At 32.2% G+C, this 57,671-nt stretch carries 53 protein-coding genes and 6 tRNA genes (2 of these 59 cut by a window edge); 26 read left to right on the forward strand and 33 right to left on the reverse strand.

Annotation, left to right across the window (positions count from 1 at the left end; all coding sequences use genetic code 11):
- The 6 genes in view from Y592_RS01690 to Y592_RS01715 are tightly spaced (at most 13 nt apart) and all read right to left on the reverse strand, a layout consistent with a single transcriptional unit that may run on beyond the window.
- A protein-coding gene (locus Y592_RS01690; protein ID WP_075665346.1) for a 4Fe-4S dicluster domain-containing protein crosses the window boundary here: on the reverse strand, positions 1–140 show its 5' portion. It extends 82 nt beyond the left edge of the window; only the first 140 of its 222 coding nucleotides appear in the window; the start codon lies at positions 138–140; its stop codon lies off the left edge, out of view.
- Between the two features lie 13 nt (positions 141–153).
- The gene (locus Y592_RS01695; RefSeq protein WP_077197867.1) at positions 154–798 is read right to left on the reverse strand and encodes a cobalamin biosynthesis protein CobQ; all 645 of its coding nucleotides are present in this window, start codon (positions 796–798) and stop codon (positions 154–156) included.
- Positions 791–1,882, reverse strand: a complete 1,092-nt coding sequence (gene buk, locus Y592_RS01700; RefSeq protein ID WP_075665348.1) for a butyrate kinase — start codon at positions 1,880–1,882, stop codon at positions 791–793. Before buk (Y592_RS01700) ends, Y592_RS01695 begins: the two co-directional genes overlap by 8 nt.
- The gene (locus Y592_RS01705) at positions 1,875–2,786 is read right to left on the reverse strand and encodes a bifunctional enoyl-CoA hydratase/phosphate acetyltransferase (RefSeq protein WP_075665349.1); all 912 of its coding nucleotides are present in this window, start codon (positions 2,784–2,786) and stop codon (positions 1,875–1,877) included. Before Y592_RS01705 ends, buk (Y592_RS01700) begins: the two co-directional genes overlap by 8 nt.
- Positions 2,779–3,840 carry a butyrate kinase gene (buk, locus tag Y592_RS01710; protein ID WP_075665350.1) on the reverse strand — a complete coding sequence of 354 codons (1,062 nt, stop codon included), beginning with the start codon at positions 3,838–3,840 and terminating at the stop codon, positions 2,779–2,781. The genes Y592_RS01705 and buk (Y592_RS01710) overlap by 8 nt, the downstream gene beginning before the upstream one ends.
- Entirely contained in the window at positions 3,840–5,075 is a 1,236-nt protein-coding gene (locus tag Y592_RS01715) for an aminotransferase-like domain-containing protein (RefSeq protein ID WP_088368836.1), read from the reverse strand. The genes buk (Y592_RS01710) and Y592_RS01715 overlap by 1 nt, the downstream gene beginning before the upstream one ends.
- 269 nt (positions 5,076–5,344) lie before the next feature.
- Here Y592_RS01715 and Y592_RS01725 point away from each other — a divergent pair, with 269 nt between their 5' ends.
- Together Y592_RS01725 and Y592_RS01730 are read left to right on the forward strand one after the other, a co-directional pair.
- The gene (locus Y592_RS01725; protein WP_075665352.1) at positions 5,345–6,487 is read left to right on the forward strand and encodes a pyridoxal-phosphate-dependent aminotransferase family protein; all 1,143 of its coding nucleotides are present in this window, start codon (positions 5,345–5,347) and stop codon (positions 6,485–6,487) included.
- Positions 6,487–7,392 (forward strand): hydroxyacid dehydrogenase, encoded by a 906-nt coding sequence (locus Y592_RS01730; RefSeq protein ID WP_075665353.1) that lies wholly within the window; start codon positions 6,487–6,489, stop codon positions 7,390–7,392. The genes Y592_RS01725 and Y592_RS01730 overlap by 1 nt, the downstream gene beginning before the upstream one ends.
- Before the next feature lie 52 nt (positions 7,393–7,444).
- On the opposite strand, the gene Y592_RS01735 is transcribed toward Y592_RS01730, so the two are convergent.
- Positions 7,445–7,520, reverse strand: a tRNA-Ala gene (locus Y592_RS01735).
- A 164-nt stretch (positions 7,521–7,684) separates the two neighbouring features.
- Between Y592_RS01735 and Y592_RS01745 the strand changes: the two genes are divergently transcribed.
- The 11 genes from Y592_RS01745 to Y592_RS01795 all read left to right on the forward strand — a co-directional run bounded on the left by Y592_RS01745 (position 7,685) and on the right by Y592_RS01795 (position 14,827).
- A complete protein-coding gene (locus Y592_RS01745; protein ID WP_232218204.1) occupies positions 7,685–8,899 on the forward strand; it encodes a YgeY family selenium metabolism-linked hydrolase in 1,215 nt (404 codons plus the stop codon).
- Between the two features lie 2 nt (positions 8,900–8,901).
- Complete coding sequence (locus tag Y592_RS01750; RefSeq protein WP_075665356.1) at positions 8,902–9,891, forward strand: ornithine carbamoyltransferase; 990 nt, start codon at positions 8,902–8,904, stop codon at positions 9,889–9,891.
- Positions 9,892–9,893: 2 nt separating this feature from the next.
- Positions 9,894–11,186: a dihydroorotase gene (locus Y592_RS01755; RefSeq protein WP_075665357.1), complete on the forward strand. Its 1,293-nt coding sequence runs from the start codon at positions 9,894–9,896 to the stop codon at positions 11,184–11,186.
- 5 nt (positions 11,187–11,191) lie between these two features.
- The gene (locus Y592_RS01760; RefSeq protein ID WP_075665358.1) at positions 11,192–12,496 is read left to right on the forward strand and encodes an amidohydrolase family protein; all 1,305 of its coding nucleotides are present in this window, start codon (positions 11,192–11,194) and stop codon (positions 12,494–12,496) included.
- Between the two features lie 374 nt (positions 12,497–12,870).
- Complete coding sequence (locus Y592_RS01765) at positions 12,871–13,953, forward strand: 4Fe-4S binding protein (RefSeq protein WP_075665359.1); 1,083 nt, start codon at positions 12,871–12,873, stop codon at positions 13,951–13,953.
- 89 nt (positions 13,954–14,042) lie between these two features.
- A tRNA-Pro gene (locus Y592_RS01770) sits at positions 14,043–14,119 on the forward strand.
- Positions 14,120–14,122: 3 nt separating this feature from the next.
- A tRNA-Gly gene (locus Y592_RS01775) sits at positions 14,123–14,198 on the forward strand.
- Positions 14,199–14,216: 18 nt separating this feature from the next.
- A tRNA-Arg gene (locus tag Y592_RS01780) sits at positions 14,217–14,293 on the forward strand.
- A 24-nt stretch (positions 14,294–14,317) separates the two neighbouring features.
- Positions 14,318–14,392: transfer RNA gene (locus Y592_RS01785), tRNA-His, on the forward strand.
- A gap of 30 nt (positions 14,393–14,422) precedes the next feature.
- Positions 14,423–14,499: transfer RNA gene (locus Y592_RS01790), tRNA-Arg, on the forward strand.
- Between the two features lie 64 nt (positions 14,500–14,563).
- A complete protein-coding gene (locus Y592_RS01795) occupies positions 14,564–14,827 on the forward strand; it encodes a stage V sporulation protein S (RefSeq protein ID WP_073072337.1) in 264 nt (87 codons plus the stop codon).
- Between the two features lie 40 nt (positions 14,828–14,867).
- Here the strand turns inward: Y592_RS01795 and Y592_RS01800 are convergent, their stop codons facing one another.
- From Y592_RS01800 to Y592_RS01885, 18 genes are all read right to left on the reverse strand, one after another.
- Positions 14,868–15,449, reverse strand: coding sequence for a GNAT family N-acetyltransferase (locus Y592_RS01800; protein WP_075665360.1), 582 nt, complete (start codon positions 15,447–15,449; stop codon positions 14,868–14,870).
- Positions 15,450–15,497: 48 nt separating this feature from the next.
- A complete protein-coding gene (locus Y592_RS01805; protein WP_088368837.1) occupies positions 15,498–17,045 on the reverse strand; it encodes a bifunctional UDP-sugar hydrolase/5'-nucleotidase in 1,548 nt (515 codons plus the stop codon).
- A gap of 41 nt (positions 17,046–17,086) precedes the next feature.
- Positions 17,087–18,808 carry an ABC transporter ATP-binding protein gene (locus Y592_RS01810; RefSeq protein WP_077287169.1) on the reverse strand — a complete coding sequence of 574 codons (1,722 nt, stop codon included), beginning with the start codon at positions 18,806–18,808 and terminating at the stop codon, positions 17,087–17,089.
- A 5-nt stretch (positions 18,809–18,813) separates the two neighbouring features.
- On the reverse strand, positions 18,814–20,976 hold the full coding sequence (locus tag Y592_RS01815; RefSeq protein WP_075665363.1) for a hypothetical protein: 2,163 nt from the start codon (positions 20,974–20,976) through the stop codon (positions 18,814–18,816).
- An 11-nt stretch (positions 20,977–20,987) separates the two neighbouring features.
- The gene (locus Y592_RS01820) at positions 20,988–21,599 is read right to left on the reverse strand and encodes a hypothetical protein (protein WP_172799326.1); all 612 of its coding nucleotides are present in this window, start codon (positions 21,597–21,599) and stop codon (positions 20,988–20,990) included.
- Positions 21,600–21,609: 10 nt separating this feature from the next.
- The gene (locus Y592_RS01825) at positions 21,610–23,973 is read right to left on the reverse strand and encodes a hypothetical protein (RefSeq protein ID WP_075665365.1); all 2,364 of its coding nucleotides are present in this window, start codon (positions 23,971–23,973) and stop codon (positions 21,610–21,612) included.
- A complete protein-coding gene (locus Y592_RS01830) occupies positions 23,973–24,500 on the reverse strand; it encodes a bifunctional nuclease family protein (protein ID WP_075665366.1) in 528 nt (175 codons plus the stop codon). The genes Y592_RS01825 and Y592_RS01830 overlap by 1 nt, the downstream gene beginning before the upstream one ends.
- Entirely contained in the window at positions 24,481–25,242 is a 762-nt protein-coding gene (locus Y592_RS01835) for a lysophospholipid acyltransferase family protein (RefSeq protein WP_075665367.1), read from the reverse strand. The genes Y592_RS01830 and Y592_RS01835 overlap by 20 nt, the downstream gene beginning before the upstream one ends.
- Positions 25,239–26,408: a tRNA uracil 4-sulfurtransferase ThiI gene (gene thiI / locus Y592_RS01840; RefSeq protein WP_075665368.1), complete on the reverse strand. Its 1,170-nt coding sequence runs from the start codon at positions 26,406–26,408 to the stop codon at positions 25,239–25,241. The genes Y592_RS01835 and thiI overlap by 4 nt, the downstream gene beginning before the upstream one ends.
- A gap of 34 nt (positions 26,409–26,442) precedes the next feature.
- Positions 26,443–26,715, reverse strand: coding sequence for a metal-sensing transcriptional repressor (locus Y592_RS01845; protein ID WP_075665369.1), 273 nt, complete (start codon positions 26,713–26,715; stop codon positions 26,443–26,445).
- Between the two features lie 62 nt (positions 26,716–26,777).
- Positions 26,778–28,619 carry an ABC transporter ATP-binding protein gene (locus Y592_RS01850; RefSeq protein WP_075665370.1) on the reverse strand — a complete coding sequence of 614 codons (1,842 nt, stop codon included), beginning with the start codon at positions 28,617–28,619 and terminating at the stop codon, positions 26,778–26,780.
- Entirely contained in the window at positions 28,616–30,340 is a 1,725-nt protein-coding gene (locus tag Y592_RS01855; RefSeq protein WP_075665371.1) for an ABC transporter ATP-binding protein, read from the reverse strand. Before Y592_RS01855 ends, Y592_RS01850 begins: the two co-directional genes overlap by 4 nt.
- Positions 30,324–30,773, reverse strand: a complete 450-nt coding sequence (locus Y592_RS01860; RefSeq protein WP_075665372.1) for a MarR family winged helix-turn-helix transcriptional regulator — start codon at positions 30,771–30,773, stop codon at positions 30,324–30,326. Before Y592_RS01860 ends, Y592_RS01855 begins: the two co-directional genes overlap by 17 nt.
- A 102-nt stretch (positions 30,774–30,875) precedes the next feature.
- Positions 30,876–32,090 carry an iron-containing alcohol dehydrogenase gene (locus tag Y592_RS01865; protein ID WP_075665373.1) on the reverse strand — a complete coding sequence of 405 codons (1,215 nt, stop codon included), beginning with the start codon at positions 32,088–32,090 and terminating at the stop codon, positions 30,876–30,878.
- Between the two features lie 110 nt (positions 32,091–32,200).
- On the reverse strand, positions 32,201–33,538 hold the full coding sequence (locus tag Y592_RS01870) for an FAD-dependent oxidoreductase (RefSeq protein ID WP_075665374.1): 1,338 nt from the start codon (positions 33,536–33,538) through the stop codon (positions 32,201–32,203).
- Positions 33,539–33,690: 152 nt separating this feature from the next.
- A complete protein-coding gene (locus tag Y592_RS01875) occupies positions 33,691–33,993 on the reverse strand; it encodes a hypothetical protein (protein ID WP_075665375.1) in 303 nt (100 codons plus the stop codon).
- A gap of 1 nt (position 33,994) precedes the next feature.
- Entirely contained in the window at positions 33,995–35,707 is a 1,713-nt protein-coding gene (locus tag Y592_RS01880; RefSeq protein ID WP_075665376.1) for a M3 family oligoendopeptidase, read from the reverse strand.
- Complete coding sequence (locus Y592_RS01885; RefSeq protein WP_075665377.1) at positions 35,694–37,076, reverse strand: MATE family efflux transporter; 1,383 nt, start codon at positions 37,074–37,076, stop codon at positions 35,694–35,696. The genes Y592_RS01880 and Y592_RS01885 overlap by 14 nt, the downstream gene beginning before the upstream one ends.
- 114 nt (positions 37,077–37,190) lie before the next feature.
- Between Y592_RS01885 and Y592_RS01890 the strand changes: the two genes are divergently transcribed.
- Together Y592_RS01890 and Y592_RS01895 are read left to right on the forward strand one after the other, a co-directional pair.
- Positions 37,191–38,150, forward strand: a complete 960-nt coding sequence (locus Y592_RS01890; RefSeq protein ID WP_075665378.1) for a potassium channel beta subunit family protein — start codon at positions 37,191–37,193, stop codon at positions 38,148–38,150.
- Position 38,151: 1 nt separating this feature from the next.
- A complete protein-coding gene (locus tag Y592_RS01895; protein WP_232218205.1) occupies positions 38,152–39,360 on the forward strand; it encodes an aminopeptidase in 1,209 nt (402 codons plus the stop codon).
- Here Y592_RS01895 and Y592_RS01900 read toward each other — a convergent pair.
- Genes Y592_RS01900 through Y592_RS01935 form a run of 8 tightly spaced genes read right to left on the reverse strand, consistent with a single transcriptional unit; the run spans position 39,341 to position 45,934 of the window.
- Positions 39,341–40,354, reverse strand: coding sequence for an ABC transporter permease (locus Y592_RS01900; protein ID WP_075665379.1), 1,014 nt, complete (start codon positions 40,352–40,354; stop codon positions 39,341–39,343). The genes Y592_RS01895 and Y592_RS01900 overlap by 20 nt on opposite strands.
- 1 nt (position 40,355) lies before the next feature.
- Positions 40,356–41,207, reverse strand: a complete 852-nt coding sequence (locus Y592_RS01905) for an ABC transporter ATP-binding protein (RefSeq protein ID WP_075665380.1) — start codon at positions 41,205–41,207, stop codon at positions 40,356–40,358.
- A gap of 8 nt (positions 41,208–41,215) precedes the next feature.
- The gene (locus Y592_RS01910) at positions 41,216–42,190 is read right to left on the reverse strand and encodes an ABC transporter permease (RefSeq protein WP_088368838.1); all 975 of its coding nucleotides are present in this window, start codon (positions 42,188–42,190) and stop codon (positions 41,216–41,218) included.
- Positions 42,183–42,722: a macro domain-containing protein gene (locus Y592_RS01915; protein WP_075665382.1), complete on the reverse strand. Its 540-nt coding sequence runs from the start codon at positions 42,720–42,722 to the stop codon at positions 42,183–42,185. Before Y592_RS01915 ends, Y592_RS01910 begins: the two co-directional genes overlap by 8 nt.
- Positions 42,706–43,938 (reverse strand): replication-associated recombination protein A, encoded by a 1,233-nt coding sequence (locus Y592_RS01920; RefSeq protein ID WP_075665383.1) that lies wholly within the window; start codon positions 43,936–43,938, stop codon positions 42,706–42,708. The genes Y592_RS01915 and Y592_RS01920 overlap by 17 nt, the downstream gene beginning before the upstream one ends.
- Entirely contained in the window at positions 43,907–44,839 is a 933-nt protein-coding gene (locus tag Y592_RS01925; RefSeq protein ID WP_075665384.1) for an SDR family NAD(P)-dependent oxidoreductase, read from the reverse strand. Before Y592_RS01925 ends, Y592_RS01920 begins: the two co-directional genes overlap by 32 nt.
- Entirely contained in the window at positions 44,839–45,342 is a 504-nt protein-coding gene (locus Y592_RS01930) for a metal-dependent transcriptional regulator (RefSeq protein WP_075665385.1), read from the reverse strand. The genes Y592_RS01925 and Y592_RS01930 overlap by 1 nt, the downstream gene beginning before the upstream one ends.
- Positions 45,332–45,934, reverse strand: coding sequence for a uracil-DNA glycosylase (locus tag Y592_RS01935; RefSeq protein ID WP_075665386.1), 603 nt, complete (start codon positions 45,932–45,934; stop codon positions 45,332–45,334). Before Y592_RS01935 ends, Y592_RS01930 begins: the two co-directional genes overlap by 11 nt.
- A gap of 178 nt (positions 45,935–46,112) precedes the next feature.
- Between Y592_RS01935 and ppdK the strand changes: the two genes are divergently transcribed.
- The 11 genes in view from ppdK to uvrA are tightly spaced (at most 56 nt apart) and all read left to right on the forward strand, a layout consistent with a single transcriptional unit that may run on beyond the window.
- Positions 46,113–48,758: a pyruvate, phosphate dikinase gene (ppdK, locus tag Y592_RS01940; RefSeq protein ID WP_075665387.1), complete on the forward strand. Its 2,646-nt coding sequence runs from the start codon at positions 46,113–46,115 to the stop codon at positions 48,756–48,758.
- Between the two features lie 56 nt (positions 48,759–48,814).
- A complete protein-coding gene (locus Y592_RS01945; RefSeq protein WP_075665388.1) occupies positions 48,815–49,225 on the forward strand; it encodes a hypothetical protein in 411 nt (136 codons plus the stop codon).
- On the forward strand, positions 49,222–50,574 hold the full coding sequence (gene glmU / locus Y592_RS01950) for a bifunctional UDP-N-acetylglucosamine diphosphorylase/glucosamine-1-phosphate N-acetyltransferase GlmU (RefSeq protein WP_075665389.1): 1,353 nt from the start codon (positions 49,222–49,224) through the stop codon (positions 50,572–50,574). The genes Y592_RS01945 and glmU overlap by 4 nt, the downstream gene beginning before the upstream one ends.
- A complete protein-coding gene (locus tag Y592_RS01955; RefSeq protein WP_075665390.1) occupies positions 50,555–51,505 on the forward strand; it encodes a ribose-phosphate pyrophosphokinase in 951 nt (316 codons plus the stop codon). Before glmU ends, Y592_RS01955 begins: the two co-directional genes overlap by 20 nt.
- A gap of 35 nt (positions 51,506–51,540) precedes the next feature.
- Positions 51,541–52,194, forward strand: coding sequence for a 50S ribosomal protein L25 (locus Y592_RS01960; RefSeq protein WP_075665391.1), 654 nt, complete (start codon positions 51,541–51,543; stop codon positions 52,192–52,194).
- 4 nt (positions 52,195–52,198) lie between these two features.
- Positions 52,199–52,732 carry an aminoacyl-tRNA hydrolase gene (gene pth, locus Y592_RS01965; RefSeq protein ID WP_075666680.1) on the forward strand — a complete coding sequence of 178 codons (534 nt, stop codon included), beginning with the start codon at positions 52,199–52,201 and terminating at the stop codon, positions 52,730–52,732.
- The gene (locus Y592_RS01970) at positions 52,729–53,154 is read left to right on the forward strand and encodes a hypothetical protein (RefSeq protein WP_075665392.1); all 426 of its coding nucleotides are present in this window, start codon (positions 52,729–52,731) and stop codon (positions 53,152–53,154) included. Before pth ends, Y592_RS01970 begins: the two co-directional genes overlap by 4 nt.
- A gap of 41 nt (positions 53,155–53,195) precedes the next feature.
- Positions 53,196–54,752: an ABC transporter permease subunit gene (locus Y592_RS01975; RefSeq protein WP_075666681.1), complete on the forward strand. Its 1,557-nt coding sequence runs from the start codon at positions 53,196–53,198 to the stop codon at positions 54,750–54,752.
- Positions 54,753–54,772: 20 nt separating this feature from the next.
- On the forward strand, positions 54,773–55,936 hold the full coding sequence (locus tag Y592_RS01980) for a hypothetical protein (protein WP_075665393.1): 1,164 nt from the start codon (positions 54,773–54,775) through the stop codon (positions 55,934–55,936).
- The gene (locus Y592_RS01985) at positions 55,929–56,375 is read left to right on the forward strand and encodes an adenylyl-sulfate kinase (RefSeq protein ID WP_088368839.1); all 447 of its coding nucleotides are present in this window, start codon (positions 55,929–55,931) and stop codon (positions 56,373–56,375) included. The genes Y592_RS01980 and Y592_RS01985 overlap by 8 nt, the downstream gene beginning before the upstream one ends.
- Before the next feature lies 1 nt (position 56,376).
- Positions 56,377–57,671 carry the 5' portion of an excinuclease ABC subunit UvrA gene (gene uvrA, locus Y592_RS01990; RefSeq protein ID WP_075665395.1) on the forward strand. The gene runs 1,471 nt beyond the window's last position, so only the first 1,295 of its 2,766 coding nucleotides appear in the window; its start codon is at positions 56,377–56,379; the stop codon falls past the right edge of the window.

Raw genomic sequence — 57,671 nt, forward strand, 5'->3', positions numbered from 1 at the left:
TTTGGTTCAGCTGGGTGGTATCCTTTGCTATTAAATCCTTCTGAGAACTCAATCACTTTAGTTGGACAAGCGGCAATACATAATCCACAACCTTTACATCTTTCTTGATCAATTTCAATATATCCTTTTACTTTAGGCATCTTAACACCCTCCTTAAAAATCCATTTTCATAAACCTTTTTATCCAAAATTTTGGGAACTCCGTTTCAAAGTCTTCAAGAAAATCTGGGATAACTGTATATTTTACTGGAACGTTTAATATTTTAGAAGCCTCTTTTATAATCTTTTCACCCTCTAAGATTATCTCCTTAGTAGTTTCCACAGATAGATTAGTGTTGTTAATAAGGTAATCTATTTTTATTTTCGCAACTTTACTCAACTGTTCATACGTCTTTACAATCCCATCTACATTGGAAGTAAAGGGTCTTCTCGTGTTGATAACCATGGAAACTTCGGCATCCTTTAAATGCGGTTTTAAATAGCCTACAACTACTACTCCATTTTCTTCTCCACCAACATCCAAAACAGTTTTATAATCCGGATTATTTAGATATCCAGCTACCGCCCCAGTAACTATCGGTAAATCTGCATGCTTTAGTGCACCCGGAGGTGTAATAACCTTCAATCCCTTCAATGTAAGTTCATCTACTACATCTCTTGTTCTAAAATAAGGAGAAATTGTATCAACATCTGCAATTGCAACTTTTTCATAATCTTGTCTTAATTTTAAGGCATAATTTATCGCTACTTCTGTTTTCCCACTACCAAATAAACCTATAAACACAAAATTTTTAGACACTTTTTTGCACCTCTTCACTATAATCTTTTGGCTTTTCAACACCATTTAAAACCCTTAACGCACCCATTGCAAGTGCTTTTTCCTCATCACCACCCGGATAAACCAAAATTTGAGCAATAAATCCAACGTATTCTTTAAGCCACTTAACTATGTATTCTTTGTCGTATGCAAGTCCACCTGTTAGCACTATTGCATCTACTTCTCCTCTTAGCGCTGCAGCCATCTTTCCAATCCATTTTGCAATTTGATAGGCCATTGCTCTATATATCAATTCTGCCTTTTTATTTCCTTCTGATATCATTTGTTGAACTTTCATTGCATCATTTGTTCCAAGGTACGCAACCAATCCTCCTTTACCTTTTATCCTTTTCTTTATGAAATCCAAAGTATAATCCCCTGAATAACATAAATCTACTAATTGTGTCAGCGGAAGCGTCCCACTCCTTTCAGGTGTAAACGGGCCATCTCCATCCAACGCATTATTAACATCAACAACCTTTCCTCTCTTATGTGCACCTATGGAAATACCTCCACCCATATGTACAACTATTAAATTTACATCTTCGTAGTTCTTTCCCAAATCGCTTGCTGCCTTTCTAGCAACCGCCTTCTGGTTCAAAGCATGGAATATAGATTTTCTTTTAAACAAAGGATGCCCTGAAACCTTTGCTATTTCATCCATTTCATCTACAACTACTGGATCTACAATAAACGCAGGAATTCCGTGTTTTTTTGAAATCTCATATGCAATAACAGCACCTAAATTTGATGCATGTTCTCCGTACTTTCCTTCCTTTAGCTCATTTACCATTAACTCGTCCACCTTATAAGTACCACTCGGGATTGGTCTTACAAGTCCTCCCCTACCAACTATTGCATCAAAATCTTCATATTTAAATCCCAAAGACTTTAAAAAATTCTCTATTACATTGACTCTAAATTCATATTGCTCTATTAACTTTTTAAATGGTGCAAGTTCTTCTGCTGTATGCCTCAAAGTCTTTGATGCAACCTGTGTCTCATCTTCAAAAATTGCAAGCTTTGTACTTGTAGAACCTGGATTTATAACTAAAATTCTATACATTTACATCACCTGCCATTAAATTAGTAAGGGCAAGCGATAACAACTTCGTTTCATCTGAATCAGCTCGTGAAGTTAAGGCAACTGGAACTTTAGCACCAACAATTGTTGAGGCAACATTGGCCCCTGCTAAAAATACCATAGCTTTATAGAATATATTTCCCGCTTCAATATCCGGCATAATTAATACATCAGCATCCCCGGCAACTATACTTTTAATACCTTTGTGTTCCGCGGCTTCCTTTGATACCGCATTATCAAGGGCAAATGGTCCATCCACTATACAACCCTTTATTTGATTTCTCTTGCTCATTTGCGAAAGAATTGCCGCTTCAACAGTTGCAGGCATTTTTGGGTTGACTATTTCAACTGCTCCTAATATAGCAACTTTAGGATTATCCACATCTAAAGCCTTCTTTGCAACTAAAACCGTATTATTTATAATATCGACTTTTTGTTCCAAAGTTGGTGCAATAGTCATTCCGGCATCTGATACAACTAAAAGTTTATGATAATTTGGTACTTCAAATATACTTACAAGAGAGAGAGTTCTTCCCGTTCTTAACCCATATTCTTCCTTTAATACTACTTTCATTAAATCTCCCGTTTTAATCTTTCCCTTCATTAAAAAATGTGCTTTTCCATCAGTAACAAGCTGCACCGCCTTGTTAGCAGCTTCTACATAATCACCTGCTTGAACGAATTCGAATTTATTAATATCTATTCCCATATTTTCCGCTATCTTTTTTGTCTTTTCCACATTTCCAACAAGTATTGCATTTATAATTCCTTCTTCATGCGCTCTATCCAAAGCCTTTAATACAACTTCATCTTCACTTGCCGCAACCGCTACAGTCTTTTTCCCTACTTTTTTTGCCTTTTCAAGAATTTCCATTAACTTATTCATTTTTCTCACCCCAAATCTTTGCCTCTTCTTTGCCTTTTAAAACTCTTAATGCACCTTTTGCAAGAGCTTCCATTTCAAATTCACCAGGTACAGAAAAAACAGGTGCAAACTTAAATACGTATGACTTAATTTTTTCAACAACATTTTGGTTGTTAGCTATACCACCTGTGATAACAATAGCATCCACTTTTCCTTTCAATACCGCACACATTCCTCCAATTTCCTTTGCGATTTGATAAATCATAGCATCAACGTAGAATTTTTCCTTATCCGTTCCCGTTTCTAATACTTTTTTCACATCATTTGTTCCAAGATATGCAACTAATCCTCCTCTTCCAACAAACATCTTCTTCAATTCTTTTTTTGAATATTTTCCAGAAAAAGCAAGTTTAACTACATCTCCTACTGGAAGCTCCCCTGTTCTTTCCGGGCTAAAAGGTCCTTCATCATTTGCATTGTTAACATCTATCATCTTTCCTTTTCTATGGGCAGTTACAGAAATTCCTCCTCCAAGATGCGCAACTACCATATTCAAATCCTCATACTTTTTTCCCAATTGTTCCGCCACTTCTCTAGCAACTGCTTTTATATTTAATGCATGAACAAGGCTTAATCTTTCAATTTCCGGAATCCCAGAAACTCTGGCTTCATCTATCATTTCATCAACAGAAACAGGATCAGTTATAAATACAGGTATCTTTCCATTTGACAAAGAATACCCTATTACAGCTGCTAAATTTGAAGCATGCTTGACTTTGGTTTTATTTTTTAAATAATCCACCATACTTTCATCTACTCTATAGGTTCCACTTTCAAGTGGTGGTAAAATACCTCCCCTACACGCTATTGCAGAAAAATCTTCCACTTTATAATCTTCCTCTGAAAGAAACTTTAAAATCTCTTTTTTTCTAAAATCCTCTTGTTCCATAATATCGTTAAATTTTTCCAATTCACTTACATCATGTCTTAATGTCCTTTGAACTAACTTTTTATCATCATCAAAAATTGCAACTTTTGTGCTCGTTGAACCAGGGTTAATAACTAATATTAACACTATATCAACCCCTTAGACTTTCCATACTCCACAATCACTTCCTTAAGTCTATTTACACCTTCTATTATTTTTTCATGTGGTGGTAAACAGAAAGATAATCTCATAGAAGAAGAAACACTATCATCCGGTGTAAAAGCTTGACCTGGAATATAAAATACCAACTTTTTCTTTGCTATTTCAAACATCTCCAACGTATCAAATCCCTCTGGTAAAGTTACCCATGTAAAGAGTCCTCCATCTGGATAAATCCATTTTATTCCTTTAATATCTGAAAATGTATTTTCAAATGCCTGCATCATTGTATCTTTCTTTGATTTATACAATTTAATCGTGGGGGTAATTTGTTCAATTAAGTCATATTTCTCAAGATATCTTGCAGCAATTCTCTGTGTGAGAGCAGGACTACACAAATCCGTTCCTTGTTTTGCAAGTACAAATTTTCTGACAAGTTTTTCATCTCCAATAACTGCCCCAATTCTTAATCCAGGCGCAAGTATCTTACTGAATGTATTCAAAAGAATAACCCTTTCTTTTCCAGCAAGTTTAAACAATGGTGGTAGATGCTCTCCTTCAAACCTTAACAAACCATATGGATCATCTTCTATAATTAAAAGGTCGTATTTTTCGGCAAGCTCTATTATCCTCTTTCTCTTTTCAAGAGATAAAGTAGCACCTGCAGGATTGTGGAAATTTGGAATAACATACATAAATTTTACTTTCTTTATTTCACCTTTTTCATCGAGTTCTTTTAATCTTTTTTCAAGCACTTCAACGTTCATTCCATCATCTTCTAAAGGTACAGAAACAAATTTCGAAAATCTCATTCTAAACGCACTAGCCGCTCCCAAGTAAAACGGATTTTCAACAATGGCTATGCTTTCCTCATCTAAGAAAACTTTACCTGCGAGCTCCAACGCTTGTTGCGATCCCGTAGTAAACATTATATCGGATTCATCCAAATCGTTTATTTCATAAACTCTGTTTAAAAGACATATCATCTGCTTTGCAAGTTCTGGATCTCCCTCTGTAGTACTGTATTGTAAGACATATTTATATTCATTTTCGATGACTTCAGAAGCAATTTTGGAAAGAGCATGCCTAGGAAAGGTTTCCGGATCTGGTACTCCTCCACCAAAGGAAATAGCACCTTCAACAGAAGCATATTTTAACAGCTCTCTAATTAAGGAGGAACTTAAATTATTACCTAATTTTGAATACTTTGAATCGTAATTCATAATTCCACCTCCAAAAATATATTTTATTTTCAATTTGTTTGCAATTTTTTGCATGCAATTTTTTGCATTTTTTCAGAATTGAAATAATTCTATAATAAGTGTACAATATAATTAGCAATTAGTAAAACTCCAAATAGATAAGTTTAACGCTAAAATCTCTTGTTTTTCGCAATTTATTAGAAAAAACTCTTAAAATGCTGTATTTACAATTTATTTATTTTATTTAAAATTAAAGTGTGAAACATATTAAAATTCTAGGAGGTGGAAATATGATAAAGAAGAATTATTTACTTGCACCTGGTCCAACACCAGTACCTTTTGATATCTTACTTGAAGGAGCACGTGAAACAATTCACCACAGAACACCACAATTTGTTAGTATTTTAGAGGAAACTTTAAACGAATTAAAATACCTCTTCCAAACGGAAAATAAAGTTTATACTCTACTCTCCTCTGGCACTGGTGCTCTTGAAGCTGCTATTACCAATCTTTTAAACCCAAATGACAAAGCTATTATAGTAGAAGCTGGTAAATTTGGAGAAAGATGGAGAGAAATTGCAGAAAGGTATAACATAAATATAGTTTCAATAAAACTCGAATGGGGAGAAGCAGTAACTCCCGAACAAATTAAAGAAGCAATAGAAAAACATCCAGATGCAAAAGCGGTATTTACAACATATAGTGAAACTTCCACAGGTACTGTTATAGATCTTGAAGGAATAGCAAAAGTTACGAGAGACACAGACGTTGTACTTGTAACCGATGCAGTTAGCGCTTTGCTTGCAGAACCACTAAAAATGGATGAATGGGGTATCGACGTTGTGGTAAGTGGTTCACAAAAAGGAGTTATGCTTCCACCGGGTCTTGCATTTATTGCTCTAAACGATAAGGCATGGAAATTAGTAGAAAAATCCAATAACTCCAATTATTATTTCAACCTTAAAGCATACGCGAAAAAATATCCAGATAACCCATGGACACCTGGTGTAAATTTAATCTATATGTTAAGAAAAGCAATAAAAATGATCAAAGATGAAGGAATAGAAAATGTTTGGAAAAGACATCAAATGCTTGCAGATGCAACAAGAGCTGCTGTTAAAGCGCTAGGCCTTGAACTATTCTCCAAACGTCCTGGTAATGTTGCAACAGCAGTTAAAGTGCCTGAAGGAGTAGATGGCAAAAAGTTAACAAAAATCATGAGGGATAAATACGGAGTCACAATTGCAGGCGGACAAGAACACCTTAAGGGTAAGATTTTCAGAATATCCACACTTGGTTATTTGAGTATTTTTGATACAATTATAGGAATTTCAGCTTTAGAATTTGTATTAAACGAACTTGGTTATAAAGTTGAATTTGGTACCGGTGTAAAAGCCGCTCAAGAGGTACTATTCAAGGAGGTAAATAAGTAATGAGAATACACGTGAACGATCCCCTTGATAAAAGCGCAATGGAAAGGCTTAAAAAATCCGGACACTTAGTAACAGATACACATCTTGAAAAAGAAGAACTTATAAAAGAAATGCCTAATATTGATGTCTTGGTAGTAAGAAGCGCTACTAAAGTTACAGCAGATGTAATTGAAGCTGGTTCAAAGTTGAAAATAATAGCAAGAGCTGGTACAGGATTGGATAACGTAGACGTTGAAAAAGCCAAAGAAAAAGGTATAAAGGTATTAAATACACCAGGAGCAAATGGTATTTCAGTTGCTGAACTTGCAATTGGTTTAATAATCGCTTGTTCAAGACATATAGCAAAGGGTACAGAAGATTTAAAAAACGGTATTTGGAGTAAAAAACAATTAAAAGGTCATGAATTATACAAAAGAACAGTTGGAATAATAGGATTTGGAAACATTGGAAAAGAAGTAGCAAAAAGGTTACTTGCCTTTGATATGAATGTCCTAGCATATGATCCATTTATAAAAGAAACAGATTTAGATGTAAAACTAGTCGATTTGGATACTATTTTTAGGGAATCTGATATTATCACAATTCATGTACCTAAAACATCAGAAACCACACATCTTATAAACAAAGAAACTTTCGAAAAAATGAAAGATGGTGTTATAATTGTAAACGCCGCTCGCGGTGGTATAGTTGATGAAGAAGCACTTTACAATGCTCTTGTCTCTAGAAAAGTATACGCAGCAGGTTTGGACGTATTTGAAGTTGAACCACCAACAGATGAACTTAGAAAAAAACTTCTTGAACTTCCCAATGTTGTAGCAACACCACATATTGGCGCATCTACAGTTGAAGCACAACTAAGAGTTGGTCAGATTATTGTAGATAAAATTCTAGAAGAACTTAAATGAAAATAAAATAAAACAAAAACGGGTAATCTTAAAAGATTACCCGTTTTTGTTTTGGTGGAGCCGATGGGATTTGAACCCACGGCTTCTACCGTGCGAAGGTAGCGCTCTCCCAACTGAGCTACGGCCCCAACTACATTTAATAATTTATCACATATAATCCATGTAGTCAACTTTTTTATTTTTTGACCATTTTTTAATAATATCTAAAAAAAAATTAAATTTCTTTTCTTTTTTTTTAATTTTCGCATATTTTTGAATTTTAACACTTCCTTTATAATGTGAAACAACGGAGGTGATTAAATTGAACGAAGCATTAAAACTTGCATACAAATTCAAAAATGACATTATACACTTCATGAGCAGATTAATTAAAGCAAAAAGTTATTCTGGTGATGAAAAAGAAGTTATACAAGTTATCAAAAGTGAAATGGAAAAGGTCGGATTTGATAGTGTGAAAATTGATGGACTGGGAAATATAATTGGAAAAATAGGAAACGGTAACACAAAAATTGCAATGGACGCCCATATTGATACTGTAGATATTGGAAATGAAACACTTTGGGAAAGAGACCCATTTTCCGGAAGTTTTGATGAAAAATACGTATATGGTAGGGGAGCATCTGATCAAAAAGCAGGAATGTGTTCAATGGTGTATGGAGCAAAAATACTCAAAGAACTAAACCTTTTTGATGACTTCACACTCTATGTTACAGGTACGGTTATGGAAGAAGACTGTGATGGTCTTTGCTGGAGATACATCATTGAAAAAGAGAAGATAAAACCAGATTTTGTTCTCATTACTGAACCAACATCTCTAAAAATAAACAGGGGTCACAGAGGAAGAATAGAATTTAGAATCAGAACAAATGGGATATCCGCACACGCCAGTGCACCAGAAAGAGGAATAAATGCCATATACAAAATGGCAAAAATAATAAACGAAATTGAAAAACTAAATGACAGGTTGGAAAGCACCTCATTTTTGGGAAAAGGGACAATAGTAGTCTCACAAATATTTTTTAAATCTCCTTCACACAATGCAGTACCTGATCAATGTGAGATTCAGATAGACAGAAGAATAACTGAAGGCGAAACAAAAGAAGTGGTATTTAATGAAATTAAAGAAGTATTTAAAAGAGCTGGTGTTGAAGATGCTCAAATTATTGAATTGGAATACAAAAAACCATCGTATACTGGTGTGGCATATCCAACGGAAAAATATTTTCCTGCATGGGTTTATCCAGAAGAGAGCACTATTGTCCAAAGTGCCGTAAAAAACTATGGATATCTATTCAATTCCTCTCCGAAAATAGACAAATGGATATTCTCGACTAATGGAACGGTCACAGCAGGAGTCTACAACATTCCAACCGTTGGCTTTGGACCAGGTGATGAAAAATATGCTCATGCACCAAATGAAAAGGTGGAAATTGAACATCTTATAAAAGCTGCTGCATTTTACGCTACATTTCCAAAAACGTTAATCAAAAACTTAAAGGGGGAATGACTATGTCTACGTTTTTCAGAGGAAGACACTTTATAACAACTCAAGATTTCACAAATGAAGAAATAGATATAATGTTAGATCTTGCAAGAGAATTAAAAATAAAATTCAGCTACGGTGAACCAACTCCATATTTACTTTACAAAACGTTATTTTTGATATTCTTCGATGAAAGTACAAGGACAAGAAATAGTATGCAAGCGGGTATAGCACAATTAGGAGGTACTGGAATATTCTTAACACCTGATAAAATGCAAATAGCACATGGAGAAGTCGCAAAAGATACCGGTATTATACTATCCAGATTTGGAGATGGAATTGGAATAAGATATTGTAAATTTGGTGAAGGAAATAAATACCTTAACGAAATAGCCAAACATTCAAAGGCTCCTGTTATGAATCTCCAAGACGATATATATCACCCATTTCAAGTACTTGCCGACATCTTAACAATTCAAGAAAGATTTGGAAAAAATCTAAAAGGTCTCAAGGTAGGAATAAGTTGGGCATATGCTGAGAGTCATTTAAAACCACTATCAGTCCCTCAATCTCAAATTTTATTATTTACAAGATTCGGAATGGACATTACACTTTCTTATCCGAAAGGATTTGATTTAATGCCAGAAATTATTGAACAAGCAAATAAAAATGCGGAAAAGTATGGTGGAAAATTAAATATCTCTCACAAGATGGAAGATGCATTTGTAGATGCAGACGTAGTAATCCCCAAAAATTGGGGTGGTTTCTTTGTATCGGATAATCCAGATGAGATTCGTGCAGAACAAGCAAAGCATAAAAATTGGATCTGTACAGAAGAATTAATACGACTTACTAAAAAACATTCCATTTATATGCATGCACTCCCCGCAGACAGAGGAAAAGAAGTGGTTGATAGCGTAATAGATGGTCCTCATTCTGTAGTCTATGACGAAGCGGAAAACAGACTTCACACAGCTAAAGCCGTTATGACACTGCTAATGGGAGGAAGATTCTAATAATGTATGATATTGGCATTGTAAACGGAAAAGTATTTGTAGATGGAACTTTTATCCATCTAAATGTATATATCAATGCAGGAAAAATATCTGATTTATCAACAAATTATCAAAAATGCAAAAAAGAAATTGATGCAACCGGGAAGATTATCCTTCCCGGTTTTATTGATCCACATGTACATTTTGAACTAAACCTTGGAAGATATACATCTATTGACGATTTTAAGAGTGGAAGTATTTCTGCTTTATTTGGTGGTGTAACTACGATAATTGATTTTTTAGATCCAATAAACTCTCATGAGCAACTTAAAGAAGCATTTAATAAAAGATTAAAAGCAGCACAAAATTCAAAAATAGATTTTTCTTTTCACGTTACTCTTGGCCAGTTTAACGGTGATTTAGATACGCTATTTAAAATGTCAAAAAAACTGGGAACAAGGTCTATAAAAGTATTTACCGCTTATTCTACTAGTAAAAGAAGGACATCTGATAAACTTTTGTACAAATTATTTGAAAAATCAATAGAATATAACGTACCAATCTTAATCCACGCCGAAAATGAAGATATGATAGTTGAAAATGTCCCAATTAACCTCCATTCAAAAGCAAGACCAGAAATTTCAGAAATTTCTGAAATAATTAAAATATCCGAATTTATTTATCAAACAAAAGGAATTGCTTATATTGTGCATACAACTTGTGGAACTTCAATCGAAGAAGTTAAAAATAGATTTGCAAAAATTCATAACAAGAATTTATTTTTTGAAAGTTGCCCGCACTATTTTTATTTTGATGATGAAGTATACAGTAGAAGAGATGCCTATCTATACACTATGACACCTCCCCTTAGAAGTAAAATTGAAAAAGAAAAACTAAAAGCAAACATTGACAATATCTTTTCGATTGGCACTGATCATTGTTCATTTAACAAGAAAGACAAAAGAAAAAAGAAAACAGGAAACCTTCCCATGGGAATTGGAGGAATTGAACATTCATTCATATTAATGTACTCATTGTTTGGTGATAAAATAATCGATAAATTTACAATAAACCCGGCAAAATTTTTCGGTCTATATCCTAAAAAAGGGGCACTACTCCCAGGATCCGATGCTGATATTGTAATTTTCAATCCTAATTACAACGGAAAAATAGTAGAAAGTCATACAAAAGCCGACTATGATCTCTTCTTAAATACAAAGATAAAAGGAAAAATAGAAAAAGTAATTAAAGATGGTATTTTAGTGATAGATAATCAATTATTAAATTCACCCCTCGGAAGATTTATCAGGAGGTAATATTGATGAAAGCTATAATTAATGCTAACATATTTGATTTTGATAATTTCTACAAAAATTATTATATATTATTCGATAAAAAAATAATTGAAATTGGTAGTATGGAAAAATTTCCAGGTGCATCACATGTGATTGATGCACATGAAAATTTTGTAATGCCAGGTTTAGTTATTGGACATACACACATTTACTCAACATTTGCAAGAGGATTGAGTCTACCATTTAATCCTATAAACTTTAAAGATATATTAAATCAACTATGGTGGAAACTTGACTCAAAGCTTGGCAAAACTGAAAATTATTTTAGCGCTCTTGTTTCAGGGATTGAATTTATCAAAAATGGCGTAACAACAGTTATTGACCATCATGCAAGTGGAAAACAAATTAAAGGAAGTTTAAATACACTAAGGAAAGCATTGTGCGATGAAATAGGATTAAGAGGAATTTTTTGTTTTGAAACAAGTGACAGATTCAACGTAGAAGAATGTATCCAAGAAAATCTTTTATTTTTAAATGAAAATAATACTGATATGTATGCAGGATTATTTGGATTACATGCATCTTTAAGCTTGTCTGATGAAACCTTAAAAAAGATATCCGAACTTTACAAAGGACCTATTCATGTTCACGCAGCAGAAAGTATAGATGATGTAGAAGATTCACTTTCAAAATATGGGATGCGAGTTATAAATCGCTTGAATAAATTTGGCCTACTTAGAGAGAATTCTATCCTTGCACATTGTGTTCACGTTACTGAGGAGGAACTTAAACTCATCAGTCAAAATAACTGTTATATTGCTTTAAACGTTTCTTCCAATATGAATAACGCAGTTGGTCTTCCAGATTACCAAAAAATGAAGAAACATAATGTAAAAACGATAGTAGGCAATGATGGTTTGGGATTTAACTTAGCAAGAGAATTACTAAATTTATTTTTTTCAATGAAGCTAAAAGGTAAATCTCCTCTTGCATTTTCGTTAGATGACCTAAGATACTCTATATCAAATACATACGAAATAGCAAGTAAACTACTTAAAATCAAATTAGGAAAAATACAACCAGGGTATGTCTCTGATTTAATAATTGTTCCATATATTCCTCCCACACCTATTAGTAAGGAAAATGCTTATGGACATGTTGTTTTTGGCTTGCTTGATAACTTTAGACCATCTCATGTAATTGTCAACGGCAAATTGCTAATGGATAATTACAAAATAACGGTTCCCACAGATGATGTCAATGAAATTTATAAAGAAGCCAGAAAAGTCTCACAAAGATTGTGGGAAAATTTGAGTAAAAATTATAAATAATAATCCTTTCAGGAAAAATATGTGTATTTTTATTATCCACAACTTAATTTGTGGTGTCAAACAGAAAAAAACAATCTAGAAGCATTATTATATAACAAAAGGCTTTGAAGGAATATTATTAATTTCAAAATCAATGTCTTTGTGCTTAATTTTCGATTTAAAAATAAATGGTGATCTATATTTAACATATATGATTAGTGGTAACTTAGATAAACAAAGTAACATTTTACTGATAAACAATTATTATCAAAATGATTTATATTCTACAATCAACCTAAAAAACAAACAATGATTGTACTTAATAATTGACAAATCTGTTGTATTAGATATTTCTTTAAGATCTAACCTTAAAAACAACTAAAGGGGGAATTATCGTGGATCTTTCAACAGAACTTTCAGGCATAAAAATCCAAAATCCTGTAATGCCAGCTTCAGGACCTTTAGTGGGTGATTATGAAAAGATTAAATTCATTGATTCTACTGGAGTTGGTGCCATTGTTACAAAAACAATTTCTACAAAAGCAGCCGAAGTTCCAAGACCATGTATATACGGAGAAAACAACTTTGCTATGAACGCAGAACTGTGGTCAGAATATCCTCCCAAAAAATGGTTGGAGGAATTTCTACCTCGTTTAAAAGAGGAATTATCCAAACCTTTGATCATAAGCGCAGGATATTCAAAAGAAGACATGAAACAATTAATACCAAAATTAAACGAATTTGCCAATGCCTTTGAAATATCCACTCATTATGTCGGAAAAACTTATGAAACTATTGGTGAAATAGTAAAAGCAATTAGGGATAACACAGATAAACCTATATTTATGAAAATGAGTCCACATATTCCAGATCCAATTAAATTCACAGAAGTAGCTTTAAAAAACGGAGCTAACGGTATAGTCGCAATTAACTCTCTTGGTCCTACAATGAAGATAGATATACAAAATAGAAAAATCTTAATTGGAAATGAAAAGGGGCAAGTATGGCTTTCAGGTCCTGCCATCAAACCTGTAGCACTCGCTATTATAAAAATACTTCGAGATGCATTTCCTGAAATTACAATTATTGGTGTTGGAGGAATAAAAAATGCAGATGATGTAATTGAATTTTTGTTGGCCGGAGCAGATTCAATCCAACTTCTTTCATCAGCACTAATATTCGGTAAAGACATATATGAAAAAATAATAAATGATCTACCGAAAAAACTTGAAAAATATGGATTCAACAGTGTAAAAGAAGTTAAAGAAACAAAACTTACACACAAAGTAAAATATATACCAAAACATCCTAAAGTTAACAATGAAAAATGTACACTGTGTAAGTTATGTGAAAAAGTATGCCCTTACTTTGCAATAACAATTGATAAAAAAGTCAACATAGACATAAAAAAATGTTTCGGTTGCGGGTTATGTGAAAGTAGATGCCCAACAAAGGCAATAACAGGAGTTTTAGAATAATATTAAAACAAAAATACAAAAATATTTACATTAAATACGTATTGACATTGAAATACACATATGCTATAATCATTTACGGTCTCTGGAAACGGGGCGTAGCGCAGTTGGCTAGCGCGCCTGTCTTGGGAACAGGAGGCCGCTGGTTCGAGTCCAGTCGCCCCGACCACAAGCGGGTGTAGCTCAATTGGTAGAGCATCGGCCTTCCAAGCCGAGGGTTGCGGGTTCGAGTCCCGTCGCCCGCTCCAGACTCGAAGAGGTCTAATGCGCCCGTAGCTCAATAGGATAGAGCACCGGACTTCTAATCCGGGGGTTGTGGGTTCGACTCCCGCCGGGCGCGCCAAAATTTAATATTTTATTATGCGTGGTGGCTATAGCTCAGTGGTAGAGCGCCTGACTGTGGATCAGGTGGTCGTGGGTTCAAATCCCACTAGCCACCCCATTTTTCATATTATAATGTTTTTGATAAAATGCGCCCGTAGCTCAATAGGATAGAGCGTCGGACTTCGGATCCGAAGGTTGCGGGTTCAAATCCTGCCGGGCGCGCCATCTGAGCTCTTCCACTTAGATTCAGCAAACTTTTAAATAACATCACCGTAAAGGAGGTATTAGTATGGAAGTTCTTAAAGTTGCATCAGGTTCCAATCCTAACAAAGTCGCCGGTGCTCTTGCAGGAGTAATCAGAGAAAAAGGGAAAGCTGAAGTTCAAGCAATTGGTGCCGGTGCAGTAAATCAAGCTGTCAAAGCCATTGCAATTGCAAGGGGTTATCTTGCTCCAAGTGGTATTGATCTTGTATGTGTACCTGCTTTTACCGATGTAAGTATCGAAAATGAATCTAGAACTGCTTTAAAATTCATCGTCTTTCCAAGAGAATAATTGATTAGGAGAGGCACAGTTCCGTATAGGACTGTGCCTTTTATTCTTTTTTCATTCTATATATCTTAAATTTTCCCATTAAGGCTTTCTTTTCTTTAATAATTTTAAAACCTTTTCTTAAATAAAGATTTTTTGCTCTATTATTTTTTTCAACATCCAAATAGATACCCCTATAACCTTTTTTTTCAGTTTCTTTTATAAAATATTCTAAAAGTTTCGTACCAATTCCTTTTCCCCTCGACTTTTTATCCACACTAATATTTTGTATATATATACCCTTTAATCCTTTTAGATTAATTATATTATTTATCAATATGTTCTTTACAAAAAGATCAACCAACTTAAAAAACGAAAACACTTCAAAAAAATCCTTTATTTTACCTTTTGTACATCTTTTTTCTAAATCATATGCTATTAATATACCTTTTATTTCTTTTCCATCAAAATAGCCATACACATTTCTATATGAAAAAGGATTTCCTTCTCTCTTAACTAATTCCGCAAGTTTCAAAATCGCTTTTTCTCTTTTTCCAAACAAAAAATAAAACAACCTCTCATCTGTATCATAAATTAATTCGGCCACTTTTAACAAATCATCATCTTTATTTATCTTACGAATCATCTTTTATACCCCCAATAAAAAAGGGAAGCCAAGAAGCTTCCCTTCCAATCATTTCCTTATGTATCTTGGAGTATCATCGTACTTTTCAATCAAACTATTTAATCCCTTTTGGATATATTCAACAACCACATCCGCCAAAACAAAACCTGTATCATATCCTGATGCTTTATTTTCTGCAAGCATTGAATATCCATCTCCACCACTTGCCATATAGTTATTAGTTACAACAGTATAAACTTTATCCATTTCAAGTGGTTTTCCATTTACCATTACTTCTGTTACTTTTCCATTTTCACTCTTAAAGGTTAAACCTCCCACATGTAACCATGCTCCTTTTCCTTCAGGAAGCTTTGCAGCATATTCCAACACTTTTATTACTTCCGAACCTTTCATCTTCATTACATAAACGGTGTTTCCAAATGGCAATACCGTTAAAATATTTCTTATAGTTATCTTTCCTGGTTTTATTGACGCCCTTATTCCTCCTCCATTTTGGAACGCAATATCCGCACCTGTTTTCCACATCATGGCATCGGTAATAAGGTGTCCAAGATTTGTATCTCCAGATCTTACATGCTTTCTTTCACCATCTAATAACACCTTTGTTTCTCCAATAACAGTATCAAGTTTTTTAGAACCAATCTTTGCAAAGTAATCAAGTGGAACTTTTACATATTCTGCCGGTTTGTATTCTTTTTCCACAAACTCGTACATTGAATTACCATTTTCATCTTTACCTTTATAAATTTTCAAATTAACTGGAATAGGTGTCCATGACCACTCTTTTATCTTTCCGTTTTCTACATCCAAATCAAGTTTTCCAACAATCTTACCCCATTCCCATGCTTGAATCAAAATTGTATTGTTGATAACCTTTGCCTCATTAAGTTTTGTATGACTATGCCCATCTATAATTATATCTATTCCATTCACCTCTTTTGCCAACTCTTCTGACGTAGTATAATTTCCCTCGTATGCTTGACCCATTCCCAAATGTGTAAGTGCAATTACAATATCAGCCTTTTTTCTAAGTTCAGGAACAAGTTGTTTGGCAACTTCAACGGCATTTTTAAATTCCAAATCTTTGCTAAAAAGTGGTTCCAATATTGCCGTTTCTTCAGTTGTCAAACCAAATATTGCAACTTTAATACCACCAACATTTTTTATTATATATGGTGTAAAGAAAGGCTTGCCATCTTTATATATATTTGCAGATAAAAATGGAAACTTTGCAATACTCATTTGATACATTAATACATCCCTTGATTTGTCAAATTCATGGTTTCCAACGGCAACTGCATCAAGCTTCATTCTATTCAAGGCAAAGATATCTGGTAATGCATTTAAAAGGTCAGATTCAGGCACACCAGTGTTTATATCTCCCGCATGTAAGAACAAAACATTTGGATTCTTTGCACGTTCTTCATCAATTATAGATGCAATAACGGCAAACCCACCTATATTTGGATTATGGTACTCACTAAATGCCCATGCATGTCCATGTGTGTCATTAATGTGAAAAATAGAAATTTTTGTGGCAAACAAACTAATTGTTAATATTACAAAAAGCGTTATAAACAACCTAAGTTTCCTCATATAACACACCTCCCTGTTTTATAGTTTGCAATTATATTTTATCACAAACTTTCCTCAATTAACTGCTTTTTGAACATATTTGCATATAATCCGCCTTTTTGAATTAATTCCTCATGATTTCCTTTTTCAACTATTTGACCATTATCGAAGACATAAATAACATCTGCATCCTTCAAAACCTTTAATCTGTGCGTTATAATAATCATAGTTTTACTTTCCATATTTTTTCTAAGTGATTCAATTATTCTCTCTTCTGTCTCCGGATCAACAGCTGAAAGGCAATCATCAAAAATAAACACATCACTATTTCTTATTAGTGCTCGGGCTATAGTTATTCTTTGCTTTTGCCCTCCTGATAACGTAACTCCTCTTTCCCCTACAACCGTATCATAGCTTTTTGGGAATTTTTCAATGTCACTATGTACAGCAGACAACATGGCATATTCTTTTACCTGCCATTCATCCAAATCTTCCAACCCAAATGCTATATTATTTTTCACACTAGTCGAAAACAAAAATGTTTCTTGAGGTACGTAAGAAATCTTTGTCCTGACTACCTCAGATGGTATATCGTTAATATCATATCCATTTATAAACACATGCCCCTTGTCTACGGGATAAAGTTTACTTATTATCTTGACTATAGTAGATTTTCCACTTCCAACCGTACCAACTATACCAACAAGCTGACCTTTTTTTATTTCTAAATTAACACCTTTCAAAACATACCTATCTGTATCAGGATATTTGTAATCTAGTTCTTTAATTAAAATATTTTCAATTTCGTTTATTTCAACGGAATTTTCTGGTTCCTTTACTTTTGATTTTGTATTTAAAATCTTTAAAATTCTATTGTAAGAAGCTCTACCATTTTGAATTATATTAATTACCCATCCAAACGCAGTCAGTGGCCATACAATCATACCAATATAATTATTAAAGGCAAAAAACATACCAAGTGTTATCTTTTGATTTATAACCATTGGTCCGCCATATGCAATAGTAATAAAATACGACAAAGAACTTATAAAATGAATTAGCGGCCACATTATACCCCAAACTTTAACAAGAGATAATGTTGCCCTAAAATTATTATTTGCCTTTTTTGAAAATAAATCTTCAAACTTTGGTAATATTGAAAATGACTTGAGTATTCTAATACCATCTACAGATTCCTCAGTGAAACCACTTAAATCCGAAAAAGTATCTTGAACCTTTTTTGACCTTTTGTATATAAATTTACCAAAGATGAGGGAAATTAACATTATAAATGGCAAAGGAATTAAAGCAATAAGGGTTAATTTCCAACCAACACTAGTTGCCATGAAAAATATTGTAACAACTGACATAAAAGATGCATCAACCATCATAACTATACCAGGTCCAAGCATCCTTTCAAGGTTGTTCATATCATTTGTAAAATGCGCCATTAAATCTCCACTTCTATGTTTATCAAAAAATGACATGTCTAATGACAGCATTTTTTCATAAAGAATCTTTCTTGCCTCATAGGTAAATTTTCTTGCACTACCTATTATGAAAAATCGCCAAAGAAATCTGGTAATAAACATACCTAGTGCTATACCTATTATTCCAAGAGCCATTAATTTTGCAACATGGATATCTGGAGTTTTTACATTCAAACTATCCACAGCTTTTGATATAAATTTTGGAACTATAAGTTGTAATGTATCAACAATTATCAAAGTAAAAATCCCAGATAAGTAAAAAAGAAATCTCTTTTTTATAAATTCTCTAATCAAAAACATCACCTCTCAAGTTCACCAACAAAAATATCTAAGCCTCCAAGATGTCTATCAAAAAGTCCATTTAAAGAATTTGTCTCACCAACAAACTTTATCCTACCAGATACATTCAATGCCCTTTTTATTTCGTCAAATCCATATCCTCCTCCCACAAAAATCCAATGATTAAGACGTATCACAAAAAAGTCAACAAGCCCTTTTTTGTAATTTAATGAATAAAAATCACCGTCTTTGGAAGCTGTTTTTCCAAAAAGATATATACCATCGTCACCAACTAACATATCATTACATACATCATCTTTACTACCCTCTAAAATATAATCATTTAGTCTATTGCCATTTGAGTCTAAAACCATAATATAGATATTAGAATCATCTGTAATATTCCCTTTACTATCAAAATAAACATTTGAAACTAAATAAATCTTGTCTTTATACACCAAAGCCTTACTTGCAAAATCATCTTCTTTCCCACCAAAAAATCTTATCCACCTTAATCTACCAAAATAATCTACAAAAATAACCATTAAATCTCGACTTTTTCTAAAAGTATTTCCAAAGATAACATAACCACCATCACCTTTAGAAATTGATACTGCTTCATCCAAATACTTTCCACCAAAATTCCTCTTCCAAATAATATTCCCATCAAAATCTACTTTTATTAAAAAAACATCAGACCATCCGCTTAAATCAACAAAATCATCAGACCAAGTATCTCCAAAAATTAATAATCCATCATTTTCAACTATGATTTCTCTTCCCCTATCTTTGTACCTTCCGCCGTAAACCTTTTTCCACAAAATTACATCGTCTTTCAAAGCATAAAGGATTATATCTTGTACACCATTGGCCAATACATAGAGAATACCATCCTTCTTTTTTAAATCTACCAACTCACCATCCAAATCAAAATAAAATTTAACCCCGTCTTTTAAAATAAACGGTCTTTTTCCTTCTTTTCCAAGAATATAGTAACTTCCATCTATATACGTATAGTTATAGACATGGTCATCTTCCTTTGAACCTATTACACCTAAAATCTTTACGGCAGGATTGGTGTAAAATTCGAAAACAGGAGTTTCAATTGTGTTATATCCATCTGTAACCTTTAATTTCCAAAAATACTTTGAATTAGATGATAAATCTTTAATTTCATATACATTAGCTCTATAATTTTTTATAACAGGTTTCAACTTATCTTTTGAAATACCAAAATATAAAGTTGAAAGCGTTTCATCATCATCCTCTATATTCCATCTAAAGGTTATACTCTTCCCAACACCCTTTAAACCATTTTTAGGAAAAATTATTCTAATTTTAGGTTTTTCATTTTTTACGTAAATCTCTTTATAACTACTATATACGTACTCTCCCGCTAAATTTACGGCTTTCAGTCGTAATTTGTATTTTACATTTGGTTTAACACTTAAAATATACTCTGAAGAATCTAATTTTATTTCCTCGTTGTTGATTTCTAAATAATAATCAAAATCGTCATACTTATTATATTTTACTTTATACTTTCCCTCTTCATTTGTAATTTCAAAATCGATAGATACAGGATTAATGTAAAATTCAAAGGTATTAGAAACCGCTTTTGCTCCAAACTCATCTTCACATTGAACGCTCCATTTGTATTTTCCAGTGGGAAGCACAATTTCGTATTTTTTGTCCTTTAATTTAATTTCTCTATTATTTAAATACAAAGTATAATTTAACTTATCATCATCTTCTGCATCCCATGAAAAAGTAACTCTATTACCATTTACAGTGGCTTTTGCATCTAAAATCTTAGGAATATCGTTCAAAATAGTAAAACTACTTACAGGTGTTTCAATATAATCATTTCCAAATTTTATTCCAACCTTCCAAAAATAAGTTCCAGGTTTTAATGAAATAGGATATTTTGTTTCTATACCATCATACACCTTTTCCAATTCATTTGTACCCAAAAACAACTCTGAAATTAAAGAAAGTTCCCTTTTATACTGAATGTCCCATTTTAATTCCACATTCCTACTATTCAAAATAGAATTATCTTTTGGAAATATTAAATTAACCCTTGGAGATTCAACTTGGGTGAACTTAATAATTAATACTATACTTACAATACTTAAAACTATAAATAGTAAATACAAATATGATTTTTTCTTATTTTCCAAATATACCCCTCCTAAAACACAATCCCCTTCCAAATAATACTAAAAAATATAGCAAAAACAGGACTTATCCACCATACATGATCAAATTTCTTCACCTTCCACAATCTAAATAAAAATCCAAAAAACAAAGATAAGAATGCAAAAAATGGTTTACCAGCAAGAAAAAATATAAAGAATGCCAATCGCTCTGAAATACCTTCCAAATCCTCGTAATTCTCTATTGCGGGATAAAAATTTCTAAAAAAGTAGGAAAGTGCCGTGGTAACCAAAGCCATACCAAGTATATATAAGACGAATTCTTTTGAAAGATACGAAGTTTTAAAATAATCTGAAACAACAAAATTAAATATTAAAGCAATTATCATCCCGGCTACTTCAATTAAATGATAATACACCTTTTTATTTACTTTAACACGTAGATAATCAAAAAAAAGATGTATAGCTATGAAAGTAAATAAAATCACAGGTACGGTATAAAGTAGTGTATCAAAAGTAAAAGCTAAAATTGCAAAGGCAGACCAAATTAGATGTTGTATAAAATTCCATCCTTTTAAATGCCTCAATTTGCTGTTGTGGGTAAATCCATGATCAGCTACATAATGTCCTAAAAAAAGGTGCAGCATCATCTCACTCCTAATCCTTTTTTACTTTATATTTCAATATTCCATCTTTAGTTACAAGATACAAATATTCACCATCTGAATCCGCTGTCAAAACTTCATTGTCAAGTTTCTCTATAATCTTCAAAACCCTTCTTTCTGGAATATCAATTATTGTAATAAAATTTCTTCCAATAGTTAAGAAATAATTTCCCACTCTAAAAATAGCTATATTACCTATCCAACCTTCACCTATATAATTTCCAACAGTCGAACCTATATCATAAAATAAAAATCCATAGCTTCTTGTAACTCCCAAAACTTCATTTCTATAAATTATTACATCTGAAATATCAATACTTTTATTTTTAAGTTCAGGTACACTTAAAAGCAGATTTAATCTTGGTATATAAATTTGTTTATTTGTATATAAAATAAGATAATTTTCAACCACCTTAATTCTCCCATACTGTCCTTTTAAATCTACTATTTTCTTACCAAATGGATCCCAAAAACTAACAATTTCCCCGGAATTAACCGCTGTATACACTCCCTCTTGTGTTGCAAGAAAATCCGCCACATAAACAACATTGTATTTTTTCTTTATAGCTGGACTATAAAAGTAAATCTCACTTGCCGTTCTAAAGGAAACCCCACCAAAGCTCTTTTTTAAGTTAAATATAGGTCCTTCCATGAGTTTCGTACCATTTCCATACAATCCATTTGGTCCTCCTGTATAAATAACTGACTTAAAAATGGCAATTTGATTTCCAGGAAAATCCAATTTTTTGTCAAAATCCACAACTATTGAATTTGAAATTCTTGCACCATTAAATCTATATGGTCTCAACTTAGATAAATACACTTCTTTTTCTTTTTCAGTCTTTGATACATACTCTCTATAGTTATCATCTTTGTACTCGGGGATCTTAATTTCACCAAACTCTAAAAATTGTTTTAACTTTTCCACAAACTCGTTAGAAGAATAAAACGAATAAGCATCTCCTTTTATTTGAATAAGATCAATTCCATCTATTTTTGCAGAATCCACTGAGACAATTCCATCACCTTTTCCACTAACAAGCTCAGGATAAAATTTTTCAAGAGTACTATTTTTAACGTCTATACCAAAAGGAGGAGTTGTCCCAATAAATGAAACCATGCTTACATTATCTTTTCTTGAAAGCGTCTTCATCTTTTCCAAAAGTTTGGAATCCGGTAAAATTTCACTCCAATATGTATTTACTGTCTCAATAAAAGTATAAATATGTGTCTGAATTGAAGAAATCATGTTTTCATCAAGGTTATAAATCTTTGATAACGCCTCTGGGGTCTTTCCATACAAAAGTGAACCAAAATATACGGGATTTGAAATATTTGTACCCTTAAATGGCACAGAAATAAATGCAATTTTTCTAACATTGTTAATTTCTGGATGTAACAATAAACAATAAGAAATTATTAATCCCCCAATATCTTGAGCTATAACATCAAATTTGAAATTCTTGAATCTTTTCAATTCAGATGCAAGCTTCTCAGCTTCAAATTCAATATAGCTTTTTAACTCCGAACGCTTAAAATAATCATCTACCATATCTTTATACAGCTTTGATCTTACTTCGTAAAGTGGATAATTATACATCATTATAGTTCTATCGGAAAATACAACCGACCAAAAATTTAAATCTGGACTATCATCTGATTTAAAATATCCCTTGAAATTTCTATCTGAGCCTGGAATAACCAAAATAGCGGGTTTTGGTGTAAGTTTTTCAACAAGCACCTTTATACCCAATTCTTGTTTTTTTGGGTTTAAAGCCACGATTCCTATCTTTGAACTATGGAAAGATTGAGTTTCAACGTAATATCCTTTTTCATCTTTTCCTATATAACTTCCAGGAAAGATCCTATAGGCAGAACCTTTATCGGGAATGTACGCAAGTGCAACATTGTTATAATCTATACCATAATAATAATCAGATGGAAAATAATATTTAAAAGTAATTGGTCTATATGCAAAATCAACCTTTCCATCTTTTGGAATAACATCGTACACCGTGTCTATAAACGGATAATTTTTAAATAAGTCTGGATCAGTATCCGGTGTAATAGGATTTAACCTAAAAGATTTTTCATACGGAAAGGCACCTTTTGGAATATTTATATAAAGATTTTTCACAACAGTTGTTTCTTGTTGCGCCTTTATCTCAATTTGAGACTTTTTCTTTAAAAACTGACCAATTAATATAGCAAAAGCTACTGCAACTATCACAATAGATATAGATAACAAAAGCAAAAGCTTTCTTTTGTATATAGTTTTCAATAACTCAATTACTCTACCAAATAATTTTCCAAATAGTTCTTTTGCTCTCCCTAAAATATTCTTTAAAAAATCCATTAATTATCCCCCTGTGAACCTTTCCCAAATTTTTTTCTAAATTCGTCTAAGTCCAAATTTTCAACAAATTTTTTAAACTCGTCATCTTCTTTATCATAATCCTCATTAGGATAATCAATTGAATAATCCAATACTAACTCATTTGAAACATATATCGGCGAAGATGTCTTTAAAGCAAGAATAATAGCATCAGATGGTCTTGCGTCAAATTCTATCAATCCATCATCCTCTTCGTCGTTTGCAGTCAAATCTTTTAATATTACTTTTGCATAAAAAGTATTATCTTCAATTTTGTTTATTAATATCTTCTCCATCTGTGCATCAAGTCCTTCAACCATTGAAAGTAAAAGATCATGAGTTAACGGTCTTTCAAAAGTTACATTTTCCAAAATCATAGCAAGTACACTTGCTTCGCATGCACCTATCCATATTGGAAGTATCTTTTTAGTACCTTCAATAGATAAAATCACAACGGGTGAATTATTTACTTTATCCAATGCCAATGCTTTAATTGTCGCCCTTTTCATCCCAAATCCCCCTTTCAAAATCCTCAACGCCTTTTGAAACTACACTTTTTACATATTCTCTTAAAGCTTTCTCACTATCAAAAATGTTGGGATCCACTAAATCATGGATTTTAATATATATAGGATGCCTTTTTATAAACAAACTCTTTTTTCTAAGTACTTTATGCGCTCCCCAAATGGAAATCGGCAAAATCTTAATCTTATACTTGTAAGCTATCTCCAAACTTCTATTTTTAAAATCTAGAACCTTCCCATCAAAACTTCTCGTACCTTCTGGAAACAAAACAAAATGAACTCCTTCATTTAGTTTCATTATCACTTCTTTCAAAGACATTGCCGTCTTTCTCACATTCCCTCTATCTATTAAAACACTTCTAAGATATTTTAAAAACCAATTTATTCCCGGCACCTTTCCCAATTCCTTTTTGGCAATAAACGCAACAGGTTCAACAAATCCAATAATTAAAGGAATATCAAGAGCACTTTGATGATTAGACACGACAATATAATTTTCATCTATTTTTGGCTTTTTACCAAATACGTGCACCTTAATCCCAAGTAATTTAAAAGTCATCCTACCGAAAATTTCAATCTGCTTTACAACAAATCTTCTAGATACTTCTTTGTTAAATAAACCTATAACAAATCCTACAAATAAAACTATCGCACCGTATATTACAATATAAACAAAGGCCCCAATCAAAAAATATAACGTATAAAAAAACTCAAATATTTTTCTCATGACTCCCTCCCTAACGTATAACTTTCCATCTTATTAAATACCTTTTCTTCCAATTCAAATAGTTTGTCAAGTTTTTGTTCAATTTCCTTTAACTCTCCAATCGAAGATTTAGTTGCGGGATTTTTAGGTGCAAAAGCCACACAACTGTCTATATAAGGTAATATTGAAATTCCATATGTTTCTATCTCCTTTGCTTTTTCAATAATATCTAGCTTTTCAAAGCCAATTAATGGTCGTAGAATTGGAATATCAGAAACATCTTCAATAGTTCTTAAATTAGAAAGTGTTTGACTTGCAACTTGCGCAATATTCTCACCCGTTATAATTGCACTGGCTTTTCTTTTCTTTGAAAGTTTGTTTGCTATTCTTATCATACTTCTTCTTTGAATAATCAAAGAATATCTATCTGGCACATTTGACTTTATGTACTGCTGAACTTCCGTAAAAGGAACGATATGAGTTCTTAAGGTATCAGGGGTATATTTTGATAAAACATCAGCCAAATCTAATATCTTCTTTACAGATTTTTCACTCGTAAATGGTGGACTTAAAAAGCTTAACGTTTCAAGTTTTAACCCACGCTTTAGCATATACCAACCTGCCACAGGGCTATCTATTCCTCCACTTAAAAGTAAAATTGCCTTACCCGAAACACCAACCGGGAGTCCTCCATACAATCTTTCCTTACCAACAAAGATAAAAGCTTCCTTTTCTTTTATCTCAATTCCAACTGTTATATCGGGATTATGAACATCAACATTTAAATTGTCAAATTCTTCAAGTACGTAAGCACCAATATATGCACTCAACTCATTAGAAGTCATTGGAAATTCTTTAAAAGACCTTTTCGTTTGAACCTTAAAAGTTTTCTTCCCTTTTATATTCAAACTCAACAATTTTTTTACAGCCTCTTTTATTTCATCAATGTCATGACTTACCGCATATGCATAACTAAAATTTTGTATCCCAAACACATATTTTAATCTTTCTTTTATTTCCAAAAATGACATATTTTTTAACCTTATAATTATTCTTCCATACCTTTTACTTATTTCAGGCGGTCTTGCAATCTTTCTTATATTATCAATAAGTTTTTTTTCAAAATATCCCCTATTTTTCCCTTTTAATCCTATTTCAGAATACCTTACTACAACTACTGGCTCCATTTGAAGCCTCCTTTCTGGTAATATTCTATCACATCTAAACGATTTTGTTTAAGTAACTTATAACTTCTTCCAATTCTTGTATTTTCCTATCCACTTCTTCTACGTCTTCTGAAAAAATCGCACTTTTTACACATGTCTCAAGATGTGAATTTAAAACCTGAACATTTGCTTTTTTCAAAAGGGCAATCGTTGCAAGAATTTGCTTTGAAATATCTATACAATATCTGTTATCTTCTACCATCTTTATTACCGCCTCAACTTGCCCTTTGGCATTCTTCAATGTTCTTAACGCATCCTTATGCTTCACATAACCAACCTCCTTCCCTTAAATTATACCATGAAAAAAACTCTCTGCATTCGCAGAGAGTTTTACACATAAGCACCTAAAAATTGACTTTTATACAATTCTGCATAAAAACCATTTTTATTCATCAGCTGCTCATGTGTGCCTTTTTCGATTATTTTTCCTTCATTCATTACCAAAATCATATCCGCATCTTTAATAGTCGATAATCTATGTGCAATAACAAAATTAGTTCTACTATGCATCAATCTTTTCATAGCACTCTGAATATATTTCTCAGTCAACGTATCCACATTACTAGTAGCTTCGTCTAAAATTAAAATATCTGGATCCACTACAAAAGCCCTTGCTATCGTTATAAGCTGTTTCTCCCCTTGAGAAATATTTGAAGCTTCTTCATTAATAACGGCATCATACCCTCCAGGTAATGCCATTATAAAGTGATGAGCATGTGCTAACTTTGCAGCATTTATTATTTCTTCTTCAGTGGCATTATCTTTACCATATGCAATATTTTCCCTAATAGTACCATTAAACAACCAAGTGTCTTGTAAAACCATCCCAAAGAACCTTCTCAAATTATTTTTTCTCAATTTCCTTATATCCACACCATCTATGGTAATTCTTCCCTTTTGTATCTCGTAAAACCTCATCAATAAATTCACAAGAGTTGTTTTTCCGGCACCTGTTGGTCCAACAATGGCAATAGTCTGACCACTTTTCACATCAATATTTAAGTCTTCAATTAATTTTTTGTCTTTACTATAACTAAAATAAACATTTTCAAATTTCACATTTTCTTCAACAGACTTCAATTCTATGGCATTCTCTGGATCAGGTTCTTCTTCTTTCTCATCTAAAATTTCAAAAACTCTTTCCGATGCTGCAAGAGTTGACTGAATCATGTTCATTATATTTGCAACTTGAGAAATAGGTTGATTAAATTGTTGAGAGTATTGAATAAATGCCTGCACATCACCAAGTTGGATAATGCGTTTCGTCACCATTATTCCACCCATTATCGAAACTATAACATACCCCAAATTACCAACAAATCTCATAATAGGCATAGTTATTCCAGAAACAAATTGTGCCTTCCATGCAGAACCATATAACTTTTCGTTATACTCCTCAAACCTTTTAATACTTTCTTCTTCCATGTTATATCCTTTTACAACAATTAATCCGCCAAACATCTCTTCGACATGTCCGTTTACATTTCCAAGAAATTTTTGCTGATTTTTAAAATATTTCTGAGATTTCTTTACTATAAGTACTATCAATGATATGCTGATAGGTAGTGTAACCATTGTAACCAAAGTAAGCAAAGGACTAATAGTAAGCATCATTATAATAACACCAACTATTGTAACTATAGAAGTAATAAGTTGCGTCAAACTTTGATTTAAAGTGTTACTAATTAAATCCACATCATTTGTTACTCTACTTAAAATTTCACCATGTGTTCTTGAATCATAAAACCTCAATGGAAGTTTTGAAAGTTTTTCCATAACTTCCGTCCTTAATTTTTTTACAACCTTTTGTGACACACCTGCCATTATATATTGCTGTATATACATAAATAACGCAAATAATCCATACAAAATTCCCACTTCAATCAAAATTTTTAGTATACCTTGGAGATCTATTTTTGCCCTAGGAAATATTTTTCTTGCAAGAAATCCCTGAAACAACTTAGTTGTTGCCTTCCCCAAAACTTTTGGAGCAATAATACTAAATATTGTTCCAGTTATTGCAAGTGCAAATACAATTATCAAAGGAATTGCGTATGGTTTTAAATACCCTAACAATCTTTTCAGTGTTTTTTTGAAATTTTTCGGCTTTTCAACAGCTCCCCTTATTGGTCCTCCAGGTCCTCCTCTACGCACAGGTTTTCCCATACTCATGCTATCTCCTCCTCTGAAAGTTGAGAAGAAACTATTTCCTTATATACCGGACAATTTCTAATGAGTTCTTTATGTGTTCCAATACCCACTATTTTCCCATTTTCTAAAACTATAATCTTATCTGCATTCATAACTGTGGCTACCCTTAGAGAAACTATTATTTTAGTTGCATTCGATAAGTTTTCACGCAAAGCCTTTCTCAATTTTGCATCAGTTTTGAAATCAAGAGCTGAGAAACTATCATCAAAAATATAAACATCTTTATTCCCCACAATTGCCCTTGCAATTGCAAGTCTTTGTTTTTGCCCACCTGAAAGATTTGTCCCACCTTGCGAAACTTTCGTCTTTATACCATCAGGAAACTTTGAAACAAATTCCCAAGCTTGTGCAATCTTTAAGGCCTCTATAATTTCTTCCTCATTGGCATCTTTTTTACCTATTCTTACATTTTCTTCAATTGTTCCAGAAAAAATAACCGGACGCGAGGGGGTTAATGAAATCCTTTCCCTCAAATCTTTTTGAGAAACTTCATTAATATTAATTCCATTAACTAAAATCTCTCCTTTAGTAACATCATAAAATCTCATGAGTAATTTGACAAGAGTACTCTTTCCAGAACCAGAACTTCCAATAATTCCAACTACTTCTCCTGGATTTATCGTAAAACTTGCATTTGATACTGCAGGTTCTTTTCCTCCTTCATAATAAAATGTAACATCTTTAAATTCTATCTTTTCCACGATATCGATCTTCTTCGGTTGTTCTAGATCTTTTATCCTTATTTTTTCTTCTAAAACACTACTAATTCTTTCTGCTGAAGCAGATGCCCTTGGAAGAAAGATAAAAATAACGGATATCATTATAAATGAAAACATAATTTGCATAATGTATTGCATAACTGCCATCATGTTACCTATTTCCAACGTGCCTTTATCAACCTGTAAAGCACCAACCCAAATCAAAAAGACAATAGTTATATTCATAATCAATAAAATCAAAGGAAAAACTAAGGAAAAAATCCTGTTAACTTTAAGAGCTGTACTCGTTAAATCCTCATTGGCATCTTCAAACCTTTGTTTTTCATACTCTGTTTTTGCAAATGCCCTAATGACCCTAACACCTGTAAGATTTTCTCTTAAAACTCTATTTAACTTATCAAGTTTTTTTTGCATTGATTTAAACAATGGAATTGAATATTTCAAAATAAAATACATAGCAACAAACATAACAGGCAACGAAACAAGCAAAACCATAGAAAGCTTTGCACTTTTTGAAACAGCCATTATTGTTCCACCAATAGCCATAACAGGAGCAAGTGCAACTATACGTAACATCATAAACAAAACACTTTGAATTTGTGTAATATCATTTGTATTTCTATTTATAAGCGTTGAAACACCATACTTATCTACCTCGCTTAAAGAAAAATTCATTACCTTTTTAAAAACCATACTCCTAAGATCTTTTCCAAATCCCATAGAAATTCTTGCGGCAAAAAATGTTGAAATAACAGCAGCAGCAACATTTAACAAAGTAATACCAAGCATTTTCCAACCTACACTCCAGATATAATCGACATTTCCCCTTGCAACACCTTTATTAACTATATCCGCCATCAAATTTGGAAGGTACAAATTTAAAATAGCTTGCAAAGTGACAAAAAACAATGTTAAAATAATCAAAAAGGTATATTTCTTTAGATACTTAAAAATTTTTCCCATCTTTCATCGCCTCCAAATTTTTAACAACTTTTCCCAAAAGTTTTTCCAAATGATTTAATTCCCCTTTCGAAAAATCTTTAAAACACGCACTTTCAAACTTTTTCATACTCATTAGTAACTTTTCGTGTATTTCTTCTGCCTTATCTGTAAGATAAACATGAAAATATCTCCTATCCTTTTCATCCACAACCTTTTTTACAAACCCTGCCTTTTCCATTCTTTTTAACATTATTGCCACTGTAGAAGTATTAACCATTATTCTTTCAGCCAATTTCTTTTGTGTTATTCCAGGAAATTTTTTAATAATAAAAAAAAGTGGAATTTGTCCAGGATGAATTCCATATTTTTCCATATCTGCTCTTAAAATCTGAAACTTTAGCTTTTCAATTTCTGAAAAAAGTAAAAAAGCATTTTCAAAATTTTCACTTTTCAATTTTCTCACCTCCAATACATTTACGTAAAACTATTATACATCAAACTATTTTTTTGTCAAAAAAGTGGGGCCAAAAGGCCCCACGAAACTAAAAAACAACTATCATTTTGACAAAGGTTTTAATGAATCCATGTATATTGAAGAAATTGTTTTTTCATCTGCATTAATTGGTGCCATACTCAACAACAATCCCAAAGAAGGTGTTTCAAGTGCAAGTTTTGTAAGTTTTGGAATGTCATTTTCACTAAATCCCATATCTTCTAATTTTTCTGTAACTCCTAAGTTGAACAGCCACTTTTCAATACCAATTGCTATCTTCTCTGCTTCGCCTGGAACACCTTTTAAATCTGGAACAATTGGGCTGTAAATATCCGCTAAAACCTCTGGTTTTGAGGTGTAAATATGTTTTACAACGGCTGGAAGAAGCATTGCAAGCCCAAGTCCATGAGCAAGATCAGGTTTTACTGCACTCAATGGATGTTCAAGTGCGTGTGTAAAGTGCAACAACCCATTATCAAAAGAAATTCCAGCTATTGTAGAAGCATACAAAAGATAATATCTCGCCGTCAAATCATCTGGATGAGCAACTGCTTGAGGTAAATATCTTGCAATAAGCCTTATTGTTTCTTTTGCAAGAAGTATTGAATAAGGACTTGCTACAAGAGTTGTAGCTGCTTCGGTTACGTGATTAACAGCATCAATAGATGTAAAAACTGTTTGACTCTTTGGTAATGTCTTCATCAACTGAGGATCATCAATTGCATATGTTGGATATATACAATCATATGCAAGTGCAGGTTTATATTCTTTCTCTAGAATAGTTGCAACTGCAAACCTATCTACTTCAGTACCTGTACCATGTGTTGTATTAATTGCAATTATTGGTTTTGCTTTAGTTGGTATAAATTTTCCTTCGTATAATTCTTCTGCTGTTTTGTCTGTATATTCAAGTAAAACAGCTACACTTTTTGCTGCATCAATAGGACTTCCTCCACCTATACCTATAACAGCCTTTGCATCATTTTCAATTGCAATCCTTGTTGCTTCATTAATCTGAGTGGTTGTTGGATTTGGAGATACATCTTCGTATATAACATACTTTATGTTTCTTTTTTCAAGTTCAGGTTTTATAACATCCCATGCACCCGTTACCTTATAAGCTACTTTATCTGTCACAAAAATCACACTGTTAATTCCTTGTTCTTTCAAATTGTCAAATATATCACCAATTTTGTTTATTGCACCTACACCAAAATAACACGTTGTTTTACACCTTAATTCAAATACATTGTAAATATCCATTTTGCTTTCCCACATAATTTCACCTCCTGTGAATATTTTCACAAATATTGTACACCGAAAACAGGTTAAAGTGGTTAATTTCACATAAATTTTATGTTAATTTTTTCACGATAAATTTTCCTGAATTAGAAATGATTTTTCAAATATTCCAAACCAGCAACATTCAAAAAATTCCACGGTTTATTAAAATGCGGCTGGAAGAAAAAGTCAACAAACGCAAGTTCATCTATTCTCATCTTATTTTGAATCAAAACAGACATTGTATTCATAGATTGAGTTAAATCAATTTTTGACATTATTTGAGCACCTAATATACGTTTTGTGTTTTTATCGTAAACTACTTTAAAAAATACTTTTTCAAAATATGGCATAAATTCCGGTCTATGATTTTCCACAATGAAAATTGATCCTACATTTAAATTATTTACTCTTGCCATATGCTCTGTAATTCCAGTTGCCGCAATATTTAAATTGTATATCTTTATTCCAGATGTAGCTTGAGTCCCCAAATGCATTAACCTCTTTTTCTTTAAATTATACGCAGCTATTGTTCCCATTCTAATCGCATTTGTAGCAAGAGGTATATATTCATATCTTTCCAATGGATTGTAAAATACCGCACAACAATCCCCAGCAGCAAAAACATCTTTTTCACTTGTTTGCATATGCTTATCAACAATTATTGCACCATTATCAAGCATGTTTAGTTTTCCTCTAAATAACTTTGTATTTGGTTTAAATCCCATAGAAAGAATTACCAAATCAGCCTTGTATTCACCCTTTGTAGTTATTACCTTCTCAACTTTTTCAGTTCCTTCAAATTTTATTACCCTTTCACCAAGCGCAAGTTTTATACCTTTTTCCCTTAATTTTTTCTCTGCAACATCTGTTATCTCTTCATCTAAGTATTTGGCTAAAATTCTTGTTTCAATATCTATTAAAGTTACTTTTTTACCATTTTCTCTAATTGCCTCAGCAAGTTCAACTCCAATGTATCCCGCACCAATAATCGCTACATCATTTACATTCTTTACACTTTTCACTATATCATTTGCATGATAAAAATTTTTTGAAAGCAAAATATTTTTTAAATCAATTCCCTCAATTTCAGGAATAACCGGCCATGAACCCGTAGCAATAATCAACTTATCAAATGTTTCCTCAAAAAACTTGCCACTTTTAATATCTTCAACTACCAAAGTCTTATTTTTGAAATCTACTTCTTTTACATTATGTTTCATCTTTGTTTTCACACCAAAACTTTTTAGATGCTCTGGCGATGAATAAAAAAGTTTCTTTGGCTCTTTAACTACACCTTCAACATGCAATGCAATTCCACAAGATAAAAACGAAATGGTATCATTTCTTTCATAGACCGTCACTTCTGCATCTTCATATAGATTCACCGTATTTATGGCTGCAGCAGTGCCTGCATGAGTACACCCTATAATCGCAACTTTCATTTATATCCCTCCTTGTGATTTTTTTATCAATCAGTTTTATTATAACATATTCTTACCAAAGTAAATTAATTATACCTTACAAACTTTTTAATAACTAACTATTTGACAAAAAAAGCTTCGGCATATGCCGAAGCTAATGAGCAATTATAAATCTACTTTTGGGATAATTTTTTCAATCTTTCCGGATTCATATAGTTTAAACAACAGCCGCTTCCAAACATTTTCACTTCTTTATCCTTTTCCAATTCAACTATCTTGTCATAGATATCGCACTTATTATCATCTGTTAAATATTCACATTGCTTCTTTTTACTATTCCATTTTCCATAATAACAAGGTGTTATCTTACAACAATATCCACATTGTACACATTCTGGACAATTCGTCTTTTTTCTTACACTTTCAACAAATTCGTCTAAACTTTCAAACTCTTCGTTAAAATCTTCAAAAAACAAATTAATCCCCTTCCAAAGTTTTTAATCTATCTTCGACAAAATCTACAATCTCTCCAATATACTCTTCTGAAAAATCTAATTTTATACCTGCAACTTCATAGACCTTATCAATTGGTACTTTATATCCAACCTTTAAAAAGTTGTGATAACTCTCTATAGCTTTTTCTGAGTTTTCGACGTAATTTCTATATATTGACAATGCTCCAAGTTGTGCAATTCCATATTCTATATAGTAGAAAGGTACTTCAAATATATGCAATTGGAATAACCATCTGTATTTCTTTTCAAGTTCAAGATTTGTCCAATCCACTCCTTGATTAAATCTATCCATCAATTTTCCAAAATATTCTGCTCTTTCTTCAGCAGAGTGTCCTGGATTGCTGTAGATCCACTGTTGGAATGCATCAACTGTCATACACCAAGGCAGGAATAAAATAGCACTTTCAAGCTCTTCTATCATTGCCTTTTTTAACTCTTCATTATCTTTATAATACTCATTCCAATGGTGCATAGTTAACAATTCCATACTCATCGAAGCAAGTTCTGCTATTTCCATACGATTTGGTCTATAATATGTAACAGGTATGTCTACCGTTTCAAAGGTATGCATAGCATGTCCTGATTCATGCAGCAAGGTCCTTACATCCCCACTCTGTCCCGTTGCGTTCATAAAAATAAACGGTGCACCTGTTTCCGGTAATGGATAGTTGTATCCACCTGGTGCCTTTCCCTTTCTATTTTCAAGGTCAAGCAATCCAGTGTTTTTCATCATTTCTAACCTTTCACCAAAAAGTGGTTTAACTTTTCCAAGTACTTTTATCGCCTTTTCAACAAATTCATCTACCGTTTTATACGGTTTAAGTACTTTTCCATCAACATCAACAGCTGTATCCCACGGTCTTAATGTATCAACTCCTAATTTTTTCGCACGTTTTTGCATTCTTTTTCTAAAAAATGGCATAACTTCCTTTTCCACTGCCTCGTGAAATTTGTAAACATCTTCTACCGTATATTCAAATCTTCCTTTTGCTTTATGCATATAATCTCTATAATTTTCAAAACCTGCATTTTTTGCTTGCTTTATTCTAATTTCTTTTAACTCATCAAAAAGGTTATCAAGCTCTTCTCTTTTTTCTAACAATCCTTCATACCTTTTTCTCCATGCTTCCTCCCTTATTACCCTATCAGGTGATTTTAAATATGGTATAAGTTGTTGGAGGGTCTTTTCCTCGCCCCTAAAATTTACAGTTATAGAACCAAAGATAGCACCATATTTATTTGAAAGTTTTCTTTCTTCTATCTGTAAAGGTATATTTTCTTCTCTAAATAATTCAATGTTATTTGAAATTATATTCAGCATATGTACATATTCTCTTGAAAATTCTACTTTACTATCATATATCTTTTTTTCAAGTTTTATATAATAGGGTTTTAATTTTGAAACAACGTTTTGAAAATAGTCGTTAAATTTTTCGGCATATTCCTTTTTATCCGAAAACCTCGTCATGTTAATATATCTCCAACCCATTTCCTCAGATACAATATCGGAAAGTTCTGTAAATTTTTCTACTAACTTTACAACTTCCTCTTCCGTTTCAACTTTCTCTTCAAGCAGACTATTTAAAATCTCAATAATCTTACTGGCATCTGTTGAATCTAGCCCCATAAAATACTTTCTTTTCTTTTTTTCAATCTTTTTGTCAGTAAATATCATCACATTTACCCCCTTTTTTCTGCACAATTGTTTTTTTCCAATCTGAAAATTTAACAAAAAGATATGCCAAAATCATTGCTGCCACATTACTAATTATCATAGCAAAAAACAATCCTGTAAAGCCAAAAGTAGAGGAAAAAATTGCTATTAACGGCACCCTAATTCCCCATAATCTTGTTATATCAACTATCATTGACAATTCCGTTCTTCCAGCACCCACAAGTGTGTTGATAAAAACAGACATAGAAGTAAAAAACGGCAAAGAGAAAGAAACGTATTTAAAGAATATATATCCCACTCTTATGACCTCTTGATCATTTATAAAAAACCTGGTAAGTTCTCCACCAAAGAAAAAGGTCAAAGTACTTAAGGAAAATACGATTAAAAAATTTGAAATAAACGCAACTTTTACCGTTTTTTCAGCACTTTTCAAATCTCCCGCACCTAAAAATTGCCCCACCATAGTGGTAACAGAATTACCAATACCAAATGATATCATCGTAATAAAGTTTATAATTCTATTTCCCACACCATATGCACTAACAACTGTAGGGCCAAAACTAGAAACGAACCTCATTATAACCACAAATCCCAAAGAAGTTATAGACATACTCAAAGAACTTGGTAGTCCAATACGAAATACCTTTTTTACCAATGAAAAATCCGGTTTTAAATCTTCAAAACCTATCTTAAACCCTCTTTTCCCTGCAAATAAGTGTTCAATTGAAATTACAGCTGCAACAACTCTTGCAATTGTTGTAGCCCAAGCTGCACCAATTACCCCCATTTTTGGAATAAACCAAAAACCAAAAATAAATATTGGATCCAAAATTATATTAACCACAGTTGAAATAAACATCAATTTCATTGTAAATTTTGAATCTCCCCAACCTCTTAAAATAGAAGAAATTGAGTTAAAGATAAAACCAAATGGCAACCCTATCATTATTATGTTAAAATAATTAACCGCATAATTTATTACTTCTTTACTATTTTCACCAGCAATTAAAGTAATTACATGACGTGAAATTATAATAGCTATTATCGCTAAAGAAATACCCAAAAGTGTGGAAATTACAACAGTTTGACCTGCAGCTTTTCTTGCAGCCTTCTTATTTGAAGCTCCTGTAAATTGTGCCACTAACGTTACTCCAGCTTGTGCAAAACCTATAGAAAGTGAAATAAAAACAAATATAAGTGGCCATACTATTGTAGGAGCAGAAAACTCTATCTTTCCCAACTTTCCCAAAAAATAAGCATCAACTGCATTGTAAAATGTCTGCATTAAATTTGATATAACTAAAGGCCAACTCAGCAAAAAAAGCGATTTTATTATACTTTGCTTGAATAAATCAACCCTATTTTTCAAAAATTCCCCCTCCAATTATTCGCTATGCTAATTATAACATATTTCAACCAAAAACAATATATTTCGCAAAGCGAATATTTTATGATATAATTTTTTCGTAAGGAGGTGAAAGATATGAATTACAGAAAAGTGGGAAAATGGGGATTAAAGATAAGTGAAGTTTCACTTGGATCATGGCTCACTTTCGGAAATCAACTAGACATTCAAAAAGCCAAAGAAATAGTAAGAGAAGCTTTCAAAAATGGAATAAACTTCTTTGACACGGCAGAAGCATACGCAAATGGTATGGCTGAATCCATGTTAGGTGAAGTCTTAAAGGAATTCAAAAGAAGTGACATTGTGGTTTCCACGAAAATATTTTGGGGTGGAAACGGACCAAATGACAGAGGGCTTTCAAGAAAACACATTTTAGAAGGAACATTTGCTTCACTTAAAAGGTTACAACTAGACTACGTTGACATTGTCTACTGCCACCGCCCTGATCCAGAAACACCTATTGAAGAGACCGTTCTTGCAATGGATTATTTAGTGAGAAACGGTTATGCACTCTATTGGGGTACTTCCGAATGGAGTGGGGACCAACTTGAAAAAGCCCACATAGCATGCAAAGAATTAAACTGCATACCACCTATTGTAGAACAACCGCAATACAACATGCTTGTAAGGGACAGGGTAGAAAAAGAATATCAACCTATATACGAAAAATACGGCATGGGGTTAACAATTTGGAGTCCTCTTGCTTCTGGGATTCTAACTGGAAAATATAACAACGGCATCCCAGAAGATTCAAGACTTGCAAGATTTCCAAACCTAAAAAAACACCTTGAAGAAAACGGTATATTAACGGAAAAAACATTTGAAAAACTACAAAAATTACAAAAAATTGCAGATGAATTGAATGCAAAGCTCTCGCAACTTGCCATCGCATGGTGTTTGTTGAATCCAAATGTAAGTAGTGTTATCCTGGGGGTATCAAAGATTGAACAATTACATGAGAATCTTAAAGCAATAGAAATTAAGGAAAAAATAACAGAGGATATAGAAAAAGAAATAAGAAAAATTTTGGAGGAATGATATGATGTTAAACAAATATGCAAAAGTTGCACTTCAAATTGGACTTAATCTTCAAGAAGGACAAATTTTATTTATAAAAGCACCGCTTGATGCAAGAGAATTTGTAGAAGAAGTAGTAAATGAAGCCTTTAATCTAGGTGCACATGATGTATACGTAAGATGGAATGATGAAGTAGTCACAAAATATCGTTTAAAAAATGCACCTATTGATGCGTTAAAAGAATATCCAAAATGGGAAATAATGGCCTCTCAATATTTACTTGATAAAAAGGGAGCGATGTTGAGTATAACTGGTGCAGATCCAGACGCATTAAAAGACGTTCCACCTGAAAGAATAGGCATTTACACAAAAACGGTAAACATCGCAAATAAAGAAATCATGAAAAGAATGATGTCTAATGAAATTTCTTGGTGTGTTGTTGCATACCCTTCAAAAAAATGGGCAAAAAAGGTATTAGGTGAAGAAAACACGGAAAAACTTCTTGAATACATTTTAAAAGCCAGTAGAATAGAAGGAAATCCCGTTGAAAACTGGAAAAAACACATAGAAAAATTAACACACATTACAAAATATCTAAATGAAAAACAATTCGACTATTTAATATACGAAGGTCCTGGTACAAATCTACAAGTTGGTCTTCCCAAAGAGCACATTTGGATATCAGGAAGCCAAAAAAACAAACAAGATATCGTTTTTGTTCCAAATATTCCAACAGAAGAGGTATTTACAGCCCCACATAAAGATAAAATAAACGGTGTGGTTTCAAATAGTTTGCCACTAGTATATGGTGGAAACATTATAGACAAATTTACACTTACCTTTAAAGACGGAAAAATAATAAATTACGATGCAAAAATAGGCAAAGATATACTAGAAACCATTTTAAACACAGATGAAGGTGCAAGAAGATTAGGTGAAGTTGCACTTGTATCCGTTGAATCCCCCATTTATCAGATGAAAAAAATCTTCTACAACACGCTATTTGATGAAAATGCAGCTTCACACTTTGCATTTGGTAGAGCATACCCAAGTTGTGTAAAAAACGGGGAAAAATTATCAGACGAACAATTAAAAGAAGTTGGACTTAATAGTAGTCTTACACATGTTGACTTCATGATAGGCAATGAAAAAATGAACGTTTGGGGAGTTAAAGGCACGGAAAAAGTCCAAATAATGAAAAATGGTTTATTTACAATACCAAACTTATAACTACAGACAAAACAAACCATGCCAATGGAACAAATATGTGGTTGTTATATATAGAATATCCATACGACGCACGTATCCCATCTACCAAATAGGTAGATGGGATTATTTTTGAAATGGTTGAAATGAATTTTACGTTATCTACATTAAAATAAAAACCGCCTACGAACATAAATACCTGAAAAAATATGTTACCTAATACAATTGTTGTTTCTGGATTTTTGAACATCTTTGAAAGCATATAACCAAAGGAAAGAAAAACCATACTTCCAAACAAAACGTAAAACCATACGTTGTAATTAAAAATATTCACTCCATATACAAAATAATCAAAAATGGAGAATATTACACACGATAATAGAATTTGTAAAAAGGCTACCATAGTAAAAGTAAGGTAAAACCTGTTATAAGGTGTAACAGATAACCTCTTTAAGACACCTCTTCGCTCATAGAAAGAAATATTAGTTAAATATCCAAAAAAAACAACAGACATAATGTTCATAACTAAAATAGCCCCATATAGAAATTCTTGGTATCTTATATTTTTGTTTTTCTCTATTATCTTAATTGGAATATCTCTTCCCATTAAATAATTAACCTTTGAAAATGCACTTATAAAAACATCTTTGGCAATCTTTGAATCTAATTTTCCAGGAATATAGTAAACATCTACTTCAAGTGGCTCAAAAAGCTTTGTTTTCGATAAAAAAAGTGCCTTTTGAAACTTTTGATCAAAATTTTCTTCCAAAACTACAACTATATCCAGGTTCTTTTCGATAAATTGCTCTATTTTTTCTATTCTTACAATATTAAAATAGTCCTTAAAAACATCTAATACACTCGAGTTACCAATAACACCTATTTTAAAACGTATCCTTTTTTCTAAACCTCCAAAAATAGACGTCAAAAGTAAAGTAAGCAAAATGGGAAATAATACAAACCAAAAAGTCGCCTCTTTACTTCTTAAAAACTCTATTTTCAAAAGCGCTTTAAACATATTAATCCCTCAATTCCTTTCCAGTAAGCTTTAAGAATACATCTTCAAGTGTTGGATGTCGCACAATGAATTTTTCTACGCCATCGTTTAAAAGCTTATTTATCACTTCACTCATATTTTTAGTCTCAATTATAGTTTTCCCTTCCACCACTTTTCCAAAGTTGTATTCTCCATCTACTTCAACAATTGTACTTAACCCTGAATGTTTGATCAATTCATCTGGACTACCTTCAGCTATAATTAATCCGTTATCTATAATACACACTTTATTAGATAATGTTTGCGCTTCTTCCATATAATGCGTCGTTAAAAAGATAGTTTTACCACCCCTCTTAAATTCTCTTATAATATCCCAAATATGTCTTCGAGATTGTGGATCTAACCCCGTAGTTGGTTCATCCAAAAACAAAATTTCAGGATCATTAATAAAAGATAATCCAAAGCTAAGCCTTTGAAATTGTCCACCAGAAAGTGTCTTAACCCTTTCATTTTTCTTCTCAACAAGTCCAATCATCTCTAACACTTTTTTAGGGTCGTATCCTTTTTTGTAAAAACTTCTAAAAAGTTTTAGCGTTTCATACACGGTAAGTTCTCTAAAAAGTTCTGTTTTTTGAAGAAGTACCCCTATTCTTTCCTTTATTTTCTTATCAATATCATCTACTTTTTGGCCAAAAAAATATATTTCACCTGAAGTCTTCTTTCTAAGTCCCACTAATATTTCCAAAGTTGTAGTCTTTCCAGCACCATTTGGGCCTAAAAACGAAAATATAATTCCCCTTTCTATGGAAAAACTTATTCCCTTAAGTGCTTCAAAATCTCCATATTTCTTTTTTAAATTAACCACTTTTATCATTATTTCACCTACTCTTCTGGTGCAAAAAGAATTTTCCCACCAAAATACAATAAAACAACCCCAAAAATTATTAAAGATATATTTTGTAGTAAAAATTTCCCAAAAGAATCCTGCTTAAATATAGAATGCTTAAAATTATCAAATATATACATTATGGGTAAAAAATAAGTAATGTTTTTTAAAAATTTTGGAAGAAAATCTATGGGAAAGTATATTCCAGAAAAAAATATAAAAATGGTATACAAAAATTGCGCAACAGAATTTGCAAATTTTTCAAACAAAATACTCAAAAGTATTCCAATACCCAGCATCCCCAAGACAGCCGAAATAAATGAAAACGCAAAAAATAGATAATCAACCTTTAAGTTTATATTGAAAAGAAAAATTCCAACAAGTCTTACAACAACAAAAGAAATTAGACTTACTATAAATTGAGAAAGAGAAAACGAAAGTACAAACAAAAATGCACTTAGAGGTAATACTCTAAATCTCCTTATTATTCCAATTTTTCTATATCTTTCAAATAAATTTATGGCTGAAAACATACCAATTGAAACCAATGACAAAACAAAAGAACCCAAGTAAATACTTTCTTTTTCATTTAAAACTTTATAATCTAAAATCCTTTCGTTTATTTTTACAATTTCTCTGAAATCAATAGTATCTACTTTACGTTTCAAGCCATCGATCCACAAGTCAACGGTATAATCGTTATAATTTTTGTAAACTACAATTTTTTTGCTTTCTACAAATGCCGATGCTGCGTAATTATATCTATCCTTCATCAACGCATTTTTATTACTATAGTACTTTCCAGGTATATCCAAAGGCTTATCACTAAAGTATGCAAATGAAACTTCTTTTTCATTTGAAAAAACTTGAGCAAACATTATAAAAAACACAACTGGTAAAAGAATCCCAAAGAAAAAAGATATCTTATTTCTAAAAGATTCTAAAAACAACGCTTTTATAAGATTAATCATTTGAAAATACCTCAACAAAAATTTCGTGATCTTCTTTGTCAATGTTTACAATTCTTATTTCGTCAAGACAAGTGTTATTCTTCGTAAACTTTTCTATACTTTCTTTAAAAATTTCCGCACACCTTTTCACTGGAAAACCATATATACCACTGCTAATTGCGGGAAATGCTATGGTTTTTACCCCAAGTTCACACGCTTTTTTTAAAGCACTTAAAATTGCACTTTTCAATTTTTCTTCTTCTTTATTTTTTCCACCATGCCAAATTGGCCCTACTGCGTGGATTATATATTTTGCTTCTAAATTTCCCGCAAAGGTCACCGCTACATCACCTGTATTCACAGGCCCATATTTTTGAACATATTCATCGCTTTCTTTTTGTATTGAATAACCTCCTTTTTTCAAAATTGCACCAGCAACCCCTCCACCATGTTTCAACCAAGTATTTGCCGCATTAACAATCACATCAACTTTTTCTTTTGTAATATCTCCGTTTATCAACTTTACCAAAACATTATTAACCCTCACTTCCATATCTTTTCACCCCTTTCCACAGCTTGTCAACTATCTCTTTAAACCGCTTTTCTTTTCCAATAGACTTTGGTGTGTAAAAAATACTATCTGAAATTTTATCTGGAAGGTAAGATCTCTTAATAAATCCCCCATAATAATGTGGATTTTTATAACCACTTTTTTCCACGTTGAGTAAATTAAATGGAACTTTTAAATCAGGTGTTTTTTTAGCTAGTTCCATAGCTTTTGAAATAGCAATAGTTGATGAATTACTTTTTGGCGCTAAGGAAAGATAAATTACACATTCTGAAAGGTTTAAAACACACTCTGGAAGTCCCACTAATTCCACGGCTTGCGCCGTAGCGGTAGCAATTAAAATGGCCATAGGATCTGCAAGACCTATATCTTCACTTGCAAGTATAACTAATCTCCTTGCTATGAATCGAGGATCCTCACCACCTTCAAGCATACGAGCCATGTAATATAAAGCAGCATCTGGATCACTACCTCTTATACTCTTAATAAATGCAGATGCAAGGTTATAATGTTCTTTTTTTGTATAAAACTTTTTTCCCTCTCCACTATAAATTTTTATTATTTCCTCATCAACAACGTCTTTTTCTAAAGAAAGTGCTATTTCACTTAATACATCGTATAAATTTATGGCAAAACGTGCATCGCCTGCTGAATTTTTTACTATAAATTCCATTACTTCCTCTTCTACACTAACCTTTTTTTTATTTATGGCACGTTCAATTATCTTCTTTAAATCAGATTCGCTCAACCTTTTAAAAGCAATTACCTTTACTCTGGATAAAAGGGCAGGGTTAATCATTTTAAATGGATTTTCAGTAGTTGCCCCAATAAAGATGTAACTTCCCTTTTCTATACCAGGTAAAAAGATATCCTGTTGTTTCTTATTAAACCTATGTATTTCATCTACAAAAAGCAGTATTTTTTTGACATCTTTTACCTTTTCTGCGTAATCCAAAATCTTCTTTATATCCAACGTTGAAGTTATCGCAGCATTAAAATGATAGATTTCGTAATCAGTATGTTTTTTTATAACATCTAATGTAGAAGTTTTACCACACCCTGGTGGACCATAAAAAATAGAGGAAAATAAATTGTTCCTTTCAATGGCAATCTTTAATATACCAGCTTTTCCAAACAAATGGTTTTGCCCAACTATATCCCCCAAACTTTTAGGCCTTAAAATTTCGTTTAAACCATTCAACTGTAAGTCTCAACCCCTTTTCAATATCAACTGTAGGTTTCCATCTTAATTCTTCAAGTGCCTTTGTATAACACAATACACTTTTTCTAATGTCCCCCTTTCTTGGTGGACCGTAAATGGGATCTTTTTCATACTTTATAATCTTTTTTAAGTACCCAAAAAGTTGATTAACACTTGTTTCAACGGAAGTTCCTATGTTTATTTCAAGACCGCTTCTTGCTTTTACTGCACGTAAATTGGCATTTGCCACATCTTCTACATACACATAATCTCTAATATATTCTCCATCACCATTTATAGTTACATTTTCACCTTTTAACATACGAGACACAAATATCGCTACTACTCCTGCTTCTCCAAATGGATTTTGTCTTGGACCATATACATTTGCATAGCGTAAAACTGTGTAATTTAATCCAAATTCGTGCTTTGCAAATCTTAAATAATTTTCAACGGAAAACTTTGCAATACCATATGGTGAAATAGGCTTGGGACAAATAGCTTCAGGTGTGGGGTAAATATCAACATCATCACCATATATCGCCCCACCCGTTGAAGAAAAAATAAATTTTTTCACATCTAAATCTATGGAAAGCTTTATGAGATTTAAACTACCTACTATGTTTACATTTGCATCTTCCACTGGATTTTTCACAGAAACAGAAACACTTGCTTGGGCTGCAAGATGGAAGACATAATCAAATTTATATTCATTAAAAATTTCACGCATTTTATTTTCATCTCTTATATCTGCTACTATTAACGTTGCATTTTTGTTTACATTTTCTCTTTTTCCCTTTGATAAATTGTCCACAACGACAACATCATAACCATTGTCTACAAGTTTATCAACTACGTGAGATCCAATAAATCCTGCTCCACCTGTAACTAAAACTTTCATTAGTCATCCTCCTTTAACCTTAATTTAAGTTTTAGCGCTTCTTTTGGGACATTTTTCACACCCAATTTTTTCCTTTGTTCTTTCAAAAACTTTATAAGTCCTTCTGCCTTTGTTTCATCAAAATCAATCATTATAGCATAAAAACGTCTTAATTGTTTTCTTGTTTCATTATCTAAACCGTATATCATAAGTTCGGCAACTTGCTGTGCCCTAGATTCTGAAAAACCTATAACGTACATAAAGAAATACTTCACTCTAAGTTCTCCATTGTAAATAGTGATCGCAATTCTTCTTCCTTTATTGGTTAATCTTATAAATCCATATCTTTCGTGTTCTACATAACCTAAATTAACCAACTTTTTCACAGCAGTAGTAACACTAGGATAACTAACATTTTTTATCTTTGCAACTTCTGAAATTCTTGTAACCCCTTTTTCTTTTGACAACTTGTATATAGTTACAAGGTAGTTTTCAAGAGCAGGAGTTAACTTTTTAATCGCCATTTTCTCTCTCCTTTAAAAATTGGTCATAATACTTTCTAACTCTTTTAATATCCTGCCACGTAAGGTCTTTAGGTGAACCTTTTGCCTTTGAAGGATTTCTCAACAAATAACTTGGATGAAACATAGGAAATATTATTACTCCACCCTTCCATATAAACTCATTTCCCCTAACTTTAGTAATTGCAACATTTTTTCCTAAAAATAATTCCAAAGCAGGCTTTCCCAATGTGACAATCATCTTTGGATTTATTATTTCTAATTGAGCAAATAAAAAGTGAGAACACACCCTTGCCTCTTCCTTTGTAGGCGTCCTGTTATTCGGGGGTCTGCATTTAACAATATTAGTTATATACACATCTTCTCTTTTAATATTAACGGATTCCAAAATCTTGGTTAATAACTGACCTGCCCTTCCAACAAACGGTTTACCTTGAATATCCTCTTCTTCACCTGGCCCTTCTCCAACAAAAACAATGGGACTATTTAAATTTCCTTCACCAGGTACTACATTGGTTCGATTTTCATGTAACGAACATGATTTACATTTCTTTATCCTTTCAATTATAACTTTCATTAACTCTTCTTTACTCATACTTTACCCCCAAATTATTAATTTTATCTAACTTTGTTAGTATTATACCACACATCAAAAAATTTTAAAATTTTCAATTGTTACAAAATAGAAAAATACAATCATAAAATATTAACCGTATTAACCTATACGATATGATAAAATAAAGTTAGACTTAGATTTTCAAGGAGGTGTAATAATGTCAAAGAAATGGGTTTATTTCTTTGCCAATGGCCAAGCAGAAGGCCGTGCAGATATGAAAGAGATTCTTGGAGGAAAGGGCGCAAATCTCGCCGAAATGACTAACATTGGTATTCCTGTACCACCAGGATTTACTATTTCAACCGAAGTTTGTAAATATTACTATGACCATGGAAAAACATACCCAGAAGATTTAAAAACACAAGTAGATGAAGCATTAAAAAGATTAGAAGAAGTTACAGGGAAAAAACTAGGTGACCCAGAGAAACCTTTGCTTGTCTCAGTCAGGTCAGGAGCAGCTGTTTCCATGCCTGGTATGATGGACACAATTTTAAATCTTGGACTCAACGATGAAACCGTAAAAGGGCTTGCAAGACTTACAAATAATGAAAGATTTGCATACGATGCATACAGAAGATTTTTGCAAATGTTTGGTGATACAGCACTTGGAATTTCACATGCAGAATTTGAAAAAGCGTTAGAAGCAAGAAAAAAAGCCAAAGGTGTTAAATTGGATGTTGAACTTGATGCAGAAGACCTTAAAGCATTAGTTGAAGATTACAAAAAAATCTACGAAAAATTTGGAAAAGAATTTCCACAAGATACATACAAACAACTTTGGGCTGCGATTGACGCAGTTTTTGGTTCTTGGATGAACGAAAGGGCAATAAAATACAGACAAATTAACAACATAAAAGAAGGAGAATTACTCGGTACTGCTGTTAATATTGTTACAATGGTCTTTGGTAACATGGGAGAAGATTGCGGTACAGGTGTTTGTTTTACAAGAGACCCAAACACAGGAGAGAAGAAACCATATGGTGAATTCTTACAAAATGCACAAGGTGAAGATGTTGTTGCAGGTATAAGAACTCCCGTTCCACTAGATGAGCTCAAGAAAATCAACGAAAATGTATACAACGAACTTCTCAGCATCATGAAAAATCTTGAAAAACATTATAAAGACATGCAAGATATAGAATTTACAATTGAAAAAGGTAAACTTTACATTCTTCAAACGAGAAATGGCAAAAGAACAAGTCAAGCTGCTATTAAAATAGCCGTAGATCTTGTCCATGAAGGACTTATTGATAAAGAAACGGCAGTTATACGTGTCAAACCCGAAGATGTGGAAAGGGTTCTCCACGCAAAATTCGATGAAAATGAAATTAAAAACACAAAATTAATTGCCAAAGGGCTTCCCGCATCTCCAGGTGCAGCAACCGGTAAGGTTTACTTTGATGCTGCAAAAGTTGAAGAAATGGCAAAAAAAGGAGAACCAGTTATCCTTGTAAGACCTGAAACAAGTCCTGAAGATGTTGGTGGAATGAACGCAGCAGAAGGTATACTTACTGCTAGAGGCGGTATGACTTCGCACGCAGCAGTGGTTGCAAGAGGAATGGGAAAACCAGCAGTAGTTGGTGCAGAAGACATCTTCGTAGATGAAGAAAACTTGGAATTTAAGGTTAACGACGTCGTCGTAAAAGAAGGAGATTGGATCTCAATAGATGGTACAACGGGCAGTGTTTATCTTGGAAAAGTTAAGACAGTAAAACCACAAGGTCTTGAAGGACCCGTTGCTGAACTTCTAACCTGGGCCGATGAAATTAGAAGACTCGGTGTAAGAACTAACGCGGATGTACCAAGAGATGCAAAAGTTGCAAGAGATTTTGGTGCAGAAGGTATAGGGCTTTGCAGAACAGAGCATATGTTCTTTGAAAAAGATAGAATTCCCAAAGTAAGAAGAATGATCGTTGCCAAAACAAAAGAACAGAGAGAAGCAGCACTTGCGGAATTATTACCTCTTCAAAAAGATGACTTTAAGGGATTGTTTAGAACAATGAAAGGATTACCTGTAACCATAAGGCTTATAGATCCTCCTCTACATGAATTTTTACCACACGATGAAGAACAGATGAAAGAAGTAGCTGAACAAATAGGTATTACTGTTGAAGAATTAAAAACGGTAGTTGAACAACTTCACGAATTGAATCCAATGCTTGGACATAGAGGTTGTAGGCTTACAATCACTTATCCAGAAATTGCAGTAATGCAAACTAAAGCTATAATCGGCGCTGCAATTGAACTAAAGAAAGAAGAAAATATCGATGTAATTCCAGAAATAATGATACCTCTTGTAGGACATATCAACGAGTTAAAATACGTAAAGAAAATAGTAGTTGAAACGGCCGACTCACTTATAAAAGAATCTGGTATAGAATTAACGTACAAAGTAGGTACAATGATTGAAATCCCAAGAGCTGCCGTGACAGCTGATCAAATAGCACAAGAAGCGGAATTTTTCAGTTTTGGAACAAACGACTTAACACAAATGACATTTGGGTTCAGCCGTGACGATGTTGGAAAATTCATGCCAGAATACCTTGAAAAAGGTATACTCGAACATGATCCATTCAAGAGTCTTGATTGGGATGGCGTAGGTCAATTGGTTAAGATGGGAACCGAAAAGGGCAAAAGCACAAGAAAAGACCTTAAAGTTGGAGTTTGTGGCGAACACGGTGGTGATCCAAGATCCATTCTATTCTTTGACGCAGCAGGTCTTGATTATGTAAGCTGTTCTCCATACAGGGTACCAGTTGCAAGAATAGCAGCAGCTCAAGCAACAATTAAAAATAGAAAATAACATTCATTATACACTAATGGGCCCATATGGGCCCATTAGTATTTGGAGGTGTTAGTGTGTCATTTCTATTATTTTCAATCGCATCTTCAATTATTCTATACTTTTTTACAAAATCTTATCTTTATTTTTCCCTAATTTTTCTGGGAATTTATTATTTCAAAAAAGACAATTTAAAATTACAAAGTCTATTAAGCTTAACGCTTATTTTAATGATAGCGTTGGCTTTTTTTTCAACTATTCGTGGTTATGAACCAAAAGGTCTAATTCTTCTACTTATTGCAACATTTTCTTCAATATTGTATGATATACTTAAAAAGCCTATTTGGAGTATACCTTTTTTCTCGCTTTTGGGTATATCAATTTCAATGATTGGTTCTATAAAATACGGAAATCTAGGGTATTTTTTTGGACTTTTGATAATTCCAATATTTCTAAGAGAGTTTAGAAAAAGGGGTGAAAAAAGTTGAAAACCCTTATTTTAGCGGCAGGTATGGGAAAAAGAATGAATTCAAAATATCCAAAAGTTATACATGAAATTTTTGGAAAACCCATGATTTTGTGGGTAATTGAAACTGCAAAAAAATTTGGAGAGGTTGCAGTTGTTTTAGGTCACAAATATGAAATGGTAGAAGATAAACTATCAAGTGATGTGAGAATTTACATCCAAAAAAAGCAACTGGGGACAGCACATGCGGTAATGTCCGCAATTGAATTTGTATCTAAAGATGATAATTTATTGATATTATACGGAGATGTACCATTTATATCATATGAAACTTTAAAAAGACTTGAAAAAGTACATTTGGAAAGTAACAGTGATGTTACTATACTAACGGCAATATTGGAAAATCCTAGCGGATATGGTAGGATTGTAAGAGATGATAAAATAAAGATAATAGAAGACAAAGACGCAGACGATGAAGTCAAAAAGATCAAAGAAATAAATACGGGAATTTATATTATAAAAGGTAGATATTTAATAGAAAATATAAATAAAATCAATAACAATAACGCACAAGGTGAGTATTATCTCACAGATATTTTGAAATTTACGGAAAAAATTTCAACTGTTATAACCGAAAATATAGATGAAATAACAGGTATTAATGATAGAATACAACTTGCAAGGTTAGAAAAAAGAATAAGAAAAAAAATCAATGAAAAATTAATGAAAGAAGGGGTAAGGATAATTGACCCTGATGTAGTTTATATAGATCCTCAAGTAAAGATTGGAAAAGACACCATTATTTACCCTTTTACATTTATAGAAGGGGATACGACAATAGGTGAAGATTGTATCATAGGTCCCATGACAAGAATTAAAAATTCCAAAATAGGAAATAATGTAATTATAAATAGATCCGAAGTTAAAAAAGCAGAAGTAAAAGATAACGTATCTGTCGGTCCATATGCGAGATTGAGGGAAGGAACAACATTAGACACAAACGTTAAGATAGGAAATTTTGTTGAAACGAAAAAAACAGTTATGGGGCAAAATAGCAAAGCACAACATTTAACTTACTTAGGTGACGCAACTATTGGAAAAAATGTCAACATTGGTGCTGGGACTATAACGTGTAATTACGATGGAAAAAAGAAACATCCCACGTTTATTGAAGATAATGTATTTATTGGAAGCAACAGCTCACTAGTTGCACCTGTGAAAATCGGAAAAAATTCCATTACTGCTGCAGGTTCAACAATTACAAACAATGTTCCCGAAAATAGCCTTGCTATCGCAAGGGAAAGACAGATTAACAAAGAAAATTGGGTTTTAAAAAAAGGGGGAAATAAAAATGCAAATAACAAAAAATGAAATGAAAATTTTTACGGGAAATGCAAATAGAGAACTTGCAATAAAGGTTTCAGAGTATATAGGCACAAGACTTGCAGATTGTGAAGTCGGTAAATTTGCTGATGGAGAAATAAATGTAAAAATTGGTGAAACTGTTAGAGGACATGATACATTTATTATTCAACCCACATGTCCTCCGGTAAATGAAAATTTAATGGAACTTTTAATAATGATAGATGCACTTAAAAGGGCGTCAGCAAATAGTATAGCTGTTGTTATACCATACTACGGTTATGCAAGACAAGATAGAAAAGCTAAAGGCCGTGATCCAATAACCGCAAAGCTAGTGGCGAATTTACTTACAGTTGCAGGGGCAACTAGGGTAATGACTGTTGATTTACATTCAGAGCAAATTCAAGGCTTTTTTGATATACCACTTGATAATTTGTGGAGTTTTCCCATATTTGCAAAAAAATTAAAAAGCGATAAAATATTAGAAGATGATTACGTTATAGTATCACCAGATGTTGGTGGCGTAAAAAGGGCACGACAATTTGCAGAAAGATTGGGTGGTCCACTTGCAATCTTAGACAAAAGAAGACCAAAGGATAATGTTGCAGAAATTTTAAATATAATAGGTGATGTAAAAGATAAAACTGCAGTTATTGTTGATGATATTGCCGATACGGCAAGGTCTTTAGTAAATGCCGCAAAGATAATAAAAGAAAATGGTGCAAAGAAAGTTATTGCATGTATTACTCACCCCGTTCTTTCAGACGGTGCAATCGAAAGGATTCAAAAATCTGTAATAGAGAAGATATACGTTTCAGACTCGATTAGTCACGAGAATTTACCGGATAAATTTTCAGTCGTTTCACTTGCACCACTACTCGGTGAAGCGATCATGCGAGTAAGAAAGAACTTATCGGTGAGCATACTTTTTAGACAATAATAAAACCCATAAAAATAAAAAGAGGAGGTTTTAGTATGGCAGAGCACAAACTTGAGGCCCTGGTAAGAAGTGTTATTGGAAACAAAAGGGCTGTCAGAAGATTGAGAAAACAAGGTTTTGTACCTGGTGTTGTTTATGGGCCAGATATTGAACCACTATCTATTTCCATTAGAAAGACAAATTTGATTAAACTTCTTCACGAAGTAACAGAAGCAAGTGCTATTACACTTAACGTTAAGGATGACTCTGGAAAAGAAGTATTTTCCCACGTAGCATTTATTAAAAACGTACAATATGATAAATTAACCGACGAAGTTAAACATATTGATTTCTACGTACCAGAAAAAGGACATAAAATGAACATTAACATACCTATTGAATTTGTAGGAAAGCCAAAAGGTGTGGAAAAAGGCGGAGTTATTGAAGTAATTCACCACGAACTTCCAGTTGAAACATTGCCATCTGTAATAATTGAAAAATTGGAAATTGATATTAGCAACTTAAATCTTGGTGAATCATTGCACGTTTCAGATTTGAAACTTCCAGAAGGTATGGAAGCTGAACTTCCAGAAAATGAACCCATAATTACAGTTGCCGTTCCAAGAGGCATGGAAGTTGAAGGAGAAGAAACAGCAGAAGAACCAGTAGAACCTGAAGTTATTGAAAAAGGTAAAAAGGAGGAAGAATAATATAATTTTAGTTGTTGGTCTTGGAAATCCCGGTCCACGTTATGCCTTCACTAGGCATAACGTGGGTTTTATGTTTCTAGATAAAATAGCAAGTTCATGGAAAAAAAAATATAATTTCGAATATTCTATAAAAGATAACCTATACATGGTTAAACCTTTGACATATATGAATCTTAGTGGCGATATATTTAACTATTTAAACCCAGATGATTTTGATGATATAATTATAGTGTACGATGATGTAAGTTTACCACTTGGAAAAATAAGAATAAGAAAAAAAGGTTCACATGGTGGACATAACGGTATAAAATCGCTAATATCGTATCTTGGAACCAATTTTAAAAGAATTCGAATAGGCATTGGACCTTTACCTGAAAATACTGAGTTGGTGAATTTCGTATTGGGAGAATTTTCAAATACGGAATTGAAAATATTAGACAAAGTATTAATACTATCCATTGAAGCTTTAAAATCTATAATCAATGATGGGATTGATAAAGCCATGAGCCTCTTCAACTCAAAAGAGGTGAAAGTGTGAAAAAGTGTAATAGATGTGGAAGAAAAGCCGATTTCTTTTTAATAGTTGATATAGATATTGCAAAAAAAGAAATAGCATTTTGCAAAAGTTGTCTTGAAGAAACAATAAAATATGACACAACAAAATACACAAAAGCTGGAGTAGAATTAATTGCTGCACATATAGAGTATGCAGAGGATATATTCTCTGAGTCCACTAAATTTATAGTAAACAATGTTGAGATTTTAACTTTAATGCCTCTTGCTGTACAAAGCGCATTATTCAAACATGATGAATTAACAAAAAAACGATTAATAAAAGACATACAACAAAGACAATTATTTTTCTTAAAGCAAAAACTCAACAAAGCTTTAAAAAGTGAACAATATAATATTGCCAAAAAAATAAAAGAACAAATTGATAATTTGAGCAATCAAGAGTAAATTTGTTTTTCCCACCTATAAAATGTTATAATCTTCTTGACATGATAGCCATAATAATATTCGTATTCTTTTTAAATTTTTTACCGTTATTTTACGGTACTTTTTTTGCATTTATACATAACAATTCATTCACTTTATCAGTGCTGCTTGCCACGTTAAAGGCCAAATATTTTTACTTGAGCCTTATCATTTCTGTATTATATGCTATCCTTTCAAGCATTTTATCCACATACATTGCACTCTACCTATCAAAGGTACTAAAAAAAATACTCATTTTTTTAATAATTGGATGGGTCATTCCACCTTACATTGGCGTCCCAATATTTAGGACATTTTTTGAAAAATATACGGATATTACCGTAAATCCGGTTTTGTCGTTTATTGTATCAATACTAATTTCCTCGTGGTTTTTAATACCTTTTTCCGCATTCTTTTTGTATTCGTATATCAAAAATATCAATCAAAAATATCTTGAAGCATTTTTGTTAGATTCAAATAATATAAGCTTATACTACAACAAAATAGTAATTCCAAATATCAAAGGAGCAATAAGTGCAGTATTGTTTTTAAATTTCATATCCGCCTTTAAAGATTTTCAAGTACCATGGCTTCTTTTAGAAGGCGGTGCACCTATGAAAATAGGAATTACTAATAAAGGAATTATAGGTGCAACTACAAATCTTGAGGTTCTTATTTACAAATTCTTCAATCAAAATATTGATACATCAAAAATAGCGGCTATCTTTACACTTACAATTACGTTTTTAAGTTCTTTTTATTTTTTTAGAAAAAAGATACGTATAAAGTTTAATATTTCAATATTTAACAAAATTTTAGCTTACATATGGATATTTACAATAATTGCTTTTTTCCTAATAATAATCAACCTTTCATTTTCAAGTTCCCCAAGTATATATTTAAAAGGTCATTTTACACTCGATAACTTTCAAAAAGTGTTTAGCAAAGATTTTTTCAATTCTTTTTTCAACACTTTTATTATTTCATTTTCAGTATCTTTTCTTGGAATTTTCCTATCTACATATTTTGCATTTAAACTTCTACATTTTCGTTTTGGAAAATCTTTTCTCGCCTTTTTTAATTTTTCAAAAATATTTTTTGGATTACACTCATTGATATTCATATTTTACATATTTTCAAAAATCCACATATTAAATACATTCTTTTCTGTAATACTTGTTATAACGTCAAAAAATTTGCCTTTTCTAACATTACTTTCATTTTACACATTTAAAGATTTTCCAGAAGAATTATTCTATCTTTCGAAGCTAGATGGCCTTTCAAACAACAAATTCTTTTTTAAAATACTAATCCCAAACAATTTTCCATTAATCTCTTCACTATTCTTGCTCTCTACTTTAAATAGTTTTAACTCTTTTCTTCCTCCACTTTTATTTTTATACGATGCCAAAAAATACCCGTTGAGTCTACTTCTTTACAACTACGTTGGAACAATAAGCAATCACTATCCACAATGGAATGTGTTTTCAGCAATAAGTATAATAAATCTATTAATATTAATCTTTCTTTCAATAATATTAATAAAAATAACAGATATTTCCCATCTACAATATTACTAAATTACTAAGGAGGGGTTGTTGTGAAGAAATTATTTGGATTTATATTTTTATTTTTTTCCATATTGTATTTTTCAACTGATTTACCCGAATACCACGTAATTGAATTAATAAAGCCATTTAAAGAAATAAGAAAAATCACAATTTACACGGAAAAAAATATCTATAATGTAGATCTTTATGATACAGTCTTAAAAGATTCAAACTCTTACTATTTTAAAGGTGAAAAAATAAAAGAAATAAAAGTAGATGGTAAATACCTTAAAGAAAAAAATTGGGAAATTTGGCTTTCTTGGGAAGGAACAGATGACATAAAAACATTTATTGAAAATTATACAAAGTTAAATGATGTAAAAATTAAAGTTTTGTCTATACCCAAAATTTCTTCTAAAATTATCCCACAAAGTAAAAGTAATATCAAACTTCCAGATGTAATAATGGCAAGCGCATTTAATTATCCCACATACAAAAAGTTAAATATAATAAAAGGTAATGCATACAACTTCTATTTTGACACACAGGTTGTTTATGTAAATAAAAAATTTGAAGGTATGATAAAAAATTGGGACATAAAGGAGATAGAAAAAATACTAAAAACAACCGGTAAAAAAATTGCAATAAATCCAATTAGTGCATATTGGTTTTCTACATTTTTAATGGGGTACGGAAAAATCCCACTAATTGGTGAAAAATTTGTTTTAAACGATGAAATAACAAAAAAAGCAATCCTCAAGATTAAAAGTTGGTATAAAAATGGATACTTTGATTTTCTAAATAAACAAGCACAAATAGCATCATTCAACAGCGAGGAATCAATATTTATGTTTCAAGGGACATTTTTATATCCTACCCTAAAAAAACTAATGCCAAATAAGTTTATTGTGAAACCACTACCAAAACCATTAATCCCATTTAAAGATTACAAAGTATTCGTTACAACAAAAGATGGAAATGAAGATTTCACAAAGTGGTTAACACTGCTATTAAAATCCCCAAGGTTTAAAAAGTTTTTTTCAGAAAAATATTATAAATTTTTTGACGAAACAATGCCTGGAAAATCTATACCATTTGATTTAAGATACGTTAACTTTCACAAAAATGTAAGTGATATACTAAAACTAATATTACTTGATAAAATAGAAATCAACAAAGCACTAGATAATTTGGAGAGAATCGTAAATGAGTAATTTTATAATTTGGCTTACGGGAAAAAGTGGTACGGGAAAGTCTACTCTTGCAAAGAAACTAAATGAATATTATCAAAATTCAATAATATTAGAAGGATATGAAATTTTTAAGAATATAAATCTCGATATAAAAGCAAGAATGCTAATTCTTGGAAATATTTCGTATCTGCTTTCTAAAAAATTTATAGTAATAGTCCCTTCTGTATCTCCATTAAAAAAAATAAGAAAACAAATTTCAAAAAATTCTCCTGTAAAATTTTTTGAAATCTATATCTCTTCAAAATTGAAAGAAAAAAACACCCCATTTTCAAAATATGTAGATTCAATATACGAGATATCAGATGACTTTGATCTTGAAATCAATACATCACTTCACAATATTGATGAATGTGTTAGAATTATAATAGAATATGTAAACAAAAATATACAAGGGGTATAAAATGGATTATATTGTAGTAAAAGGCGCAAAAGTTCATAATCTAAAAAACATAACTGTTAAAATTCCAAAAAATAAATTGACAGTTATAACTGGTTTATCAGGCTCAGGAAAAAGTTCTTTAGCCCTTGATACCATTTACATAGAAGGACAGAGAAGATATCTTGAAAGTCTTTCATCATATGCACGTCAATTTATCGGAAACTTAAAAAAACCAGATGTAGAAAGTATAGAAGGCCTTTCTCCTTCCATAGCCATTGATCAAAAGAGTGTATCTCACAATCCACGTTCCACAGTAGGAACGATCACAGAAATTTATGATCTCCTACGTGTGTTGTATGCAAAAATTGGAGAACCCCACTGTTATAAATGTGGTAGAAAACTTGAAAAAATGAGTATTGATGAAATAGTAAAAGACGTATACAAAAATTTTGACGGAAAAAGAATATACGTAGAATCTCCTATTGCAATTGAAAAAAAAGGAACATTCAAAGATGTATTTGAAAAACTTTTAGAAAAAGGTTATGTAAGAGTAGAAGTAGACAACAAAATATACAGAATTGAAGAGGTACCTGAATTAAACAAAAACATAAGACACAATATTTTCTTAGTAGTGGATAGATTAAAATTAAAAGCTGACAAAGATACAAAATACAGAGTTTTCGATTCTATAGAACTAGCTCTAAAGGAAGGAAATGGCGTTATATATATAAAAAATATGGATGATAACACTACAAAAATATACTCTGAAAAAATGATGTGCCCTACTTGTGGAATATCCATGCCGGAAATTACTCCAAAACTTTTTTCGTTCAATAGCCCATACGGGGCATGTCAAAGGTGTCATGGCCTGGGATTCACATTAGAAGTTGATCCTGAAAAGGTTATTGATTTTGACAAACCTGTTTTTGAAGCTATCCAAATTGGGCACAAAGAAGATGGATGGATCCCACGAAAGATCAAAAAGATATTAAAAATTTATGGTGGATCTCCCAAAAAACCATTCAGAGAACTTTCCGAAGACACACAAGAAGCTATCTTGTATGGTACCACTTTCTTTGATGGACTTATCCCAATTGTCCGCCAAAGATACGAATACGCATCTTCCGAAGAAGGGAGACAATGGATACTAAACAAATTTTTCATAGAAAACACCTGTCATGCATGTAACGGAAAAAGGTTAAGAAAAGAAGCACTATCAGTTTTGATAGAAAAAATAAATATAACTGATTTTACAGAACTTCCCATTTCACAAGAATACGAATTTATCAAATCACTAAAGGAAAAATTACCCTCCAA

Origin of the sequence: Thermosipho sp. 1070, from assembly GCF_001682135.1 — a bacterium.
Taxonomy (GTDB): Bacteria; Thermotogota; Thermotogae; order Thermotogales; family Fervidobacteriaceae; genus Thermosipho; species Thermosipho affectus.

What these genes read in the sequence shown, in the direction of transcription:
- buk (WP_075665348.1), bottom strand. Translation starts at nt 1,882, where the DNA reads ATGTATAGAATTTTAGTTATAAATCCAGGTTCTACAAGTACAAAGCTT.
- Y592_RS01705 (WP_075665349.1), bottom strand. Translation starts at nt 2,786, where the DNA reads ATGAATAAGTTAATGGAAATTCTTGAAAAGGCAAAAAAAGTAGGGAAA.
- Y592_RS01715 (WP_088368836.1), bottom strand. Translation starts at nt 5,075, where the DNA reads ATGAATTACGATTCAAAGTATTCAAAATTAGGTAATAATTTAAGTTCC.
- Y592_RS01725 (WP_075665352.1), top strand. Translation starts at nt 5,345, where the DNA reads ATGATAAAGAAGAATTATTTACTTGCACCTGGTCCAACACCAGTACCT.
- Y592_RS01730 (WP_075665353.1), top strand. Translation starts at nt 6,487, where the DNA reads ATGAGAATACACGTGAACGATCCCCTTGATAAAAGCGCAATGGAAAGG.
- Y592_RS01750 (WP_075665356.1), top strand. Translation starts at nt 8,902, where the DNA reads ATGTCTACGTTTTTCAGAGGAAGACACTTTATAACAACTCAAGATTTC.
- Y592_RS01755 (WP_075665357.1), top strand. Translation starts at nt 9,894, where the DNA reads ATGTATGATATTGGCATTGTAAACGGAAAAGTATTTGTAGATGGAACT.
- Y592_RS01760 (WP_075665358.1), top strand. Translation starts at nt 11,192, where the DNA reads ATGAAAGCTATAATTAATGCTAACATATTTGATTTTGATAATTTCTAC.
- Y592_RS01795 (WP_073072337.1), top strand. Translation starts at nt 14,564, where the DNA reads ATGGAAGTTCTTAAAGTTGCATCAGGTTCCAATCCTAACAAAGTCGCC.
- Y592_RS01800 (WP_075665360.1), bottom strand. Translation starts at nt 15,449, where the DNA reads ATGATTCGTAAGATAAATAAAGATGATGATTTGTTAAAAGTGGCCGAA.
- Y592_RS01805 (WP_088368837.1), bottom strand. Translation starts at nt 17,045, where the DNA reads ATGAGGAAACTTAGGTTGTTTATAACGCTTTTTGTAATATTAACAATT.
- Y592_RS01820 (WP_172799326.1), bottom strand. Translation starts at nt 21,599, where the DNA reads ATGCTGCACCTTTTTTTAGGACATTATGTAGCTGATCATGGATTTACC.
- Y592_RS01825 (WP_075665365.1), bottom strand. Translation starts at nt 23,973, where the DNA reads ATGGATTTTTTAAAGAATATTTTAGGGAGAGCAAAAGAACTATTTGGA.
- Y592_RS01830 (WP_075665366.1), bottom strand. Translation starts at nt 24,500, where the DNA reads ATGAAAAGGGCGACAATTAAAGCATTGGCATTGGATAAAGTAAATAAT.
- Y592_RS01835 (WP_075665367.1), bottom strand. Translation starts at nt 25,242, where the DNA reads ATGAGAAAAATATTTGAGTTTTTTTATACGTTATATTTTTTGATTGGG.
- thiI (WP_075665368.1), bottom strand. Translation starts at nt 26,408, where the DNA reads ATGGAGCCAGTAGTTGTAGTAAGGTATTCTGAAATAGGATTAAAAGGG.
- Y592_RS01850 (WP_075665370.1), bottom strand. Translation starts at nt 28,619, where the DNA reads ATGAGTATGGGAAAACCTGTGCGTAGAGGAGGACCTGGAGGACCAATA.
- Y592_RS01855 (WP_075665371.1), bottom strand. Translation starts at nt 30,340, where the DNA reads ATGGGAAAAATTTTTAAGTATCTAAAGAAATATACCTTTTTGATTATT.
- Y592_RS01865 (WP_075665373.1), bottom strand. Translation starts at nt 32,090, where the DNA reads ATGTGGGAAAGCAAAATGGATATTTACAATGTATTTGAATTAAGGTGT.
- Y592_RS01870 (WP_075665374.1), bottom strand. Translation starts at nt 33,538, where the DNA reads ATGAAAGTTGCGATTATAGGGTGTACTCATGCAGGCACTGCTGCAGCC.
- Y592_RS01880 (WP_075665376.1), bottom strand. Translation starts at nt 35,707, where the DNA reads ATGATATTTACTGACAAAAAGATTGAAAAAAAGAAAAGAAAGTATTTT.
- Y592_RS01890 (WP_075665378.1), top strand. Translation starts at nt 37,191, where the DNA reads ATGAATTACAGAAAAGTGGGAAAATGGGGATTAAAGATAAGTGAAGTT.
- Y592_RS01895 (WP_232218205.1), top strand. Translation starts at nt 38,152, where the DNA reads ATGATGTTAAACAAATATGCAAAAGTTGCACTTCAAATTGGACTTAAT.
- Y592_RS01900 (WP_075665379.1), bottom strand. Translation starts at nt 40,354, where the DNA reads ATGTTTAAAGCGCTTTTGAAAATAGAGTTTTTAAGAAGTAAAGAGGCG.
- Y592_RS01905 (WP_075665380.1), bottom strand. Translation starts at nt 41,207, where the DNA reads ATGATAAAAGTGGTTAATTTAAAAAAGAAATATGGAGATTTTGAAGCA.
- Y592_RS01910 (WP_088368838.1), bottom strand. Translation starts at nt 42,190, where the DNA reads ATGATTAATCTTATAAAAGCGTTGTTTTTAGAATCTTTTAGAAATAAG.
- Y592_RS01915 (WP_075665382.1), bottom strand. Translation starts at nt 42,722, where the DNA reads ATGGAAGTGAGGGTTAATAATGTTTTGGTAAAGTTGATAAACGGAGAT.
- Y592_RS01925 (WP_075665384.1), bottom strand. Translation starts at nt 44,839, where the DNA reads ATGAAAGTTTTAGTTACAGGTGGAGCAGGATTTATTGGATCTCACGTA.
- Y592_RS01930 (WP_075665385.1), bottom strand. Translation starts at nt 45,342, where the DNA reads ATGGCGATTAAAAAGTTAACTCCTGCTCTTGAAAACTACCTTGTAACT.
- Y592_RS01935 (WP_075665386.1), bottom strand. Translation starts at nt 45,934, where the DNA reads ATGAGTAAAGAAGAGTTAATGAAAGTTATAATTGAAAGGATAAAGAAA.
- ppdK (WP_075665387.1), top strand. Translation starts at nt 46,113, where the DNA reads ATGTCAAAGAAATGGGTTTATTTCTTTGCCAATGGCCAAGCAGAAGGC.
- Y592_RS01955 (WP_075665390.1), top strand. Translation starts at nt 50,555, where the DNA reads ATGCAAATAACAAAAAATGAAATGAAAATTTTTACGGGAAATGCAAAT.
- Y592_RS01960 (WP_075665391.1), top strand. Translation starts at nt 51,541, where the DNA reads ATGGCAGAGCACAAACTTGAGGCCCTGGTAAGAAGTGTTATTGGAAAC.
- Y592_RS01975 (WP_075666681.1), top strand. Translation starts at nt 53,196, where the DNA reads ATGATAGCCATAATAATATTCGTATTCTTTTTAAATTTTTTACCGTTA.
- Y592_RS01985 (WP_088368839.1), top strand. Translation starts at nt 55,929, where the DNA reads ATGAGTAATTTTATAATTTGGCTTACGGGAAAAAGTGGTACGGGAAAG.